We start from the raw sequence: 55546 nt of genomic DNA on the forward strand, positions 1-55546 counted from the left end.
TCGGTCGCCCGAGCGTCGTGCTGCGCTGGGGCGGCTTCCTCGAGACGCAGGTGGAGGGCGTGAGCGCGGTCTTCGTCGACCAGCCGACCCCGGAGGCGGTCCGGTCCGGGCTGGCCGAGATGGACGCGACCGACTGGGACGCGGACGCGATCCGCGCCCACGCGGACCGCTTCGGCGAGGAGGTCTTCGTCCAGGCCCTCCGCGAGGCGGTGGCCGCCGTCGCCGCGCAGCCCTCGTCCCGGACCTCCGACGAAGGTGTCGCGTAGTAACCTCCCCCTCGTGACCAACATGCGCGAGATCGAGCAGGAGATCGAGGCGACCCGTGAGCGCCTCGCCGGCACCATCGACCAGCTCGTCTACCGGGCCCACCCGAAGACGATCGCGAACCGGCAGGCGACGGCGGTGAAGGCGACCTTCGTCGACCTGGAGACCGGCGCCCCGCGCACCGACAACATCCTCAAGGTCGTCGGTGGCGTCGCGAGTGTGGTCGCTGCGTTCGTGGTGATCCGCAAGATCTCGCGCCGTTGACCCCTCGCGTGACCCCGGCCGGTGACAAGACGCCGGTCAAGATGCTCCACGACCGGATCCTGGTCGAGCTCGACCGCGACGCGGGGGAGCGGCGTTCCTCCGGCGGCATCGTCATCCCGGCCACTGCTGCGATGGGCGGCAGGCGCCTGGTCTGGTCGCGGGTGACCGCGGTCGGTCCGCAGGCGCGCGCCGTGGAGGCGGGCGACCGGGTGCTCTTCGATCCCGAGGACAAGGCCGAGGTCGAGGTCCACGGCGAGGTCTACGTCGTGCTCCGCGAGAAGGACGTGCACGCCGTCGCCGCGGACCGGCTCGGCGAGGCGGAGACGGGCCTCTACCTCTGACGGGACGACGAACGCCGCGCCCCTGTGGGACGCGGCGTTCGCGCTGTCGGGAGCGGGTCAGTCCTGGCGGCCCTTGAAGTCGTCCATCGTCTTGTGGATGCCGACGATCTTGCCGACGACGAGGTCGCGCAGGCCCGTGGGCAGCAGGCCCTTGAGCGCCTCGTTGACCAGGACGGTCTTGGGCAGGACGACGAACGGCGTGCCCTTGCGCATCGCCTTCCACACCTCGTTGACGACGTGGTCGGGCTCGAGCAGCGGGACCAGGAGGCCCGACTTCGCGCCGTCGAACATGCCGGTCTTCACGTAGTAGGGGCAGACGGTCGTGACCTTGAGCTGCTTGTGGCCCGCCTGCTCGAGCTCGAGTCGCACGGAGTCGGAGAAGCCGATCGCTCCCCACTTGGACGCCGCGTAGGCCGCCATGCGCGGGTTGCCGACGAAGCCGGCCGAGCTGGCCACGTTGACCAGGCGGCCCTCCTTGCCCCCCTCGATCATCGCGGGGAGGAAGGCCCGCGTGATGAACATCGGCGCGAGCGTGTTGATCTTCATCGTGAACTCGGTGTCGGCGACGCTGTCGGTCTCCCAGAAGTACTTGTTGCCGCGGACCACGCCCGCGTTGTTGATCAGCACGTCCGGAACGCCGACCTGGTCGAGCACGAGGGCCGCGTTGGCCTCGATCGCGTGGCGGTCGGAGACGTCGACGAGGTAGCTGTGCACCTCGGTCGCGCCCGCCGCCTGCTTGAGCTGGTCCACGGTCTCGGCGAGCGCGGTGCGGTTGATGTCCCACAGGACCACCGCGAGGGCGCCCTCGGCGACCGCGCGCTCGGCGTACAGCTTGCCCATGCCCATCGCGGCGCCGGTGATGAGGACGATCTTGCCTTCGACGTTCTTCATGACGGTGATCGTAGGGCTCGGGCCGGGGGCGTGGGGAAGGTGTCTGGGGCGTGGCGAGGGCCTCCGTGACGCAGGCAACGCGACCCCGATTTCACCCTTCGCTCGTTCGCTGCTAACGTTTACCTCGCTTCAAGCGCGCGCCATTAGCTCAATTGGCAGAGCAGCTGACTCTTAATCAGCGGGTTCGGGGTTCGAGTCCCTGATGGCGTACAAGATGAGGGCCTGACCAGCAGAAATGCGGTCAGGCCCTCAGTCATTTCCGGTGCCCTGCTCAGCTGTGGCCCCGGTCGTCCCCGGCGCCGTTCGGGTCCGGTCACCGTCCGGGAGCGCGCGTCACGAGGCGCTCGGCTCCCCGTGCTGGCCGACCGTGCCGACCCGGGCCAGCTCGGACACCGTGCCGTCGAGGCGGTGCATGAACACGATGGCGAGGCCGAGGTCGTCGGCGAGGTCGAGCATGTGGGCGACGGCCGCGTCGGCGTCGCCGTGACCATCGACGTGCTCGCGGCCGCGGCGGCACTCGAACGTGCCGTCATGGAGCTCGTGGACGCGCAGGAACCAGGCCATCGGGTACTCCTCTCCTCTGCGGTGACCATCGGGACGCAGCCAGATTACCTCGACTTGAAAACCTGTTCATCTTGTTGAGTCTTCAAGTAGGAAGCCCTTGGTCGACGGCACGGGCGTTCACCGTTCGTTCATGGTGCGTTTCCTATCGTCGGCTCATGCATCTCGACGTGCTGCTCACGATCGCGCCCCGCCTCGGGGCAGACCTGCTCAGCCTGCTGGTCGCGACCGGCCTGCTCTACAGGCGCCGGGTGGCGGCACCGGAGATGCCGCTGGTCTTCGCGGCGCTCAACCTCGGCCTCTTCGCCACGGTCGTCGTGATCGCCGGCGAGCACATCCCGGCCGGCGTCGGGTTCGGCCTGTTCGGCCTGCTCAGCCTCGTCCGCTTGCGGTCGGAGGCGTTCACGCTGCAGGACATGGCGTACACGTTCGTGGCCCTCGTGCTCGGCCTGGTCAACGGCCTGGTCGCGGCACCCCTGAGCGTTGTCGTCGCGGCCGACGTCCTGCTGGTCGGCGTGCTCGCGATCGCCGACGAGTCGCGCTCCCGCCCGCACACCCAGGTCATGCGGATCACGCTCGACCGTGCGTACCTCGACCCGGCGCAGGTCCGGGAGGCGGCCATGGCGCAGCTACCGGGACGCGTGGTCCACGTGGCCATCGAGGACGTCGACCACGTCCGCGACACCAGTCGCGTGCTGGTCCGCTACACCCTCGACCCGCACGAGGCCTGGACTCCCGAGGACCTCCGCAGCGACAGGGTCCAGGAGGACGACCGTGCTTGACGACCCGCTCGGGCTCGCCGGTCACCGGCGCATCGGTCTCGAGGCCGTCCTCGACCGCGCGGCCCTCCTGGAGCGCACGGACCGCAAGTACGTCGTGCGCCGCGAGACCGCGCGCGAGCTGGTCGGCCTCCTGGCCGGCAGCCACCACGTGCTGGCGGTCAACGGCCGCACGGCCACGACGTACCGGACCCGGTACCTCGACACGGAGGACCTGCTCTGCGTGCGCGAGCACATCCAGCGTCGGCGGCGCCGCTTCAAGGCGCGCAGCCGCCTCTACGTCGAGGACGGCCTGTGCCGCTTCGAGGTGAAGACGAAGGACCGCCGTGGCGGGACGGTCAAGGTCCAGTCGACCGTCGAGGCGGAGCGGTTCGGTGCCTTCGGCGCGCCCGAGGCGGCGTTCCTCGCGGATGCGCTGGACGATGCCGCCGTCCCGCATCCCGGTGCGCTGCAGGCCTCGGTCGACATGACCTACCGACGGGCCACGCTGGTCGACCTGGACGGGCGGAGCCGGCTGACGATCGACAGCCAGCTCGTCGCCACCGGCCGCAGCGGCGGGCGCGTGCGGCTCGATGCGGGCCACGTCCTGGTCGAGACCAAGTCACCGTCGTCGGGATCGCTCGCCGACGCCGTGCTCCGTGAGCTCGGCCAGCGGCCCCGCTCCTTCAGCAAGTACGCCGCGACCGCTGCCCTGCTCGATGCCTCCATCCCTGCGAACGACTTCCGCCGCCTCGTCGGGGTCGCGCTCCATCTCGAAGGACCTTCCGCATGACGCTTCCTCGTCCGCGCTACCTCTTCGTGATCGCCGTCGCGTGCCTCGCGATCGTCGTTGCCGGGGTGGCTCCCCTCGTCCTCGGTGGATCGTCGGCCAAGGACCGGATCGCCTCGGACCCGGAGCCGACGCTCTTCCCCGACGCCACGGTGGCCCGCGTCGATGCCCTCGTCGAGCCGGAGTCCGCCAGGTCTGCCGCCCTCATGCAGCAGTGGTGGAAGGCCCACGGCTCGAGCACCGACGACGCGGCGTTCGAGGCCTGGGTCGCGCAGGTGTTCCCTGCCCCGCCCGCCGACCGTCAGAAGGAGATCGCCGAGGTCGAGCGCCTCGACCGGTCGCGTACGCCGAGGGGCGTGGCCGCAGCGAGCTGGCTGGAGGTCCACGGGAAGAAGGACGTGTGGAAGCTCCTCGTCCACGACCAGGCCGAATGGCTCCCGGCGAAGCAGGGCGAGGACCGCAAGGCCGCCGAGAAGGCGGCACTGAAGATCGCCAAGACCCTCGCGGACAGCCTCGGCGCCCACTTCGGTGTCCCCGCGCCGTACGTCCTCGAGCCGGCGCTGCGTCCGGACCACAAGATCGTGCCCGGCCAGACGTGCCCGTGCTCGTATCCCTCGCGCCACGCGTCTGCCGCAGCCGCCTCGCGCACGCTCCTGGCGTACCTCCAGCCGCACGCGCTGGGCCAGCTCCGCTGGTGGGAGGACGAGATCGACTACTCGCGCCTCTACATGGCCGGGCACGTGTCGAGCGACCTCGAGGGCGGCGCCCTCCTGGGTGACCTCGTCGGTGACTACATTCTGGTGACCCGCCTCGGTGTGCCGGTGGCGGATCTCCGGCCCGGAGCCGGACCAGCCGCCGGGGCGCCGGGCGCCTGACCCCGGCGGCTGGTGTCTGTCGTCCCGCGTCGTCAGCCGACGCTGCGCGGCCACCAGATCCGCGGGCCGAGCAGCGTCGCGACGGACGGGATGACCAGCGTGCGTACGACGAAGGTGTCGAGCAGCAGGCCCATGCCGATCGTGAAGCCGATCTGGGCGAGCGTCAGGACGCTGCCGGACATCATCGCGAACATGCTCGCCGCGAAGAGGAGGCCGGCGGAGGTGATGACCCCGCCGGTTGCCGCCACTGCCCGCGCGATGCCGGAGGGCGAGCCGTCGGGGGAGTCCTCCAGCATCCGCTTCATCAGGAGCAGGTTGTAGTCCGCGCCGACCGCGACCAGCAGGATGAACGCGATCGCCGGGACGCTCCAGTCGAGCGGGCGCCCCATCAGGAGCTGCCACACCAGGACGCCCAGACCGATCGCCGCCGCATAGGAGAGGCACACGGCCGCGAGCAGGAACAGGGGAGCGAGGATGCTGCGCAGGAGGACGACCAGGATCAGCAGCACCGCCAGGAGGGCCAGGCCGGCCACCAGGTAGAACTCGTGCGTCGAGATGCCGTCGAGGTCGCTGTTGATCGTGGCGAGGCCGGTCACGTCCACGTCTGCACCATCGAGGGCTGTCCCGCGAAGAGCGTTCTCCGCCGTCCCTGCGATCCTCCCCGCCCGCTGGCTCGCTGCGTGCTTGAACGTGTCGGTCGCACCGAGGACGACGAGCCGGGCGGTGTGGCCGTCCGCGGAGAGGAAGAGCCCGTTCGCGGTGGCGAGGCGCGGGTCGGCGAGGTTGGCCGACGGCAGGTAGAAGCCGCCGATCGCCGGGTCCTTGGAGGCGGCGCCCGCCTCCTTGAGCGCCGTCGAGGCCGTGACGAGTCCGGACTGCAGCTCCTTCAGGGAGGTGGCCATCTGGTCGGTGCCGCCCGCGACGCGGCCGGAGCCGGCCGCGACCTTCCCCGCCCCGTCTGCCACCTTCGCTGCGCCGGCGGCGAGGTCGCCGAGGCGTGAGTGCAGGAGCCGGCCCCCGTCGGTCAGCTCGGCGGCGCCGCCTCGGGCCCGCTGGAGGCCGGCGTCGATCCTGGCCAGTCCGTCGGCGAGGGTGATGCTGCCGTCGGCGATGCGGCGCGCGCCAGCAGCAGCGTCGCGCATGCCGGGGATCAGCTCGTCGCGCTCACCCTCGTAGACCTGGCGGATGCCGGTCCGCGCGCGAGCGCAGATCGGGTCGAGGCTGCACCCGACGCTCGACTTCAGCGCCGTGTAGGCCGTCCCGAGGCCGTCGACGGCGTACTGGGCGCGGGCCTGGCCGGCTTCCAGCTCGTCCGCGAGCCGTGCCGCGCCGGCCCGGAGCCGATCGCTGCCCGAGGCGGCGTCGTCTGCTCCGGCGGCCAGCCGGTCGAGGCCTGCGCGGAGCTCCTCGGCGCCGTCGAGCAGGCGGCCCGAGCCGGTGACCGCCTGGCCGCTGCCGTCGGCCACCCGGTCGGCGCCGTCCGACAGCCGGGCCGCGCCGGACTCCAGTCGCGCGGAACCGTCGCGCAGGTCGGCGACACCTCCGGACTTGCTGGCGAGCTCGTCCTTGGCGGATCCGAGGCGGTCGCCGACGACGCCGGCGACGTACCCGACCGAGGCCTCCTTGATGGGCGTACCGAGGGGTCGGGTGATGCCCCGCACGCCGACCACGCCGGGGGTCTGCTCGATCGCGCGCGCGACGTGCTCGATCGCCGCCAGGCTGCGGGCGTCGCGCAGGTCGCGTTCGCTGTGGATGAGGACGTAGTCGGGCAGGACCTCGTTCAGCGGGAAGTGCTGCGCGAGGAGGGCGTAGCCGCGGTTGCTGTCGGTGTCGTCGGGCTGCACGCCGCGCTCGTCGAAGCTGAGCTGGAGGAGGGGGTACAGCGCCGCCAGCGCGAGCAGTGGGACGAGTCCGAGCGCGAGCACCCGTGCGGGACGGGAGCAGACGTACGCCGCGACGGCCGGCCACCGACCGGCGCGCGCGGCCGAGACCGGCTTGGGCTCGATCAGTCCGCGCCGTGCGGCGAGCGTGACCAGGGCCGGCGTGAAGGTGAGCGCCATCGCCAGGGTGGTGACGATGCTGACGGCGATGGCGGGGCCCGTGGTCTTGTAGATGCCGACGTGGCACACGAGCATCGCGGCGTTGGCGACGACCACCGTGAGTGCGGATCCGATGATCACACCCGAGACCCGGCCGGCTGCCTCGCGGACGGCGGTGTCGGTGTCGACGCCGCTGCGGCGCAGCTCGTGGTACCGGCTGACGAGGAAGACCGCGTAGTCGGTGGAGGCGCCGAGGACGACGGCGGTGAGGAACGACCCGGTGAAGGTCGACACCGCGAAGACGTGCAGGCCCATCCAGGCGCTCATCGCCCGGGCGACGGCGAGGGCGAGGCCGATCGACCCGAGGATCAGGGCGGTGACCACGACGGAGCGGTAGATCAGCATCAGCAGGAGGGCGATCAGGGCGATGGTCGCCGCCGTGATGAGGAGGATGCTCTTCTCGACCGCCACCTCCATGTCGGCGATCGTGGCTGCCGGCCCCGACACGGCGGCGTTCAGGCCCTCGGGCCGGTCGCTGTCGACGATGGCGCGCACCGACTCGATCTGCTCGATGGCGGTGGGGGCGCCGGTAGCGCCGGGAAGGCCGACCTGGAGGTACGCCGCCTTGCCGTCGGTGCTGGTGAGCGCCTTCAGCAGGTCAGGGCGCGACGCCACGTCCTGGACGAAGGTGACGTTGTCCCTGTCCTGCCGGAGCCGGGGGACCAGGCCACGCATCCACGCCCTGTCCGCCTGGGTCAGCCCCGACGGGCGCTCGGCGACCACGAAGACGTAGCTCGTGCTGCGGCCGTTGCCGAACTCGCGGTCCATGCGGTGCAGTGCCACGGCGGAGGGGGAGTCGGCCGGCAGGATCGGCGTCGAGTCCTTGGCGACGACGGACTCGAGCTGCGGGATCGCGAGGTTCAGCGCGATCGCGAGCCCGAGCCAGGCGAGGACGACGAAGACGGAGCGCCTGACCGCGAACGAGGCGAGTCGGGCGATCACGGGTCCGGGGGCGTGGTCCATGACGAGACCTTTCTGGAGGAGAGACGCTCGTCGCGGACGAGCCCTTCTCGTGCTGCCCAGCGCTCCCGAGATGCACGCGAGGGCCAGCAGTAGACTGACCGGTCTACCGTAGGTTGTGCGGTACGGCCTGTTCCACATATCGGGGCGTGAGGCCGGTCACCGCCGGCCACTGCCGGTCGCTGCGGTCAGTGCTGGCCCGCTGTCGGGAGCGGGCGGCTCCATCCAAAGAGGACCTCCTCGATCAGCGCGCGGAAGACCCCCCCTTGCGGAATAGGTGATGTGTCATCTAACGTTGAGGCAGGTGATCGCACCACACCCCTCAAGGAGGACCCGATGCCTGCTGTGACTGTTGACGACCTGACCGTCCTGGACCGCGTGAAGGCGCCGGGGCTGGGCGACCAGCCGCGCGGCGTACTCCAGATCACCACGGCGCCGACCGGCTACGAGGGGGAGGGCTTCCCGGTGCGTCGCGCCTTCGCCGGCATCGACCACAAGCACCTCGACCCGTTCCTGATGATGGACCAGATGGGTGAGGTCGACTATGCGCCGGGCGAGCCGAAGGGCACGCCGTGGCACCCGCACCGCGGCTTCGAGACCGTGACCTACATGATCGACGGCGTCTTCGAGCACACCGACAACCACGGTGGCGGCGGCACCATCACCAACGGCGACACCCAGTGGATGACGGCCGGCGCGGGCATCCTCCACATCGAGACCCCGCCGGAGTGGCTGGTCCAGGCCGGCGGCCTCTTCCACGGTGTCCAGCTGTGGGTGAACCTGCCGAAGTCCGACAAGCTCATGCAGCCGAAGTACCAGGACATCCACTCCGGTGAGGTCAAGCTGCTCACGTCTCCCGACGCCGGCGCCCTGGTCCGGGTCATCGCCGGCGAGGTCGGCGGCAACAAGGGCCCGGGCTCGACCCACTCGCCGATGACGATGGTCCACGCGAGCGTCGAGCCGGGCGCGCGCCTGGAGCTGCCGTGGACGGTCGAGTACAACGCCCTCGTCTACGTCCTGTCGGGCAAGGGCACGGTCGGCGTCGACGGCCGCCCGATCCGTGCCGGCCAGACCGCGGTCTTCGGCCCGGGTGACTTCCTGACCGTCGCTGCCGACGCGCAGCAGGAGTCGCGCCACCCGAAGCTCGAGGTGATCGTCCTCGGCGGCGAGCCGATCCGTGAGCAGGTCGCGTGGGCCGGCCCGTTCGTGATGAACACCAAGGCCGAGGTCATGCAGGCCTACGAGGACTTCCAGAAGGGTCGCTTCGGCCACATCCCGGCCGGCTGACCGGTCTGACGACGCAGCGAGGGCTCCGGATCCTGATGGATCCGGAGCCCTCGTCGTGCGTCGCGGCGCGCCGGCTCGCTGACATACTTGGCCGCGCAAGCCTCCGTGGCGCAACTGGATAGCGCAGCGAGTTTCTACCTCGCGGGTTGCGGGTTCGAATCCTGCCGGGGGCGCTCAGACCACCTTCAGCAGGGCGTCCAGGCCCTCGGCCGGGCTCTTCGCCATCACGCCGTCGACGCTGACGCTCGGGGTGCCGTTGACGCCGTGCTGCGACATCGCGTCGGTGGCGTTGGCGACCCACTCGTCGTACGCGCCGTCGTCGATGAGCTTCTCGACCTCGCCCCGGTCGGCCCCGGCCCTGACCGCGTCGTCGACCAGCTCGGCGTTGTCGGGGCCGGCCGTGCCCTCGGCCGGCTGGTTCTCGAAGAGCATCGTGTGGAACTTCTGGAACGCCGCCGGCCCCGCCACGTGGAGCACGGCCAGCGAGGCGTTGGCGGCGCGCGAGGAGTAGGCGTTCTTCGAGACGCGGTCGAGGAAGGAGACCATGCGGTACTCCACCGAGATCTTCCCTGCCTTGATCGCGGCCTGGACCTTCTCCGACGTGGCCTTCTCGAACTCGTTGCAGATCGGGCACTGGAAGTCCTCGTACACGACGACCTTGTGCGGTGCGTCCTTCGCGCCGAGCACCACGCCGTAGTCGGAGGTGACGCCCGTCGGCGTCATCGACACCGGGCCTCCCGTGCTGTCACGCCTGCCCTGTACGACGAGGCCGACGACGGTGACGACCACGACCAGCGCGACGACGGCCGCGACGACGAGGATGTTGCGGCGGCGAGCGGCGGTCTGCTCGTCGAGACGGAGCTGGGCGACGCGCTCGGCGGGGCTGCGCTTGTCGGTCATCGGGTGGGCCTTTCCGGCTGGGGGAGCGGGGCGAGGAGGACGGAGTCGAGGGCGAGCGGCGTCCGCGGTCGTACGACGAGCCACGCGGAGGCGGCTGCGAGGGCGAGGTCGCGCGCGATGTCCCACGGGTACGCCGCGGTGGGATCCGCGTCGAGGCCGGCCGCACCTCCGCCGCCGAAGCAGCCGCACTCGATCTGCAGGCCGCGCGCCCAGGCTGCGGAGATGCCGATGACGAAGGCCAGCATGAGGAGGGTCGAGGCGACAGCGGCGCCGCGCGTGAGCAGGCCGACGAGCAGCAGCAGGCCGAGCACGACCTCGGCGACCGGCAGCAGGTGACCGATCGTCGGCACGACTGCCTCGGGCAGCAGCTGGTAGGCGCGCACGGCTCGCACGGTCGCGGCCGGGTCCGGCAGCTTGAGGGTGCCGGCGACGACCCAGACGGCGCCGACGACGAGGCGGGCGGCGAGACCGATCCAGCGGGACATGCACCGAGGCTAGAGCCGGCTGCTGAGGAGTGCCTGAAATCAGCGTCGGCCGTGCCGGGACGCGTGACGGGTAGGGTCGGGCGCGTGAACGACAAGCTGGTGTGGATCGACTGCGAGATGACCGGGCTCGACCTGGGGGCCGACGCGCTCATCGAGATCGCGGCCCTGGTGACGGACTTCGACCTCAACGTCCTGGGCGACGGGGTCGACATCATCGTGAAGCCGGAGCCCGCCGCGCTCGAGCAGATGAACGACTTCGTCCGCGACATGCACGTCAAGTCCGGTCTGCTCGAGGAGCTCGACGGCGGCGTGACCCTCGCCGAGGCGGAGGAGCAGGTGCTCGCCTACATCCGTGAGCACTGCCCCGAGGGCAGCCGTCCGCCGCTGGCCGGCAACACCGTCGGCACCGACCGCGCGTTCATCTCCCGTGACATGCCTCAGCTGGAGGCCTTCCTGCACTACCGGATCATCGACGTCTCCTCCATCAAGGAGCTCTCGCGCCGGTGGTTCCCGAAGGCGTGGTACCAGTCGCCGGAGAAGCGCGGCAACCACCGCGCCCTGGCCGACATCCAGGAATCGATCGAGGAGCTCCGCTACTACCGCGACGCCGTCTTCGTGCCCTCGCCGGGCCCGGACACGGAGACCGCGAAGGCGATCGCCGAGCGTCATGGCGGCTCCATCACCGGCCTCGGGCGTCCGGAAACCGGGGCCGATTCGGACGAGACGGCACCTACCCAGTAGAGTTCCGTTCGCGCTTCGACCTCGTCGAGGCCATGGTGGCTGTAGCTCAGTTGGTAGAGCACCGGCTTGTGGTGCCGGTGGTCGCGGGTTCAAGCCCCGTCAGCCACCCCAGTCAGTCAGCAGGCCCCCGGTTCGCCGGGGGCCTGCTGCGTTCCCGGGCAGTGTCCCCGGGCCGTCAGCGGTCGTAGACGAACCGGTCGGAGGCGCGGTCGGTCCGCCGTGCGACACGTCGCCCGTAACGCTCCGCCAGGCGCGTCGAGCCGGCCGACCCGCGCCAGACCGACGAGCAGCCGACGAGGTCGTGCTCGCGGAGCCATGCGAGGCGGGCCCGGACCAGCGCCTCGGCGGCGCCGTTGCCGGTCCGGTCCGGGCGTACGGCGAGGCCGCCGAGCTCGACCAGTCGCCCGGTCGCGAGCGCGATCCGGGTCGTTCGATCACGCACCGTGGACCAGCCCGGGTCCGCGGGCGAGAGCCGGGTCAGCAGGGCATGGCCGACGACGACGGAGCCGTGCGGCGACGTCTCCGAGGCGAGCCAGACCCCGAGTGCGGCGTTCTGCCGCCCTGCGGTGTGAGCACGGATGTCCGAGACCGCCACGTGCGTGGGGAACCCGGTGGCGGCCTGTGCCAGCGCGACCACCTCGGCGCCCTCGGCCCAGAGCTCTCGCGGGACCTGTGTGACCGACAGCAACCGGTCCTGCAGGGTCGACACAACGGTCATGCCAGCGCCCTCCCAGACAACCGGCGCATGCCGGACTGGCTGCAAGGGTGGGGCCCGCGGGCAGCCGCGTCCAGAGCGCCGCGACGGCGTTCAGGGAACGTTCACGCAGCTGTCGCCGTGGGTCAGGGGAGCAGCGTGCCCATCCAGTCCTCGACGTCGTCCGCCGACCGCGGCAGGCTGTCGGAGAGGTTGAGCGAGCCGTCGGCGGTGACCACGATGTCGTCCTCGATCCGGATGCCGATGCCACGCAGCTCCTCGGGCACGAGCAGGTCGTCGGACTGGAAGTAGAGACCGGGCTCCACCGTGAGGACCATGCCCTCCGCGAGGTCGCCGCGCGGGTAGACGTCGATCGAGGCGCGGCCGCAGTCGTGCACGTCCATGCCGAGCATGTGGCTGGTGCCGTGCAGTGTCCACCGGGCGTAGACCTTCGAGTCCGGGTCGAGCGCCTCCTCCGCGGAGACGGGGAGGAGACCGAGGTCCTCCAGGCCGTGGGCGAGCACCGACATCGCGGCATCGTGGGCCGCGAGGAACCGCGCGCCGGGCTTCACGGCCTCGATGCCGGCCTGCTGGGCGGTGAAGACGAGCGTGTACAGGTCGCGCTGGAGGGGGGTGAAGCGCCCGGAGACGGGGAGGGTGCGCGTGACGTCGGCGGTGTAGAGGTTGCGGCCCTCGACGCCCATGTCGAGCAGCACCAGCTCGCCCGGGACGATCGGGCCGGAGTTCTCGATCCAGTGCAGGGTCGTCGCGTGGGCGCCGCCGCCGACGATCGAGTCGTAGCCGAGGTCGTTGCCCATCGCGCGGGCGCGGCGGAAGAAGGTGCCCTCGAGCCAGCGCTCGCCGAACTCCAGGACCCGGTCCCACTCGCGGACCGCGTCGGTGAAGCCGAGCGCCGTGATGTCGCAGGCCTCCTGCAGCTCGCCGATCTCCCAGGCGTCCTTGACCAGCCGCATCTCCGAGAGCACCTGCGCCAGCTCGTCGTCCCCGCTGGCCGGGGCCACGACGCTGTCGACGCGGGCGTCGACACCACGGAGCACGCGCGTGGGGGTGCCGCCCACGAGGACGGCGTCGAGCTCGGACAGGTGGCGGACCTCGACGCCGAGCGAGGAGCCCATCTCGTGCAGCGAGGGACGGCGGCCCGCCCACAGCTCGCCGTACTGGCGGTCGCGGAAGAACTCGTCGGTCTCGCGCGAGGAGCGGGGCCGGGCGTAGAGGACGGCCTCCCCGGACGGCTCCACGACGAGGACCGCGTCGGAGGTCTGGTTGCCGGAGAGCCAGGCGTGGGCGGTGTCCGGGCGGAACCGGTAGTCGGTGTCGTTGGAGCGCACCTTGTAGCCGCCGGCGGGAACGATCAGCCGCTCGCCCGGGAAGGCCTCCGCGAGGCTCTTGCGGCGTCCGGCGGCCAGGGGAGCCACCGGGTGCGGGGGCAGGTCGAGCTCGCGGTCACCCCACCCGGTGCGCATGAACGCTGCGTACGCCGCGGGTACGGCGGGGTCGTGGGACTCGGTGTGCGGGGTCTCCGGCTGGCGAGTCGAGGTTTCCGGTGCGTCTGTCTGGGGCTCGGTCACGCTCCCCACGATACGGGCGGGCGGAGGGTCTGCCGATAGGCTTCGCCCCATGTCAGTGACCGTGCCGCAGCCTCGTGCCACGCGCGACACGGTGCTCTTCACCGTCATCGTCGCCGTGGTGGCCGCGCTCGCCGCGATCCCCACCGGGCTGGTGATCCTGCTCTCGGGTGGCGGCCCGATCGTCTTCGTCGCCGCGCTCTTCGCCCTGGTCCCCGTCGGCCCCGTTGTCGCGGCCTACCTCTGGCTGGATCGCTACGAGCCCGAGCCGAAGGTGCTGCTGGCCCTCGGCCTGGCCTGGGGCGCCTGCGTCGCCACCTTCCTCGCGCTCCTCGCGCAGGAGGTCGGCACGGTCATCCTGTCCCTGTCGGACCAGGCCAGCTCGACGATCGTGGCACCGCTGACCGAGGAGCTCGCCAAGGGCCTCTTCCTCGTGCTCCTGCTCGTCTGGCGCCGCCACGAGTACGACGGCGTCCTCGACGGCATCGTCTACGCCGGCATGGTCGGCGTCGGCTTCGCGTTCACCGAGAACGTCCTCTACCTCGCCGTCGCCTGGAACGGCGCCGACGGCGCTCCCGGCGGTGTCGTCGGCCTGACCTCGACCTTCGTGATCCGCTGCCTGTTCAGCCCGTTCGCCCACCCGTTCTTCACCGCGATGACCGGCATCGGCATCGGCCTGGCGATCCAGAGCCGCAGCGCGCTCGGTCGCGCCTGCTGGCCGCTCGTCGGCTACCTGCTCGCCGTCCTGTGCCACGCCGCCTGGAACACGTCGGCGACCTTCTCCGGCGGCGCCGGGTTCATCGCGGCGTACACGATCGTGATGCTGCCGGCGTTCCTGCTCGCCGTCGGCTTCGCGATCTGGGTGCGCGGGCGCGAGGAGACCCTGCTGACGGCTTCCCTCGAGGACGCCGCCCGCCGCGGTTTCCTCCACTCCGGACACGTTCCGTACGTCGTCGACCTGCGGCGCAGGCGTGCAGCGCGCCAGCATGCACACATCGTGGGTGGTGTGCACGCGGCACGGGCAGTGCGGGACTACCAGCAGGCGGCGATCGAACTCGGGTACCTTCACCACCGGTTCCTGCGGGGGACCGCACCGCGCGACGCCGTTGCGCGGGGCCAGGCCTTCGTGGAGCTCCTGCAGCGGCTCGGACCCGCCGTCGTGTTCCCGCCGGACGGATCCGTACGCCCCGTTCCACCGCCCGCCCCCGCACACCCCGTCCACCGAGCCGCACCAGGAGACCGACCCGCATGAGTGAGTCCACGAAGATGCTCACCGCGCTGGTGCGTCTCCGAGGCGCGCTCCAGGGCGCCGTCCTGCCCCTCGACGTTCCCGGTGTCGAGGCGGAGCGTGACGCGCGGCTGGCGATGATCGACCAGCTCGAGGACTACGTCATCCCGCGCCTGACCGCGATCGACGGCCCGCTGCTGACCGTCGTCGGTGGATCCACGGGCGCCGGCAAGTCCACGCTGGTCAACTCGCTGATCGGCAACCGGGTGACCGAGCCCGGCCTGCTGCGCCCGACGACCCGCTCGCCCGTCCTCGTGCACAACCCGGCCGACGCCGAGTGGTTCGGACAGGACCGGATCCTCCCGGACCTGGTCCGCACCGACCGGTCGACCGGCGACACGAGCTCGCTGCAGCTCGTCGCCAGCGACAGGGTGCCGGCCGGTCTCGCCATCCTCGACGCTCCCGACGTGGACTCGGTCGAGGAGGCGAACCGGGTGCTCGCGGCGCAGCTGCTCGCGGCCGCGGACCTCTGGCTCTTCGTCACCAGCGCCGCGCGCTACGCGGACCAGGTGCCGTGGGAGTACCTGAAGAAGGCAGCCGAGCGCTCGACGGCCGTCGCGATCGTCCTCGACCGCACCTCCGACGACGCCGTCGAGACCGTGGCGACGCACCTCGCGCGGATGCTCGCAGCGCGCGGTCTGAAGGACTCCCCGCTGTTCATCGTCCGCGAGGGCCAGCCCGACGAGCACGGCGTCCTGCCGGCGTCGTACGTCGCCGACATCCGCGGCTGGCTCGAGGCCCTCGCCGATGACGCCGACGCCCGCGGCGCGGTCGTGAAGCAGACCCTCGAGGGCGCGATCCGCGTGATCAGCGCCCGGACCTACGAGATCGCGGCGGTCGTCGAGGACCACGGCAAGGCGCTGCAGTCCCTGCGCGCCGACGCCGACCGTGCCTACGACCGTGCGCTGGACGCGATCAGCAAGGCCACCGCCGACGGCACGCTCCTGCGCGGCGAGGTGCTCGCCCGCTGGCAGGACTTCGTCGGCACGGGCGAGCTGCTCAAGACGCTCGAGAACAAGGTCGGCGGGCTCCGCGACCGCCTCGTCAACGCCGTCAAGGGCAAGCCCGCCCAGGTCGAGCGCGTCACCCACGCGGTGGAGTCCGGCCTGGAGAAGCTGCTCGTCGAGCATGCCGAGAACGCCGCCGAGCAGGCCGCCGCCTACTGGTCCTCCACCGGCCCAGGCCGCAGCCTCCTGCAGGCCCAGGACCGCGACCTCGACCGGGCGTCGCGCCAGTTCCGCGGCGCTGCCGAGACGCTGGTGCGCGACTGGCAGCACGGCGTCCTCGAGATGGTCCGCGCCGAGGGTGCCGACAAGCGCACGACCGCGCGCTACCTGGCCTACGGCGTCAACGGCCTGGCCGTGGCGCTCATGGTCGTGACGTTCTCCGCCACCGCCGGGCTCTCCGGCGCCGAGGTCGGCATCGCCGGCGGCAGTGCCGTGCTCGGCCAGAAGCTGCTCGAGGCGGTCTTCGGTGACCAGGCGGTCCGTACGCTCGCGGAGCGGGCCCGCAAGGACCTCGACCGCCGCGTGCAGGAGCTCTTCGCGGGTGAGCGCGAGCGCTTCACTCGCGTCCTCGACGATCTCGGTGTCGACCCGCGCAGCCCCGAGCTGCTCCGCGCTGCGGCGCGCCGCGTCGACGACCTGCGCTTCGCGGCGCAGTCCGACTCCACCTCCACCGGAAGCGAGTGACCCCCGTGCTCGATGGTGTCAAGAAGCTGGTCTCCTCCGGCTCCGGCATCGGCCGCCGCGCCGAGGCCCTCGAGGCAGTCGTGGAGGCGGCTCGTGGCCGTCTCGACGACACGCTGCTCGACGAGGCCCACCAGGTCGCCGACCGTGTCTCCGAGCGTCTCCGCCTGTCGGCGCACCACACCGTGGTGGGCCTGGCCGGCGCGACCGGCTCGGGCAAGTCCTCGACGTTCAACGCCCTCACCGGTCTGGAGCTCTCCGCCGTCGGTGTGCGTCGTCCGACCACGTCGTGGGCGACCGCCTGCGTCTGGGGCGGCGAGGGAGCAGGGGAGCTGCTCACCTGGCTCGGCATCCCGCCGCGCCACCACGTCACGCGTGACTCGATGCTCGACAGCACGAAGCAGGACGACGCCTTCGACGGCGTCGTCCTCCTCGACCTGCCCGACCACGACTCGACCGACGTCTCGCACCACCTCGAGGCCGATCGCCTCGTCCAGCTCGCCGACGTGCTCGTCTGGGTCCTCGACCCGCAGAAGTACGCCGACGCAGCGATCCACAACCGCTACCTCAAGCCGATGGCTTCGCACGCCAACGTGATGATCGTGGTGCTCAACCACATCGACACGGTGCCCGAGGACCGTCGCGAGCAGATGCTCTCCGACGTACGCCGCCTGCTCGCTGCCGACGGGCTCGACGACGTGCCGGTGTTCGCTGTCAGCGCCCGTCACGGCGACAACATGGAGAAGCTCCGCAAGGAGATCGCCAAGCGGGTCGCGTCCAAGAAGGCAACCCGCAAGCGACTCGAGGCCGACGTCAAGGCGGTCGGCGAGAAGGTCTCCGCGGTCTCCGGGACCGCGGCGCCGAAGGCGCTCGGCGGTGATGTCGCCGGCGAGCTCGACGACGCCCTGGCCGACGCCGCCGGCGTGCCGGTCGTGGTCGACGCAGTCGAGGCCTCGGCGCGCATGCGGGCCGCGCGGGCCACCGGCTGGCCCGTGGTCGCCTGGGTGTCGAAGCTGAAGCCGGACCCGCTCAAGCGCCTCCACCTCGACCTGGGCCAGGAGGGTCGTGCGCTGGTGAAGTCGGCGCGCACCTCGATCCCGGAGCCGACGCCGGTGCAGAGCGCCCGCGTCGACGCCGCCGTGCGCGCGGCCTGCGACGAGGTCGGAGAGGGTCTCGCCAAGCCGTGGCAGCAGGCGATCCGCGGTGCGGCGACGGCGCGCCTCGGTGACCTCAACGACCGCCTGGACCACACCCTGGCCTCGACCGACCTCGGTGTCGCGCGCGTCCCGTGGTGGGCCTCCCTGGTGCGCATCGTCCAGTGGCTCCTGATCCTGGCGGTGCTCGCCGGTGGGGTGTGGCTCGCAGGCCTCGCGCTGGCGGGCTCGCTGCAGTTCGACGTGCCCTCCCCGAAGGTCGGCCCGGTGGCCGTGCCGACGCTCCTGCTGGTCGGGGGAGTGGCCGGCGGCATCCTCCTGGCCCTGCTGAGCCGGGTGCTCGTCAACCTGTCGGCGCGGTCGAAGGCGCGGGCCGCCGACCGGCGCCTGCGCGAGGGCATCCATGCAGTCGCGCAGGACCTGGTGCTGTCGCCGATCAACACCGAGCTCGCAGCGTATGCGGTCGTGCGCGAGCAGCTGGCCAGGGTCCTGAAGAAGTAGCCGGGGTCACTGGCTAGTCGTTTTAGTCCACTAACTTTGTAGTGTTTAATGGGTGCCATGCACCCGACCCCTGCTCACTCGCTGACCCTCGAGGAGCTCGCCGACTGGACCCGCCGCGTCGCGGACCAGGTCCAGCGCGGCGAGCACGAGATCCGCGCCGACGCCGACGAGCGCTGGCACATCCGGGTGCACTGCGACGACATGGTCGACGTCTGGCTGATCAGCTGGACCGCCGACCAGGGCACCGAGCTCCACGACCACGGCGGCTCCGCCGGTGCGTTCACCGTGGTGCAGGGGCGGCTCACCGAGACCGCGTGGGCGGGTGGTGTCGCTCCGTCGACAGACCGGGCACGCAGCCGGCGTACCGGTCACCTGACGGACCTCGTCCGCGAGGCGGGGGAGACGTCGGTCTTCGGCGGCCACTACGTGCACGACGTCCGCAACGTCGAGGACGCGGTGGCGGTCAGTGTGCACGCCTACTCGCCGCCGCTCTCGCGGATGCACTTCTACGACGTCGAGGCCGGCCGCCTGGTGCGCCGCGCGTCGGCGTGGACCGACGACCCTGAGGCCCCCGCGCCCGCCCGGGAGGCGTCGTGAGCACCTTCTCCTCCGTCGAGGAGATGCTCGCGCACGCCCGCCAGGGGCTCCTGCGCCTCACGCCCCACGAGGCGCGCGACGCGGTCGACTCGGGAGCACGCATGGTCGACATCCGGCCCGAGTGGCAGCGACGCGCGGACGGCGAGATCCCCGGTGCGCTCGTGGTCGAGCGCAACCACCTCGAGTGGCAGCTGCACCCCGACTCCGACGCCCGCCTCCCACAGGCCGCGCCCGGCCAGCACTGGATCGTCGTCTGCACCGAGGGCTACACCTCCTCCCTGGCCGCCGCGTCGCTGAACTCGCTCGGCGTTCCAGCTGCGGACCTGGAAGGTGGGCTGCATGCGTGGCGCGCCGCTGGCCTTCCGGTCGTGCCGGGTGGTACACCGGTCGAACAGCTGGTCCACGTCGCCACCCGAGGAGCCGCGTGATCGAGTTCCGCTCCGTCAGCAAGACCTTCGCTGACGGCACCGCCGCCGTGCGGGACTTCAACCTCGTCCTGCCCTCGCACACCACGACCGTCTTCGTCGGCTCGTCCGGCTGCGGCAAGACGACGCTGCTGCGCATGGTCAACCGGCTCGTCGAGCCGAGCTCGGGCCAGGTGCTGATCGACGACGTCGACGTGGCGACCCGCCACCCCGTCGAGCTGCGGCGCTCGATCGGCTACGTCATGCAGCACGCCGGGCTGCTGCCGCACCGCCGGGTACTCGACAACGTCGCGGTGCCCCTGCGGCTCTCCGGGGTGTCCCGAGCCGAGGCCGCCGCGCGGGCGCTCGCCGCGCTGGAGACCGTGGGGCTCGACCCGGTCCTGGCCCGCCGCTACCCGCGGCAGCTCTCCGGAGGCCAGCAGCAGCGCGTCGGAGTGGCCCGTGGGCTCGTCGCCGACCCGAACATCCTGCTCATGGACGAGCCGTTCGGCGCCGTCGACCCGATCGTGCGCGACGACCTCCAGCGGGAGCTCCTGCGGCTCCAGCGTGAGCTGGGCAAGACCATCGTCTTCGTCACACACGACGTCGACGAGGCGTTCCTGCTCGGCGACCAGGTGGTGATCCTGCGCAAGGGCGGGCAGATCGCCCAGGCGGGCACGCCTGCCGAGATCCTCGCGGACCCGGCCGACGACTTCGTCCGCAGCTTCGTTGGCCTGGACCGGGCGCGGCGCACGCTGCACATCGAGGAGCGCGCCGGCCGGCAGGTCGTCGTCGACGGCGACGGCCGGCCCGCCGGCGTGCTGGACCCGGCATGACCTGGTTCCTCGAGAACGCCGACCGCATCGGCGACCTCACGGTGCGCCACCTGTGGCTCAGCGTGCTCCCGGTCGCGCTCGGCTTCCTGATCGCGGTGCCGATCGGCTGGTGGGCCCAGCGCCATGCGCGCCTCGGTGCCGTCGTCCTCGGCACGGGCAGCATCCTCTACACGGTGCCGTCGCTGCCGCTGCTGGTGATCCTCCCCGGCGTCCTGGGAACGAGCTTCCTCGACCCGGCCAACGTGGTGGTCGTCCTCACCCTCTACGCGGTGGCCCTCCTGGTCCGGACGGCGGCCGACGCCTTCGCCCAGGTACCGCGCGACGTCGTCGACGCCGCCGACGCGACCGGGCACTCGGCCGTGCAGCGAGCGCTCCGGGTGGAGCTGCCCCTCGCCGGCCCCGTGCTGCTCGCCGGCGTCCGCGTGGTGTCGGTGAGCACGGTCAGCCTCGTCACCATCGGAGCACTGATCGGCGTGGCGAACCTCGGCTCCCTCTTCACCGAGGGCTACCAGCGCGGCTTCACCACCGAGATCGTGATCGGGCTGGGCACCGTCGTGCTGCTCGCCCTCGCGCTCGACGCGGTGTGGGTGCTCCTCGGGCGGCTCCTGTTGCCGTGGGCGCGGGGAGCGAGGGCGGGCGGATGAGCAACGTCTTCGCCGAGGCGGCCGACTGGCTCACCGACGGCACGCACTGGCAGGGGGCCGACGGCGTGCCGGCGCGGCTCGGGGAGCACCTGGGCTACTCCGCGCTGACCGTCGTCATCGCCGCGGCCGTCGCACTGCCGCTCGGGCTGTGGATCGGGCACACCGGCCGCCTCCGCGGCCTCGCGATCGGCCTCACGGGAGCGCTGCGGTCGCTGCCGACGCTCGGCCTGCTCACGCTGGTGGTGCTCTGGATGGGCATCGGGCTCACCCCGCCGGTCCTCGCCCTCGTCGTCCTGGCCGTGCCGCCCCTCCTCGCCGGCGCGTACGCCGGGGTGGAGTCCGTGGACCCGCGCACCGTCGACGCGGCCCGGGGCCTCGGGTTCACCGAGTGGCAGGTGCTCACCCGCGTCGAGGTACCGCTCGCTCTCCCGCTCATCCTGGGCGGCTTCCGGTCCGCGGTCCTCCAGGTCGTCTCCACCGCCACGGTCGCGGCGTACATCGGGCTCGGCGGCCTCGGCCGGTACCTGATCGACGGCATCGCCGTCCGCGACTATCCGCAGACCCTCGCCGGCTCGCTGGTGGTCGTCGTTCTCGCGCTGGCTCTGGACGGTGCCTTCGCGGTCGCGCAACGATCAGCAGCACGGGCCTGAGGCAGCACCACCCACCACAGAGAAGAGGAACCATGAAGCTCAACCGCATCCTTGCCGGCGTCACCGTCGCCGCCCTCGGCCTCGGTGCCAGCGCCTGCGGTGGCGACCCGACCGCCCCGACCGCCAAGGGGGGCGACACGATCGTGGTGGGCTCGGCGGGCTTCGGCGAGAGCAAGGTCCTCGCCGAGATCTACGCGCAGGCCCTGGAGGCCAAGGGCATCGACGCCCGGACCCAGCTCGACATCGGCGCACGCGAGGCCTACATCGGCGCGATCCGGCAGGGCACCATCGACCTCTTCCCGGAGTACACGGGCAACCTGCTGACCTTCCTCGACCCGAAGGCCACCGCGACCGCGCCCGACGACGTCGACGCGGCCCTGGACAAGGCACTGCCCAAGGGACTGTCCGTGCTGGAGCCGTCGGCTGCCGAGGACAAGGACTCGCTCAACGTGACCACCGCCTTCGCTGCGGCGAACGCGGTCTCCTCGATCGAAGACCTGGCCAAGATCAAGGACCTCAGCCTGGCGGCGAACCCCGAGTTCAAGACCAGGGCCTACGGACTCCCCGGCCTGGAGAAGCTCTACGGCGTGAGGGGGGTCGACTTCACCCCGATCTCGGACTACGGCGGCCCGGCGACGGTGAAGGCCCTCACCTCGGGGCGGGTCGACGTCGCCGACATCTACTCCACGTCGTCGTCGATCACCGCCAACAAGCTGGTCACCCTGGACGACCCCAAGCACCTCATCGCGGCCCAGAACGTCGTCCCGCTGATCCGCGACGACGCCAGGACCGACGAGGTCGCCGAGGTCCTCAACGCCGTCTCGGCCAAGCTCACGACGGAGGGCCTGCTGGAGCTCAACACGATCTTCGACGGCAAGGACAAGCCTTCTCCCCAGAAGGTCGCCGCAGACTGGCTGAAGGCCAACGGCCTGGCCTGAGTGCGGCTCCGGCCCGCTTTCGGTGCACCGACGCGGCCCCGACCGACCCCTCCACAGGGTGTCGGCCGGGGCCGTCGCCGTCCCCGTCCCGCGGTCAGGCTCGCGGCAGCGCCCGGACAGCCGGTCCGGGCCGATCGTGAGGAGTGATGGGCATGTACGAGACCGAGGTGACGGTGCAGGGGTTCGTCGGGACCAAGCCCGAGCTGCGCCAGGTGGGCGGCACGGTGGTCGCCGGCTTCCGGGTCGGGTCGACCCCGCGGTTCTTCAGCAACAGCAACAACGCATGGGGCGACCGCGAGACCAACTGGTTCACCGTCAACGCCTGGCGGTCGCTGGGGGAGCACTGCGCCGCCTCGCTGCACGTGGGCGAGCCGGTCATCGTCCGCGGGCGGCTGCGGACCCAGACCTGGACGCAGGAGGGTGGCGCCGCGCGCAGCACCTTCTCGATCGACGCCGTTGCGGTGGGCCACGACCTGAGCCGCGGCACGTCGGCGTTCCTCCCGCGGAGCACCGCGCGTCCCGTCGAGGAGAGCACCGAGCTGGCCCAGCAGAACGACGCGTGGTCGGTCGACCTGCCGCAGGTCTCCAGCCACGGCCGCTTCGACCGGGTGCCCGTCGACGCGTCCGGCCCCGAGGAGGCACCCGCGACCGACGCAGCCGAGGAGATGGCGCCCTTCTGAGCGGAGGCGTCCCGTCCGGGCCCGGTCCGGGCACCAGGGGCGTGGCGGGAGGGGGTGGCTCGAGCAACTAGGCTTCCGTCCCATGGCCGAGTACATCCTCTCCCTGCGCAACGTCCGCAAGGCTCACGGCGACAAGGTCGTCCTCGACAACGTGACCCTGTCGTTCCTCCACGGCGCCAAGATCGGCGTCGTCGGCCCCAACGGCATGGGCAAGTCGTCGCTGCTGAAGCTGATGGCGGGGCTCGACCACCCCAACAACGGCGACATCGTGCGCGACCCCGAGTCGACGGTGGGCATGCTCCAGCAGGAGCCGCCGCTGACCGAGGGCAAGACCGTCCTGGAGAACGTCGAGGAGGCCGTCGCCGAGATCAAGGGCAAGATGGCCCGCCTCGACGCCGCCTACGCCGAGATGGGCGACCCGGACGCCGACATGGACGCGCTGATGGCCGAGACCGGTGAGCTGCAGACCTACCTCGACAACATCAACGCCTGGGACATCGACTCCAAGCTCGAGCAGGCGATGGACGCGCTGCGCTGCCCGCCGGCCGACGTCCTGGTCGACAACCTCTCCGGTGGTGAGCGCCGCCGCGTCGCGCTGTGCAAGCTGCTGCTGCAGGAGCCCGACCTGCTGCTCCTCGACGAGCCCACCAACCACCTCGACGCCGAGTCGGTGCAGTGGCTCGAGGGCCACCTCAAGACCTACAAGGGCGCCGTCCTCGCGGTCACCCACGACCGCTACTTCCTGGACAACGTCGCCGAGTGGATCGCCGAGGTCGACCGCGGCCAGATCCACGGCTACGAGGGCAACTACTCGACCTACCTGGAGACCAAGAAGGAGCGTCTCAAGGTCGAGGGCCAGAAGGACGCCAAGCGCGCCAAGATGCTCGAGAAGGAGCTGGAGTGGGTCCGCTCCAACGCCAAGGCCCGCCAGACCAAGTCGAAGTCGCGTCTGGCTCGCTACGAGGAGCTCGCGGCCGAGGCCGACAAGGCCCGCAAGATCGACACCGCCGACATCAACATCCCGCCGGGCCCGCGCCTCGGTGACATCGTGCTCGAGGCCAACCACCTGGTGAAGGGCTTCGAGGGCCGCACGCTGTGGAACGACATCTCGTTCACGCTGCCGCGCGCCGGCATCGTCGGTGTCGTCGGCCCCAACGGTGTCGGCAAGACGACGCTCTTCCGGATGATCACCGGCAACGAGACGCCGGACTCCGGCGAGCTCAAGGTCGGCCAGACCGTGAAGATCTCCTACGTCGACCAGAGCCGCGGCGGCATCGACCCCAACAAGAACGTCTGGGAGGTCGTCTCCGACGGCCTGGACCACATCAAGGTCGCCAACTTCGAGATGAACTCGCGCGCCTACGTCGCGTCGTTCGGTTTCAAGGGTCCGGACCAGCAGAAGAAGGCCGGCGTGCTCTCCGGTGGTGAGCGCAACCGCCTCAACCTGGCGCTGACCCTGAAGCAGGGCGGCAACGTGCTGCTCCTCGACGAGCCGACCAACGACCTCGACGTCGAGACGCTCTCCTCGCTCGAGGACGCTCTGCTCGACTTCCCGGGCTGCGCCGTGGTCACCTCCCACGACCGGTGGTTCCTCGACCGCATCGCCACGCACATCCTGGCGTGGGAGGGCGACGAGGAGAACGAGGGCCAGTGGTTCTGGTTCGAGGGCAACTTCGCCTCCTACGAGGAGAACAAGATCGAGCGCCTCGGCGTCGAGGCTGCGCGTCCGCACCGCGTGACGCACCGCCGCCTGACCCGCGACTGAGCCCCGCACGCGCCGCAATCGCCCGCCGACGCCCTACGCGTCGGCGGGCGATTTCGCGTCCGCTTCGGGATACTGGGCGCATGGCCAGCGATCTCGTCCTCAACCGACTCACGCCGCCGGGAGACCAGTTCACGCTCGTGACGCTCCGGGTCCTCGATGAGAAGCCCGACGCGGCGGCCCTCACGGCCTGGTACCGCAGCCACCTCCACCAGGTGGTGGTCGTCAACCTGCTCGAGGGCACGCCCGACTTCGCCTTCACGGCTGCTCCGCCGTCGCCCGCCGAGGTCGACGAGCTCTTCGCCCGCCTGGCGTCCACCGAGCACGACATCGACCTGACCGACCGGACGCCGGCGTTCGTCGAGACGACCGACGAGCCGTTCGGTCCCGGCTCGTGGATCACCTCCGCGGGCTACGACCTCGGCGACGGCCGATGGCTCAGTGCGCTGCTCGGCACCCTGACCTGGCCCGCCGTCATCGCGGCGGCCTGACCGGCTGCCCCACGACGCAGAAGAGCCCGGCCCACCAGGGGCCGGGCTCTTCGTGCTTCGGGGGTTCAGCGGATCCGGTTGGCTTCCGGCGACACCGCGTCGAGGTCGTCGGCGACGGCGTCCATGACCCGCCCGAAGGCGAGCATGTCCTCGCGGCCGACCAGGTCGAACAGGTGGCGGCGGACGACGGCGACGTGGTCCGGCGCCGCGTCGACCAGGCGCTGCCGCCCGGCCTCGGTCAGCCTCGCTACGACTCCGCGACCGTCCTCGGCGCTGTCGGCGCGGTCCACCAGGCCCTTGGCCTCCATGCGCTTGATCGTGTGCGTCACCCGGCTCCGGCTGTGGAGCAGCCCGTCGGCGAGCTGCGCCATGCGCAGCTCGCCGCCCGGGGCCTCGGACAGCCGCACCAGGACGGCGTACTCACCGCCCGAGATGTCGTGCCGCTTGGCCGCGTCGTCGATCGCCGAGCTGAGCAGCGTGCTGGCGACCAGGAAGGATCGCCAGGCGCGCTGCTCGTCATCGTCGAGCCATCGCCGCTCAGCCATGTGGGGCGCCTCCGGTCAGAGACGCTCGAGGATCATCGCCATGCCCTGGCCGCCGCCGACGCACATGGTGATGACGCCGGTGGACTTGTCGTGCCAGTTGAGCGAGTTGATCAGGGTGTTCTGCAGGCGGGCGCCGGTCATGCCGAACGGGTGACCGACCGCGATCGCACCGCCGTTGACGTTGAGGCGGTCGATGTCGATGCCCAGGTCCTGGTACGACGGCACGACCTGCGCGGCGAACGCCTCGTTGATCTCCCAGAGGTCGATGTCGTTGACGCTCATGCCGGCGATGCGGAGCGCGTTGCGCGACGCCTCGACCGGGCCGAGGCCCATGATCTCGGGGGAGAGGCCGGAGACGCCGGTGGAGACGACGCGGGCGAGCGGGGTCAGGCCGAGCTCGGCGGCCTTCGTGTCGGACATGATGACGACCGCAGCGGCGCCGTCGTTGAGCGGGCACGAGTTGCCGGCGGTGTTGACGCCGTTCTCGCGGAAGACCGGCTTGAGGCCGGCCATCGCCTCGTAGGTGACGCCCGCGCGCGGGCCGTCGTCGGTGGAGACGACGGTGCCGTCGGGCAGGGTGATCGGGGTGATCTCGCGGGCCCAGAAGCCGTCGTTGATCGCCTTCTCGGCGAGGTTCTGCGAACGGGTCGCGAACTCGTCGAGCTCCTGGCGCTTGAGGCCACGGAGGGTGGCGACGTTCTCGGCGGTCTGGCCCATGGTGATGTAGGCGTCCGGGATCTGGCCGTCCTCGCGCGGGTCGTGCCACTTCTCGTTGGAGATCGAGGTGGCGACGGTGCGCTCGATGGCGTCCTTGAAGAGCGGGTTCTCGGTGCCCGGGGCGTCGGTCATGCCCGCGCCGAAGCGGGAGACGGCCTCGACGCCGGCCGAGACGATGATGTCGGCCTCGCCGGCCTTGATCGCGTGCAGCGCCATGCGGGTGGTCTGCACGGACGAGGCGCAGTAGCGGGTCACGGTGGTGCCGGGGACGGTGTCCAGGCCGAGGAGCGTGTTGACGACCTTCGCCATGTTCCAGCCGGCCTCGCCGCCCGGCAGGCCGCAGCCGAGGTGCAGGTCGTCGATCAGCGTCGGGTCCAGCGACGGGACCTTGTCGAGGGCTGCCTTGATCGCGAACGCCGCCAGGTCGTCGGGACGCATGTCCTTCAGCGAGCCCTTGAAGGCCCGGCCGATCGGCGTGCGCGCGGTGGAAACGATGACTGCCTCGGGCATGAGGACTCCTTCGATGCGTAGGGGACGGACCCCGGCGGGCGGGGCCGCCGTTCAGCCTATCGGCCGGCGTCTGGCAGCATCACCGGCGTGCGACACACGTATGAGTGCCAGCTGCGCTGGGCGGACATGGACCTGCTCGGTCACGTGAACAACGTGACCTACCTGGACTACCTCCAGGAGGCACGCATCGAGATGCTGCTCAAGCACACCTCGGGGCAGCGTCTCCTCGCGCTCGCCGAGGGCGCGCAGGTGATCCACCACTCCGTGCAGTACGCCGCTCCGCTCACCTTCCGCCTCGCGCCGGTGAAGATCGACACCTGGGTGGTCAGCGCCGACGAGGACTCCTTCGTCCTCGGCCACGAGATCTACGACGACCACACCGGCGAGCGGGTCACCTACCTGCGGGCGCGCAGCACCCTCGCGCCGTACGCCTTCGACGAGGACCGGCGCCGGCGCGTGACGGCGTCGGAGCTGGAGACCCTCGCGTCGTTCCTCGGGGAGGACCCGATCGGGGAGCCGGCCGGCTTCTCCGAACCGCGCCCTGTCGAGAACGGCGACTACGAGCTGCGCGTCCGGTTCTCCGACCTCGATGCGTTCGGGGTCGTCGACGAGGTGCAGCACTTCGAGTTCTTCCAGGAAGCGCGGATCTCCTACATCGGCCGCATGCAGGGCTCCTCCGCGGTCGACTTCCGGAAGACGCCGATGGTCATCGCGCAGATGGACGTCGCCTACGAGCGGCCGATGCGGTTCCAGCTCACGCCGTACCGGGTGCGCTCGTGGGTCTCCAAGGTCGGTGGCTCGAGCTTCGTCATCGAGTCCGAGCTCTTCGACGACGAGGGCACGACCTACTCGCGGGCCCGCGTGGTGCTGGTGACCTTCGACGCGCGCACCCAGAAGGCGGCGCCGGCTCCGGAGGAGCTGAGGCAGCTGCTGCTCGCCCAGCTGCCCTGATCAGACCTCGGTGTTGATCATGAACTGGGCGGCGTGCTGCACGTAGTCCCAGAACCGCGCATCCTGCTCGGGCGTGAGCGCGACGTCGTCGAGCGCGGCGCGGAAGTGTCGCAGCCAGTGGTCGGCGGCCTTCTGGTCGACCACGAACGGCGCGTGGCGCATCCGCAGGCGCGGGTGGCCGCGGAGCTCGCTGTAGGTGCCCGGGCCGCCCCAGTACTGGGACAGGAAGAGCGTGAACCGCTCGCGCGCGGGGCCGAGGTCCTCCTCGGGGTACATCGGGCGGAGGACCGGGTCCTCGGCAACGCCTTCGTAGAAGCGGTCGACGATGCGACGCATCGTGTCGATGCCGCCGATCTCGTCGTAGAAGGTCCTCACACGGGCCATTCTGCCAAGTCGGCCGCGACGCGCTCACCCCGGCCGTGGAAGGATCGACACACCGACCCCGAACCACCTGAGGAGATCCCCATGGCCACCACCCGCACCGCAGCCACCCACTGGGAGGGCGGGCTGCTCGACGGCGCTGGCTCCACGACGTTCCAGTCCTCCGGCATCGGCACCTTCGGTGTCTCCTGGCCCTCGCGCTCCGAGGAGCCCAACGGCCTGACCAGCCCGGAGGAGCTCATCGCCGCCGCGCACACCGCGTGCTTCTCGATGGCGTTCTCGAGCGGCCTGGCCAAGAACGGCACCCCGCCGACCGCGCTCGACACCTCCGCCGAGGTCGACTTCGTGCCCGGCACCGGCATCACCGAGATCCGCCTGACCGTGGTCGGCGACGTCCCGGGCCTCGACGAGGCGCAGTTCGTCGAGCTGGCCGAGGCCGCCAAGGCCGGCTGCCCCGTCTCGCAGGCGCTCGCCGCCGTCCCGAGCATCACCCTGAAGGCCTCGCTCTCCGCCTGACCTTCGCCGAGACGGGCCTTGTGCCGCGCCGAGACGGGCCTTGTGCCTGAGCTGTCCACAGGGCGCTCGGCACGGGCCCCGTCTCGGCACGGGCCCCGTCTCGGCGGGCGCGTCAGCCGGCGTGCACGTGGGGGCGGCGCGTGGGGTCGGGCTCGGCGCGACGTACGACCTCGCGGGTGACGGGTGCGACCTCGCCGACGCCGAAGAGCAGGAAGCGGGCCAGGTTGACCAACGGGTTGCCCTCGGTCCACTCCAGGTAGAGGTGCGGCCGTACGCCGGTGCGGTCACGGATGTCGAGCAGGACGGCGGCGAGCGCGTTGGGCACCGTCGCGGCCTCGACCGTCAGCACGCGGAAGGCGTCGTGCAGGGCCTCGCCGTGCACCTCGATCCGGCTCTCGAAGTCGGAGTAGTCCTTGACCGTCACCTCGAGGAAGACGATGTCGCCGGGGTGCTGGATGTCGTTGTCCTCGACGATCTGCTGCATCTTCGCGACGTAGGCCTCACGGCCGCGGTCGACCGGTTCGTGCGCCACCAGCCGGATCGAGCGCCGTGCGGCGTCGCGCAGGAACATCTCCGCGCGGCCGTCGTAGGTGATCTCCGTGGCCCGCAGCTCCAGCGCCCGGCGGACGCGCGAGGCGAGCGAGACCAGGACGATCGCGGCGATGAAGCAGCCACCGATCTTCACGCCGTCGGGGCGCTCGCGGACGTTGTCGAAGAGCGTGTACGCCAGCACGAGGGCGATCACGCCATAGGCCACGGTCAGCTTGCGCTGGCCCGCCTTCCGGGCGGCGAGCATCACCGCGCACGCCGCCGACACCATGAGCACGAGTACGCCGGTGGCGTACGCGCCGCCCTGGGCGTCCACGTCGGCGTCGAAGATCCAGGTGATCAGGAAGCCGACGGCCGTCAGGATCACCACGAGCGGTCGGGTAGCGCCGGCCCACTCGGGGGACATGCCGTAGCGCGGCAGGTAGCGGGGGACGAGGTTCAGCATGCCGGCCATCGCGGACGCTCCGGCGAACCACAGGATCGCGATCGTCGAGGCGTCGTACGCCGTGCCGAAGGCGTCGCCGAGGTAGAGGTGGGCCAGGTAGGCCAGAGCGCGCCCGGACGCCTCTCCGCCGTCCTGGAACTTCTCGGCCGGGATCAGCAGGGTGGTCACCAGCGAGCTGGTGACCAGGTAGCCGCTCATCACCAGGGCAGCCGTGGTGAGCAGCTTCTTGGTGTTGCGGATCCGGGTCGCGGGCTTCGCTGCGTCGTCATCGGTGGCGCCGTCGACGTGGCTCATCACGGCGACGCCGGTCTCGAAGCCGGACATACCGAGGGCGAGCTTGGGGTAGACGAGCAGGGAGACGCCGACCATCGTCCAGATCGAGCCGTGCTCGGCGGTGAGGCCGGAGGTCCAGTCGGTCACCACGTGGCCGTGCGTGGCGATCCGCCACAGCCCGTATCCGATCACCACGGCGTTGAGCGCGAGGTAGGTGACCACGAGGGCCACCGCCACGCCGATCGCCTCCTTGAAGCCCTTCAGGAACACCGCGCCCAGCAGCGCCACGAGGAAGAGTGTGATCCACATCTGGCCCTCGTGAAGGAACGTCGGCACGTGGGGGTTCTCGACGACGTGGGCCGCCGCGTCGGCAGCGGAGAGGGTGATCGTGATGATGAAGTCGGTGAGCGCGAACCCGAGGAGCGCGAGCACGAAGAGCTTGCCGCGCCAGAACGGCAGCAGGCGCTCGAGCATCGCGATCGACCCCTGCCCGTGCGGGCTCTCCTCAGCGACGCGTCGGTAGATCGGCAGCGCGCCGAGCAGGGTGAGCAGCACGAGGACGACCGTCGCCATCGGGCTGAGCAGGCCTGCTGCCAGGAAGGCGATCCCGGGCTGGTAGCCGAGGGTCGAGAAGTAGTCGACCCCGGTCAGGCACATCACCTTCCACCAGGGGGAGGTCGACTCGTGGTGATCGGTGTCCGGGCGAGCAGGGACGGCGAGCTGCTGTGCGGTGAAGGTCACCTTTGCAGTCAAGGCCCGGACGACGCGGCCGTCGGCGGTCCTAACGCATCCCTAACGCCGCCCGCGTCACACTGGTCCGGTGATCCGACCAGGGAGCGTGAGCGTGAGACGTCGCCGCGGCGGCTGGCTGGTCGCCTGCGCCGCGCTGCCCGCGCTCACAGCGGGTCTGGTGCCGGTGCGTGGTCGGCTCGACCTCGCCGGAGACATGCTCGGGTTCCTGCTGGTGACCGTCGTCGTGGCGCTGGTCGGCGGGCTCTGGCCGGCGCTCGCCACGGCCGTCGTCGCCTCGCTGCTGCTCAACTACTTCTTCACGCCGCCGCTGCACACCTGGACCATCAGCGACCCGGGCAACCTCGGCAGCCTGATGGCCTTCCTCCTCGTCGCCGCCCTGGTCAGCGGGGCGGTGGACGTGGCTGCCCGGCGTACGCAGCAGGTGGCCGAGGCCGCGGCCGAGGTGGAGCTCCACGCTGCGGCTGCCCGCCTGCGCACCTCGCTGCTCGTCGCCGTCGGTCACGACCTGCGCAGCCCTCTCGCGGTGGCGAAGGCCGGTGTCTCGGGCGCTCGCGTGAGCGACGCGCTCAGCGACGCCGACCGTGCGGAGCTCCTCGCCGCCGCCGACGGTGCCCTGGATCGGCTCGCGGGGCTCATGGACACCTTGCTCGACCTCAGCCGCGTGCAGACCGGCGCCCTCGCCGTACGCCGGATGCCGGTCGTCGTCGCGGACGTCGTGGCTGCCGCCCTGGACGACCTCGCGGTCTCGCCCCGCGGCGTTCTCCTCGACGTGCCGGACGACGTGCCGGCTGCGCTCGCCGACGCCGGCCTGCTGGAGCGGGTGCTCGTCAACCTCGTCGCGAACGCCCAGCGGCACGCGGCCGGGGAGATCCCGCCGACGATCGTCGTGCGCGCCGTCGGCGACCGGCTCCGGATCGCCGTCGCCGATCGCGGTCCCGGCATCGCGGCCGCCGATCGCGAGCGTGTCTTCCAGCCGTTCCAGCGCCTCGGCGACACCTCCTCGCAGGGCCTCGGTCTCGGCCTCGCCCTGGTACGCGGGCTCACCGAGGCGATGGGCGGCCAGGTGCACCTCGAGGAGACCGCGCTCGGAGGAGCGACCGTGGTCGTCACCCTGGACGCCGAAGCTGCCCCGGCCGGCAGCGGAGACGTCGCATGACGCGCGTCCTCGTCGTCGACGACGAGCCCGACTTCCGGCGGGCGCTGGCCCTCACCCTCCGCAGCCACGGGTACACGGTGGTGACCGCCGCAGATGGGGAGGAGGCACTACGTATGGCTGCCGAGGCTCCGCCCGACCTCGTCGTCCTCGACCTCGGTCTGCCCGTGCTGGACGGCGTCGGGGTGCTGACCCGCCTTCGCGCGTGGTCGGCCGTGCCGGTGCTGGTGCTGTCCGGGCGCTCGGACAGCGCGGACAAGGTCGACGCGCTCGACGCCGGTGCCGACGACTACGTCACGAAGCCGTTCGGCATCGACGAGCTCCTCGCCCGCTTGCGGGTGATGGCGCGGCGTGCGCCGGCCGAGGAGGAGCCCGCGGTGGTCGAGCTCCAGGCCGCGCGGATCGAGCCCGCTGCCCGACGGGTGACCCTCGGTGCGGAGGAGGTCCGGCTCACCCCGACCGAGTGGCACCTGCTCGACGTCTTCCTCCGCAACCCCGGGCGCCTGCTCAGCCAGCGCGAGCTCCTCGCCGAGGTCTGGGGTCCCGGCTACGAGTCCGCGCAGGGCAACCTGCGGCTCTACATGGCACAGCTGCGCCGCAAGCTCGAGGCCGACCCGTCACGGCCGGTGCACTTCGTCAACGAGCCCGGCCTGGGCTACCGCTTCCAGCCCTAGCGCCGAGACGGGCCTTGTGCCGCGCCGAGACGGGCCTTGTGCCTGAGCTGTCCACAGGGGCTCGGCACGAGGCCCGTCTCGGCACAGGCCCCGTCTCGGCGTTCGTGGGAAGGGGTCAGGACGTGGGCGGCGGCCCGAACGGCCGCGCCCCGAGGTGCGGCATGACGATGCCTTCGATGTCGAAGCGGGCCTTGATCCGCTCACGCATGGCGCGGGCGACGCGTGCCTTCTCGCCGGGGGCGGTCTTCAGGGTGACCCGCACGGTCACGACGTCGCCGGCCAGCGCCTCGACGCCCCAGACCTCCGGCTCCTCGATCACAGCGCCGACGAACATGGGGTCCTCCCACACCTCGTGCGCCACGGAACGCAGCACGCTGCGGACGTGGTCGAGGTCGGCGTCGTAGCCCACGGGTACGTCGAGCACGGTGCGTGCCCAGCTCTGGCTCATGTTGCCGACCCGCAGGATCTCGCCGTTGCGGACGTACCAGACCGTGCCGTGCACGTCGCGCAGCCGGGTGACCCGCAGTCCGACGGCCTCGATCGTCCCGGTCGCGGTGCCGAGGTCGACGGAGTCGCCGACGCCGTACTGGTCCTCGAAGATCATGAACATGCCCGAGATGTAGTCCTTGACGAGGCTCTGGGCGCCGAAGCCGATGGCGAGTCCGACGACGCCGGCACTGGCGATGATCGGCCCGATCGAGTAGCCGAGCTCGTCGATCACCATCAGCGAGACCACGAAGACGATCACCGTGGTCGCGATGCTGAGCACGAGCGAACCCATCGTCCGGGCCCGGACCTGACGCCGTTCGTTGAGCGGGCCGCTCGCGATCCGGGCGATCATCCGCGCGATCAGGCGCGCGGCGAGCCACCGGATCGCGAGGCCGCCGACCACGAGGACGAGGATCGAGAGGGGCCGTCCGACGAGCACGGTGGCGAGGTCGGAGACCGTCTCGTTGTGCGTCAGGCGCCAGGCGAGGTCGCAGGAGATGCCGTCGTTGGTCCCGCACGGGGAGGCGGCGTCGGCGAGGTGGATCGGGCTGACCAGGGTGGTGCTGAACGACATGGGGACGAGGCTACGGGCACGACTCACGTGCGCACGCCCGGGCCCGATATGCTGATCCGCGTGAACATCCTGACCCTTCCGCTCGTGGTCCCGCAGGGCTGGGCCGAGCACACCGACGTCGACGGTCTCCGTGCGCTGCTGGTCTTCATCGGCTACCCGGTGGGCCTCTTCGCCCTGATCGTCCTGCTGGTCCTCCTGCCGCGCCTGGTCAGGGGCGGCTCCGCCGCTGGCACCGAGAGCGAGTGGTTCGGCGGCCCGCGCAAGTCGGGTGACGAGCTGGCTGCTCCCGACGGCGAGGACTCGAAGGCAGGCGGCGCCGGTGCCCGCTGGTGACGCCTTCACCCGTGAGCAGCGCCTGAGCATCGCCGAGGCGATCCGGAAGGCGGAGCTCCGCTCCCGGATGGAGATCACGGCGTACGTCGGGCCCGCCGAGGGCGACCCGCGTTCGTTCGCGACCCAGCTGCACAACACCCTGGCGGCACCGAGCCGCTCGCTGGTGATCATGGTCGACCCGGCGCAGCGCGCGCTCGAGATCGTGACCGGCGGATGGGTGCGTGAGCGGCTCAGTGACGAGCAGGTGCAGCTCACCGCGCTCGAGATGCAGCTCGCGTTCTCCGAGGGAGACCTGGCCGGCGGCCTGGTCCGCGGCATCGGCTCGCTCGCCGACCGCGCCACTGCCTGACACAGCACGTACGACGAAGGGCCCCGACCGTCACGGTCGGGGCCCTTCGTGCGTCGAGACGGGGCCCGTGCCCGGCACGGGCCCCGTCTCGACGTGGCACGGGCCCCGTCTCGGCGTGGCACGGGCCCCGTCTCGGCGTGGCACGGGCCCCGTCTCGGCGTGGCACGGGCCCCGTCTCGGCGTGGCACGGGCCCCGTCTCGGCGTGGCACGGGCCCCGTCTCGGCGTGGCACGGGCCCCGTCTCGGCGTGGCACGGGCCCCGTCTCGACGTGGCACGGGCCCCGTCTCGGCGGGTCAGCGTGCGTCGCGCTCCTGGGCGGCGAGAGCGCGCGCCAGGTCGGCGCGGCCCTCCCTGACGTAGCGCACGGCAGCCGGGTTGACGCCGTCGGACTTCTCCAGCCACGCGTCGACCTTGGCCAGCGTCTCGGCGGTCGGGTTCGCGCGCGGGAAGCAGAGCTCCAGCGCGAGCCGGGCCAGCCACACCGTGCGGGTCTCGAGGATCGTGCCGGCGACCTCGAGGTAGCGGTCGACGTACGGCGCGAGCAGCTCGGCCTGGCCCGCGACCTGGAAGTTGGCGCACGTGCGGCGAGCGGTCTCGTTCGGGGTGTCGTCGGCGACGACACCGATCTGCCACGCCCGCTCCTTGGCCTCGGCCGTCGGGATCGCGGCGCGGGCACCCGACGCGGCCTCCTGGCCGGTGATCGTGGTGTCGCGCGCGAGCTCGGCGTCGATCTCGGCGTCACCGATGCGCCCGGCGGAGGCGAGCGAGGCGACGAGCGCCCAGCGCAGGTCCTGCGAGACGTCGAGGCCCTCGACGGTGTGGTCGCCGGCCAGCAGCGAGGCGATCCAGTCCAGCGCATAGTCGGTGTTGGGCGACGCGGCGAACGCCCGCACCAGCGCGAGCTGGTGGTCGCTGCCGGGCTCGGCCTTGCTGATCAGCCCACGCAGGCCGTTGGACCAGATCTCCTTCAGCGAGTCCCGGTTCACCCCGGGCGCGGAGAACAGGTCGACCGACGACTTCGCGTAGCCGAGCAGCGCGCCCACGGCGGTCAGGTCCGACTCGGTGCCGACGCCCTGGAGCACGAGCGCCACGAAGTCGGTCGCCCGCATCTCGGCGTCGCGGGTCATGTCCCACGCGGCACCCCAGCAGAGTGCCCGGGCGAGGGAGTCGTCGAGCTTGTCGATGTGCTCGACCAGCGTGGCGAGGGAGCGCTCGTCGAGGCGGATCTTGGCGTAGGTCAGGTCGTCGTCGTTGAGCAGCACGAGGTCGGGCTGCTGCTGCCCGACCAGCTCGGCGACCGGCGTCGAGGCACCCGCGATGTCGGTCTCCACCTGCGAACGACGGACCAGCCGGCCCTCGACCAGGTCGTAGAGGCCGACCCGGATCCGGTGACGACGCAGCGTCGGGTAGTCGGCGGCCGCCGTCTGCGTCACGGCGAACGAGGTGAACGCGCCGTCCTCGCCCACCTCGAAGGCTGCCGAGAGCGTGTTGACGCCGGAGGTCTGCAGCCACTCCTCAGCCCAGCCGGAGAGCTCGCGGCCCGAGGCGTCCTCGAGGGCGCCGAGCAGGTCGGTGAACTCGGAGTTGGAGAAGGCGTGCTTCTGGAAGTACGCGCGCAGGCCGGCCAGGAACGGCTCCTCACCGACCCAGTGCACCAGCTGCTTCAGCGTCGAGGCGCCCTTGGCGTAGGTGATGCCGTCGAAGTTCTGCTCGACGGCCTCGAGGTCGTGGTTGTCGGCCGCGATCGGGTGGGTCGAGGGCAGCTGGTCCTGGCGGTAGGCCCAGTTCTTCCGCGCGTTGGTGAAGCCCGTCCACGCGTCGGCGTACTTCTCGGTCGCCTTGGCGGCGGCGTGGTGCGAGGCCCACTCGGCGAAGGACTCGTTGAGCCAGAGGTCGTCCCACCACTTCATGGTCACGAGGTCGCCGAACCACATGTGCGCCATCTCGTGGAGGATCGTGTTGGCGCGCTGCTCGTAGAACGCCTTGGTCTGGCGCGAGCGCGGGAGGTACTCGTCGCGGAAGGTCACGCACCCGGCGTTCTCCATCGCGCCCATGTTGTACTCCGGCACGAAGAGCTGGTCGTACTTGCCGAACGGGTAGGCGAACGCGAAGGCCTCCTCGAAGAAGCCGAAGCCCTGCTTGGTGATCTCGAGGATCTCGTCGCTGTCGAGGTGCTCCACCAGCGACTGGCGGCAGAAGACGCCGAGCGGGATCTCGCCGTGCTCGCCCGTGTAGACGTCGCGGACCTCGTGGTACTCGCCCGCGACCAGCGCGGTGATGTACGTCGACATGCGCACCGTCTCCGCGAACTCCCAGCGTGCGACGCCCTCCGACACGGGGACGGGCGACGGTGTGGGGGAGTTGGAGGTGACCGACCAGTGGGCCGGCGCGGTGACGTGGAAGGTGAAGACCGACTTCAGGTCGGGCTGCTCGAAGGTGCAGTAGACGCGGCGCGCGTCCGGCACCTCGAACTGCGTGTAGAGGTAGACGCGGCCGTCGGCCGGGTCGACGAAGCGGTGCAGGCCCTCGCCGGAGCGGCTGTAGGCGAGGTCGGCCTTGACCACGAGGGTGTTGTCGGCGGCGAGGTCGGTGAGCGCGATGCGGGAGTCCGCATAGGCCACCGCGGGGTCGATCGCGGTTCCGTTGAGCGTGATCTCGTGGATCGTGCTCGCGCCGACGAGGTCGGCGAACGTGGCGGCACCAGGCTCCGAGCACGAGAAGCGGATGGTCGTCGTGCTGGCGAAGGTGGTCTCGGACTCGCCACTCAGGTCGAGCTGGACGAGATAGGACGCGACGTCGAGGAGCGCAGCGCGGGTGGCCGCCTCCTCGCGGGTGAGGTTGGTTCCGGGCATGCCTGCCATCCAACCACCACGCCCCGGCAGGAGGCTGCCGGGGCGTGGGGTCGATATGGAAGCGTGATCAGGCGTGGGCTGCTGCCTGCGGACGGGCCAGCACCTCCGGCTGGAGCAGCGCTGCCAGCCGGTCGGCATCGAGGAGGCCGTGCTCGAGGACCAGCTCGGCGACGCCTCGGCCGGAGGTGAGCGCCTCGCGCGCGATCGCCGTCGCGGCCTCGTAGCCGATCGTGGGGTTGAGCGCGGTGACCAGGCCGATCGAGTGCTCCACGTAGGCGCGGGTGACCTCGGCGTTGACGGTGATGCCGTCGACGCAGCGCGCAGCCAGCACGAGGCAGGCGCTCTCGAGGTGGCTGATGCTCGCCGCGAGCGACTTCCAGATCAGCGGCTCGAACGCGTTGAGCTGCAGCTGTCCGGCCTCGGCGGCCATGGTGACGGCCACGTCGTTGCCGATCACCTCGAAGGCGACCTGGTTGACGACCTCGGGGATCACCGGGTTCACCTTGCCCGGCATGATCGAGGAGCCCGCCTGCACGGGCGGCAGGTTGATCTCGTTGAAGCCGGCCCGCGGGCCCGAGGAGAGCAGGCGCAGGTCGTTGCAGGTCTTCGACAGCTTGACCGCCACCCGCTTGAGGACGCCGGAGAGGTGCACGAAGGCACCGCAGTCCTGTGTCGCCTCGATGAGGTCGGCGGCGGTGACCAGCGGGAGCCCGGTGATCTCGCGCAGGTGGCGGCAGGCGGCCTCGGCGTACCCGGCCGGGGCGTTGAGGCCCGTACCGATCGCCGTGGCGCCGAGGTTGATCTCGTGGAGCAGCGCCGCGGACTCCTCCAGGCGGGCGCGGTCCTCGCCGAGCATGACGGCGTACGTCCGGAACTCCTGGCCCACGGTCATCGGCACCGCGTCCTGGAGCTGCGTGCGCCCCATCTTGAGCACGTCGGCGAACTCGTCGGCCTTGCGGGCGAAGGACTCCTCGAGCACGCGCATCGCGTCGGCCAGGCCGCGCAGCGACACGATCGTCGCCACGTTGACCGCCGTGGGATAGGCGTCGTTGGTCGACTGGCTGAGGTTGACGTGCTCGTTGGGGTGCAGCCGCGCGTAGTCGCCGCGGGCGTGGCCGAGGTGCTCCAGTGCGCGGTTGGCGATGACCTCGTTGGCGTTCATGTTGGTCGAGGTGCCCGCCCCGCCCTGGATCGCGTCCACGACGAACTGGTCGTGGAGCGCGCCACCGCGGATCTCGCGGCAGGCGGTGACGATCGCCTTGGTCAGGTCGGTCGGCAGCAGCCCGAGCTCGTGGTTGGCGAGGGCGGCCGCCTCCTTCACCGCGGCCAGGGCCGTGACCAGGTGCGGGTAGGCACTGATCGTGGCGCCGGTGATCGGGAAGTTCTCCCGGGCGCGTGCGGTGTGCACGCCCCAGTAGGCGTCGGCGGGGACGGGCTTGTCGCCGAGCAGGTCGTGCTCGATGCGGACGGTTCCGGTGGTGGGCATGGTTCCTCGGGGTTCGGTCGCGGGTCTCGCGACGGGGTGGTGGTGGGGAGGGGTCAGGCGAGGGAAGCGGCGAGCGCGAGCCCGTCGCGGCCGTTCGTCGGCCAGGCGGCCGTCGGCAGGTGGGGCCGGAGGGCGTCGACGTCGACACCGGCGCGGCGCAGGACCGCGAGGGTCGCGGGAAGGCGGGCCCGGTCGCCGCCGTCGGCGATCTTGACCGCGACCGCGGTGCCGTCGGGAAGGGCCGCGACCTGGACGGCCTCGAAGCCGTCCTTGGCGACCAGCCCGGGCACCGCCCGCATCAGCGCGGTGGTGTCCCGGCGGCTGCCGGCGACCAGCTCCGGGTGGCTCCGGTACGCGGCGGCCACGGCCTGCTCCGGGGTGCCCGGTGGCGCGCTGGCGATGTGGCCGACGGCGCGAGCCAGGCCGCGCAGCGACACCGCGAAGAGCGGCGCGCCGCACCCGTCGACCGCCACGTGCGCCGGCGGCTGGCCGGTCAGTGCCGTGACGGTCTCCGCGACGGCCAGCTGGAGAGGGTGCTGCGGGGAGAGGTACTCCTCGCGGGCCCAGCCGTTGAGCACGCAGGTCCGCAGCATCGCGGCATGCTTGCCCGAGCAGTTGTGGGCCAGCTTGCGCGGGCCCCGCCCGGAGGCGATCCACGCGGTCCGCTCGGCGGCGTCGTACGGGAGGTCGGCCGGGTTGCCGAGGTCGTCCTCGGCGAGGCCGACCGAGGCGAGCACGGCGCGGGCGGTGTCGAGGTGGACCTGCTCGCCGGAGTGGCTGGCGCCCGCGAGCGCCAGCTGGTCCGCCGCCAGGTCGGCACCCAGGCGCACGAGGGTGGCCGCCTGCAGCGGCTTGGCCGCCGAGCGCGGGTAGAACGGTGCCTCGACGTCGCCCGCGGCGAAGACGACGTCGCCGGTCGGGGAGAGCACGACAGCGGAGCCGTGGTGCACCCCCTCGACCATGCCGTCACGACGGAGCTCCACCAGCGGGACGTGGGCCGGGCTGCCCGCCGGGACGGCGGGGTGTCGAAGCTGGTCGACCGTGCTCGTCATCAGGCGATCTCGTCGATGATGCTGGAGTCGACACGACGGCGGACGGCGTACCAGCCGGCGACGAGGGCGGCAACCAGGACCGGCACGATCAGCAGGGTCGTCCGGCCGACGTCGTCCCCGGCCATCAGCACGGCGACGGTGACCAGGAAGAGCAGCGTCGCGATCTCGGTGAACGGCGAGAACGGCAGGCGGAACGACGGCCGCTCGACCTCGCCGCGCCGGGCAGCACGGACGAAGAGCAGGTGGCAGATCACGATGATGCCCCACGTCGCGAGGATGCCGATCGAGGCCAGGTTGAGGACGATCTCGAAGGCCTGGTCGGGCACGATGAAGTTGAGGAAGACGCCGGCGACGCAGACGCTCGCGGTGAGCAGGATGCCGCCGTACGGCACGTGGCTGCGGTTCATCCGGCTGGCGAAACGCGGGGCGGAGCCGGCCGCGGAGAGCGAGTGCAGGATGCGGCCGGTGGAGTAGAGGCCGGAGTTGAGGCTGGACAGCGCAGCCGTGAGCACGACGAGGTTCATCACGTCGCCGGCAGCCGGGACGCCGATGTTCGACAGGACCGTCACGAACGGGCTCTCGCCGGCCTTGTACGCCGACCACGGCAGCAGCATCGTCAGCAGGATCACCGAGCCGACGTAGAAGATGCCGATGCGCCACATGATCGAGTTGATCGCCTTGGGCAGGACCTCGTGCGGGTTCTCCGCCTCGCCCGCGGCGACGCCGACCAGCTCGACCGAGGCGTAGGCGAAGACGACGCCCTGCATGAGCACGACCATCGGCAGCACGCCGTTGGGGAAGATGCCGCCGTCGCTGGTCAGCAGGTGCGGGCCGGCGTGGGTGTCGCCCACCTGGTGCCCGGTCACGATCAGGAAGATCGCGATGCCCATGAAGGTGATCAGGGTGGCCACCTTGATCAGCGCGAACCAGAACTCCATCTCGCCGAAGACCCGCACCGAGAGCAGGTTGAGCGCCAGCACGACCGCGAGCGCGCCCAGAGCGAGCACCCACTGGGGGACGGGGCTGAAGAACGACCAGTAGTGGGCGTAGAGCGCGATCGCGGTGATGTCCGCGATGCCGGTCGTCGACCAGTTGAGGAAGTACATCCAGCCGCTCGTGTAGGCACCCTTCTCGCCCATGAACTCACGCGCGTAGGAGACGAAGGCGCCCGAGGACGGTCGGTAGAGGACGAGCTCGCCGAGCGCACGGACGACGAAGAACGCGAAGAGGCCGCACACGGCGTACGCGATGGCCAGCGACGGGCCCGCCTGCGCGAGCCGGCCGCCGGCGCCGAGGAAGAGCCCCGTGCCGATCGCGCCGCCGATGGCGATCATCCGGATGTGGCGGGCCTTGAGCGCCTTCTCGTAGCCCTCGTCGCTGTGGTCGACGGCGTGGTGAGGGTGCGGAGCCGGGCGGAGGGTCTGCTCGGTCATGAGGGGTACTCCTGGGTGGGGGTGGGGGAGGAGGCGTGCGTGCGGCTCACGATGTGCTCGAGGGCCTGGTCGACGTGGTCGAGGTGGGCGCACATGGCGAGCTCGGCCTGGTCGGTGGAGCCGGAGGCGATGGCCTCCACGATCCGGCGGTGCTCGACGTTGGAGGCTTCGCGGCGGTCGTCGAGCTGGTTGAGGAAGGCGGACTGCACCGCGAGCGCGTCGCGGATCTCCTCGATGACCTTCCCGAAGACCGGGTTGCCCGATGCGCGGGCGACGGTGATGTGGAACAGCGAGTCCAGCGACACCCAGAAGGCGTCGTCGGTCTCGGCGTCCATCCGGTCGAGGAGGTCGGTGAGGGTGGCCATGTCGTCGGCGGTGTGCCGGGTCGCGGCATAGCCCGCGGCCGGGACCTCGACGTGGCGGCGGACCTCGAGGAGGTCGCGCGCCGAGTAGCTGCCGAACGTCGGGCTGTCCGCGGCCTGCGCCGACACGACGTACGTGCCCTTGCCGGTGCGGGACTGGGTGAGGCCCAGCGCCTGGAGCCCACGCAGCGCCTCGCGGACCACGGAGCGGCTGACGCCGAAGTCCTGGCTGAGGGTGGACTCGGAGGGGAGGCGGTCGCCGACGGCCCACGTGCCGTCCTCGATGCCCGAGCGGAGCTCGGCGAGAAGGGCCTCCATCGCGCTGATGCGACGGAGAGGCTGCGGTCCGGCTGTCTGCCTGTCTGACAGGTTCATGTGAAGCAGCCTCGGTGGTGCAGGTCACATCTGTCAAGGGATCCGGACCGGATTCGTCTCGGCGGCTCGGGTGGCGCGCGCCAAATACCTGCGGACTAGGCGACAATCAGGCCATGCCTGCCGTGCACGTCGTGCCGCTCAAGGAGGCGACGAAGGCCTGGGCCCTCGTCGCCCTCCAGACCTTCGGTGGCCCTGCGGGCCAGATCGCTGTCATGCAGCGCACGCTCGTCGACGAGCGGCGCTGGCTGGGGGAGCGCCGCTTCCTCCACGCGCTCTCCTACTGCATGCTGCTGCCCGGCCCCGAGGCGCAGCAGCTGGCCATCTACACCGGGTGGCTCCTCAACGGCTGGATCGGCGGCCTGATCGCCGGGGTCCTCTTCGTCCTCCCCGGCGTCGTCGCCCTGCTCGGCCTCTCCTGGCTGTACGCCGCCCATGGCGACACCACGCTCGTCGCCGGGGTCTTCGCGGGGCTCGCGCCGGCGGTGCTCGCGATCGTGCTGCAGGCCGTGCTCCGGGTGGGCGGGCGGGCGCTGACGACGCGCGTCCTCGTGGGCCTCTCAGTGGCCGCCTTCGTGGCGCTCGCGCTCTTCGGGGTCCCGTTCCCGCTGGTCGTCCTCGGCGCCGGTGTTCTCGGCTGGCTCGTGCACCGGCAGCGCCCGGACCTCGTGGTCGGCGGCGAGCACAAGGCGTCCGGTGCCGACGGTCCCGCGCCGCTGATCCCGGACGACGCACTCCACCACGCCGTGCCCTCGTGGCGTCGCAACCTCGCGATCGTCCTCGGTGGTGCCCTCGTCTGGGCAGTGCCCGTCGCGCTCGCCGCGGCGGTCTTCGGACGGCACTCGATCTACGTCGACGAGGGGCTCTTCTTCGGCGGCACCGCGCTGGTCACCTTCGGCGGGGCGTACGCCGTCCTCGCCTTCGTCGCGCAGAAGGCCGTCGAGTCCTACGGCTGGCTCTCGGGCGCTGACATGGTCAAGGGCCTCGCCCTGGCCGAGACGACGCCCGGTCCACTGATCATGGTCGTGCAGTTCGTCGCGTTCCTCGGCGCATGGCACGCGCCGGGCGACCTCGCGCCGTGGCAGGCGGCGCTCATCGCCTCCCTGTTGACGACCTGGGTGACCTTCGTGCCCTGCTTCGTCTTCATCTTCCTCGGCGCCCCGTACGTCGAGCGGCTCCGCGGCAACGCGGCGCTCTCCGCCGCCCTCACCGGCATCACCGCCGCGGTCGTGGGCGTCATCGCCAACCTCGCCCTCTACTTCTCCGTCCACACGCTCTTCGAGCGGACCCGGACGGTCACCGCCGGGCCCCTGCACGTGCTCGTGCCGACCTGGTCGTCGTTCGCCTGGCAGCCTGCGGCGATCGCGGTGGTGGCGCTGCTGCTGGTCTTCCGCCTGCGGTGGTCGGTCCTGCGGACACTGGGGGTCTGCGCGGTGCTGGGGCTCCTGCTCCAGCTCGCCTGACCGTGCACTCGCGAGGGCGACAGCGCCACGCCCGGCACGGAGAAGTCGACTTTCGGCGCGCACGTCACGCACCATGGGGCAGGTGCGCATGACACGTCTCGGAATCCTGCAGCCCCTGATCATCCCGGCCCTGGCCCTCGCCCTCGTGCCGCCAGGCGCGCCTGCGGTGCCCCACGTCGCCCTCGCGTCCGGTGCCGCGACCGCACCTTCCGGAGTGGGCCTCCGCCCCGGTGAGACGCCCGTGCGCATCCGCACGCTGTCCCTCCCCGGTCGGCTCGTGGAGCACGCGCCCCGGTTGCGCTCGACCCACCCCCTTCCGCTCGACAGTGCAGAGCAGGTGGCCGTGACCTGGGCCGCGGGGCAGCCCGCTCCGCAGGTCGAGATCCGCACGCGGGCCGCTGCCCGGTGGTCCACGTGGGAAGCGGTGCAGCCGCTCGAGGACGGCGAGGCGTCCGAGGGCAACGGCACCGCCGGCAGCGACCTGGCCTGGGTCGGTCACCGCTCCGACGTGCAGATCCGGGTCCGGGGCGCGCTGCCCCGCGGCCTCTCCGCCGTGCTGATCGACCCGGGGCACCGCGATGCCGATGCCGACCCGCGGGCTGCCTCGACGCCGGACGCGCCGGAGCCGGGCGCGCCGACGCACGACGCGTCGACGCAGGACGCGTCGACGTACGGCGGGGCGGTCCCTGCGGCGTACCGGCTCGCGGCGGACACGACGACCAGCACGACATACCACGACACGGTGCTGGACTCGCCGCCGAAGACGACGTTCCCCACGCCGCACGCCCCGCGGCCCTTCATCTACACCCGTCACGCCTGGAACGCCGACGAGTCGCTGCGCCCCAACCCGCCCGAGTACAGCCTGACGATCTCGCAGGTGCACCTGCACCACACGGTGTCGACCAACAGCTACACGCGGTCCGAGGTGCCGGCGATGATCCGCGGCATGTACAGCTACCACGTGAAGACGCTGGGCTGGAACGACATCGGCTACAACTTCCTCGTCGACCGGTTCGGACGGATCTGGGAGGGCCGCTACGGCGGCATCACCTACCCGGTGCGCGGCGCGCACACCCTCGGGTTCAACCACCGCTCGGTCGGCATCTCGGTGATCGGCAACTTCGAGACCGCCAAGCCCACGGACGCCCTGCTCAGCTCGGTGGCCAGGCTCGCGGCGTGGAAGCTCGACCTCTACGGCCGGCCAGCCTCCGGGACCACCTCGCGCACCTCCGAGGGCAGCGATCTCTACCCCAACGGCGAGGTGGTGAGGCTGCCGGTCTTCGACGGGCACCGCGACACCAACCAGACGGCCTGCCCGGGCCGCTACCTCTACGCGCGACTGCCTGACCTGCGTCGCTGGGCCCAGCGGATCGAGAACCAGTACTGACGGCAGCCCGGCCGGCGGCGTCGGGGCCCGCTGCGCGCCACTAGGATCAGGCCCATGAGCAAGGTTCTCTCCGCTGTCGCATGGCCGTACGCCAACGGTCCCCGCCACATCGGCCACGTGGCCGGTTTCGGCGTCCCGTCCGACGTCTTCAGCCGCTACATGCGGATGGCGGGCCACGACGTGCTCATGGTGTCCGGCTCCGACGAGCACGGCACCCCGATCCTGATCGCTGCCGACGAGGCCGGCCTGACGCCGCAGCAGCTCGTCGACCAGAACCACCGGCTGATCGTCGAGGACCTCACCGCCCTCGGTGTCTCCTACGACCTGTACACGCGCACCACGACCCGCAACCACGAGGCGACCGTCCAGGAGCTCTTCCTCGGCGTCTACGAGAACGGCTACTTCGTCGAGGAGACGACGTTCGGCGCCATCTCGCCCTCGACCGGCCGCACGCTGCCCGACCGCTACATCGAGGGCACCTGCCCCAACTGCGGCTACGACGGCGCGCGCGGCGACCAGTGCGACAACTGCGGCAAGCAGCTCGACCCGCAGGACCTGAAGAACCCGCGCTCGAAGATCAACGGCGAGACGCCGGAGTTCATCGAGACCCAGCACTTCTTCCTCGACCTGCCGGCGCTCGCCGAGGCGCTGGGGGAGTGGCTGGACCAGCGCGAGGCCTCGGGCCTGTGGCGCCCCAACGTCATCAAGTTCTCCAAGAACATCCTCGACGAGATCCGGCCGCGCGCGATGACCCGCGACATCGACTGGGGCATCACCGTCCCGCTCGACGGCTGGCGCGAGAACCCGACCAAGAAGCTCTACGTCTGGTTCGACGCGGTCATCGGTTACCTCTCCGCCTCGATCGAGTGGGCGCGTCGTTCGGGCAACCCGGAGGCGTGGCGTGACTGGTGGAACGACCCCGAGGCCCTGTCGTACTACTTCATGGGCAAGGACAACATCACCTTCCACAGCCAGATCTGGCCCGCCGAGCTCCTCGCCTACGACGGCAAGGGCTCCCGTGGCGGCTCCCCGCGCTCGCTCGGCTCGCTCAACCTGCCGACCGAGGTCGTGTCGTCGGAGTTCCTGACGATGGAGGGCAAGAAGTTCTCCTCGTCGAAGAAGATCGTGATCTACGTGCGGGACCTGCTGGCGCGCTACCAGGTCGACGCGTTCCGCTACTTCGTCGCCTCCGCCGGCCCGGAGTCCCAGGACTCCGACTTCACCTGGGCGGAGTTCGTGCGCCGCACCAACGACGAGCTGGTCGCGGGCTGGGGCAACCTGGTCAACCGCACGGCCAACCTGATCGCCAAGAACTACGGCGAGCTGCCCGCGGCCGGTGACCTCGAGCCGGTCGACCTCGCCGTGCTCGAGGCCGTGGAGGGGGCCTTCGCGACCGTCGGCGACCTCATCGCGCACCACCGCCAGAAGGCCGCCATCGGCGAGGCGATGCGCGTGGTCGGCGAGGTCAACAAGTACGTCTCCGACCTCGAGCCCTGGAAGCTCAAGGGCGAGGAGAACGCCGCCAGGCTCGCCACCGTCCTGCACGTCATGGCGCAGTGCGTGGTCGACCTCAACGTGGTGCTGTCGCCCTTCATGCCGCACTCCGCCAACGCGATCGACGCGATCATGGGCGGCTCGGGCGACGTGCAGCCGATGCCGGCGATCGTCGAGGCCGACGACCTCGACGGCGGTGCGGGCTACCCGATCATCACGGGTGACTACACGACCGCACGCTCGTGGGGCCGCACCCCGATCGTCCCTGGTACCCCGGTCGCGAAGCCGGCGCCGGTCTTCGTGAAGCTCGACCCGTCGGTGGTCGAGGAGGAGCTCGAGCGCCTCAACGGCTGAGCCCGCTGACTGGCGCGTCCACGAGCGACGGGCCGATCCGCGGGTCGTTCCGGGCCCTTGGGCCTGCGGCATGGTGCGTTCCAGCCCTGTACCGGCCGCGGCGTCCGCGCTGTGCTGGGTCCATGACCACACCGTGGCTCCGCTGGACCGCAGTCGTGACGGCTGCGGAGGCGGTCGGGTTTCTCGTCCCGGCCGTCGTCGGCGCCACGACCACGCACGCCGCGCCTGCGGTGGGGTGGGGAGGGCTCCTGCTTGCAGGCGCGGTCGAAGGTGCCAGCCTGGGCGCTGCCCAGGCCTGGGTCCTCGGCCAGCTCGTCCCCGGCCTCGATCGAGGGCGATGGGTGCGGTTCACGTCGGCGGCCGCGGTTGCGGCGTACGCGCTGGCCGGGGCCGCGGTGTGGTCCATGGGCTGGCCCTCCCGGGCTGCCGGTGCAGCGGTCGCCGGTGCTGCGGCCGTGCTGCTCCTGCTCAGCCTCGGTGGCCTGCAGGCCGTGGAGCTGCGTCGTCACGTACGCCGGTCCTGGCGCTGGGTCCTCTGGACCGCGGCCGCGTGGCTGCTGGCACTCGGTGCCTTCCTCGGCATCGCGACGCCGTTGTGGCACGAGGGCCAGCCCCTCGCGCTGACCATCGCCTATGGCGCACTCGCCGGCGTGGTCATGGCCTTCGTGCAGGCGGCGGTCACCGGGTGGGGCGTCGGCCGGGTGGTCGGCACTCAGAGCCGCGCGAGCGCGGCCTTGAGCGGGTCCAGCCCGAGCGAGCCCAGGTCGAGCGCGGCCGTGTGGAACGCCTTCAGGTCGAACGCCGACCCGGCCCGGGACTGCGCCTCGGCGCGTGCCTCGAGCCAGATCCGCTCGCCGACCTTGTAGGACGGCGCCTGTCCCGGCCAGCCGAGGTAGCGGTTGACCTCGAACTTCAGCGACCCGTCGTCCATGCGCGAGTGGGCCCGCATGAACTCGAGGACCAGCTCGGCGGTCCACGTCTCGCCGACCCGCCAGTTCCAGGGGTTGGGCGGGATGGTCAGACCGAGGTGGACGCCGATGTCGACGACGACCCGCGCGGCGCGGAAGCCCTGCATGTCGAGGAAGCCGAGCCGGTCGCCCGGGTCGGCGAAGAACCCGAGCTCGTCCATCAGCCGCTCGGAGTAGAGAGCCCATCCCTCACCGTGGCCGCTGACCCAGCACATCAGCCGCTGCCAGCGGTTGAGCAGGTCGGCGCGCAGCACCGCCTGGGCGCACTGCAGGTGGTGGCCGGGCACGCCCTCGTGGAAGACGGTCGTGGTCTCGCGCCACGTGGAGAAGGTCTGGTGGTCGTCGGTGAAGGAGAACCACATCGTGCCGGGCCGGGACAGGTCCTCCGAGGGCGGCGTGTACCAGGCACCCCCGTCGTTGACGGGTGCCACACGGCACTCGAGGCGCTGGATCGCCGGGTCGATGTCGAAGTGGACCCCGTTGAAGTCGCGGACGATGCCGTCGGACTTCTCCTGCATCCAGGCCTGGAACGCCTCGCGCGACCCGAGGTCGCGCGAGGGATCGGCGTCGAGGGCCGCCACGGCATCGGCGATCGACCCTCCGGGAACGATCCGCGTGGCGGTGCGGTCCATGTCCGCCTCGATCCGGGCCAGCTCCTCCCAGCCCCACGCGTAGGTGGCCTCGAGGTCGACGGTCGCTCCGAGGAACTGGCGCGACGCCAGGGCGTAGTGCTCGCGGCCGACGCCGTCGGCCGCGCGGCCGAGCGGGGCCAGCTCGTTGGTCAGGAACGCGCCGAACTCCGCGTACGCCGCCGACGCGGACCTGGCGGCCCGGCCGAGCGCCTCACGCTGGCCGTCCGGTGCGGCGGCCACGAGGTCGGTGAAGAAGTTGGCCGAGGTGCGCTGACCGGTCCAGCCCGCGATCTGCGCCGCGTGCTCGACGTACTGCCGGCGGGCGACGACGCGCCCGGCGGCGGCCTCCTCCAGCAGTGTGGTGCGGTACTGCTCGAGGGCGGTGGGGATGGCGGAGAGCCGCGACCCGATCGTCTCCCAGTCCTCGGCCGTCGCCGTCGGAAGCAGGTCGAAGGACTCGCGGATGGCGTTGGACCAGCCGCTGATCACGGACAGCTCGTGGCGTGCCAGCCCGGCGTCGATCGTCTCGATCTCGAGACCGGTTCGCTCGAGGTAGGCGTCCTTGGCGACCTGCTCGCGCTCGTCGGACGGCGTCGCCGCGGACACCGCCGCGAAGCCCGCGCGGGCCAGCGCCTCCCGCGCAGCATGACCGTCGGGGGAGAGGTCGGGCAGCTCGTGGTCATGGCCCGGGACCCCCATCGCGGTGGCGCTGATCGGGTCGAGCGCGGCGACATCGGTGACGTACTGGTCGGTGAGCTGGTCCACGGGGCGGGTCATGCTCGCCAAACTAGTGGTCAGTGCAAGCGCACCGCATCGGAGACAGCGGCCCGGTCCGTGCGGAACCCGTTGACCGGCGCGTCGGCCGCGGGGAAGCCGAAGGAGACGCCGAAGACGACCATCCTGTCCTCGCCCAGTCCGAACCACTCGCGGAAGAAGGCCCCGTACGACGCCAGTGCCGCCTGCGGTGCGGCGCCCAGGCCCAGCGCCTCCGCGCCGAGCAGGAACGACTGCAGCCACAGCCCCGCGTCGACGGCGCCGTAGGGCCCGAGCTCGGCCGGTGTGTGCACGATCGCGACGTGCGGTGCCCCGAAGAACTCGAAGTTCTTCAGCATCTGCACGAAGCGGGCGTCCTTGTCGGAGCGCTCGATGCCCAGGGCGTCGTACAGCTGGAAGCCGCACTCGCGGCGGCGCTCGCCGTAGACGCCCGGGAAGGAGGTCGGCCACTCCAGGTCGGGGGAGGTCGGCGAGGACAGCACGTGGGCGACCAGGGCCTCCCGCAGGTCGACCAACGCCGCCCCGGACACGACCTCGACCTGCCACGGTTGCGTGTTGCACCACGAGGCGGTGCGCTGGGCCATCCGCAGGAGCGCGTCGAGGGTCTCGGCGGGCACCGGCTCGTCGGCGTACGCGCGGCAGGTGGAGCGGCGGTCCTGCAGGGCGGCGAGGGACGCGAAGGCATCGGACGTCATGCGCTGGAGACTAGTGTCGCGCCATGCAGAACGAGAGGACGGCGTGGTGCTGATGGGTGTGCTGAGCCGGCTCCGGCGTGGCACGGGCGACGAGGGTGGCCACGACCACGGAGCGCACCACCTGGTCGTCGTACGGATCCCGGCGGATCCCGGCAACCCCTTCGGCGCGATGGCGTGGTCGGGTCCGGTGGTGGGGTGGCTCGAGCAGACCGGCCTCGGTGAGCTGCTGTCGGCGGGGGCGGGCGCTGCCCACCACAAGGGGCCGGGCGGTGTGCCGTTCATCCAGCTGGACCTGGCCCTGCACGACGTCGCCCCGAAGGCGCTCGGGAGGCTGGTCGCCGAGCTCGAGCGACTCGGTGCTCCGGCGGGTTCGCGGTTGCGCACCGAGCACGGTGAGCCGGTGCCGTTCGGCCTCTGAGAGAATGACGCCATGCGCGTTCACCTCGGCAGCGACCACGCCGGCCTCGAGCTCAAGGACCACCTGATGAACTGGCTGGTCGACAACGGCTACGAGCCGGTCGACCACGGTCCGTTCGTCTACGACGCCCTCGACGACTACCCGGTCTTCTGCATCCGTGCGGCGGAGGCCGTTGCGGCCGAGCAGGCCGACGGGCTCGACTCGCTCGGTGTCGTCATCGGCGGTTCCGGCAACGGCGAGCAGATGGCGGCCAACAAGGTGATCGGCGTCCGCGCCGCCCTCGTCTGGAACGACGCCACTGCGCAGCTCGCCCGCGAGCACAACAACGCCAACGTGGTCTCCGTCGGAGGCCGCCAGCACACGCTGGAGGAGATGACCCGCTTCGTCGGCATCTTCCTCTCCGAGCCGTTCCCGGGCGACGAGCGCCACGTCCGCCGCATCGCGATGATGAGCGACTACGAGGTCACCCGCGAGCTCCCGCCGCTCCCGGAGTCGGCGATGTCCGGCCCGGCCGACCGGGACTGACCCGTGCCCGAGGGGCACACCCTCCGACGCCTCGCGATCGACCTCACCGCCGCCTTCGGTGGTGAGGTCGTCGCCGTCTCCAGCCCGCAGGGCCGCTTCGCTGCCGACGCGGCGCAGCTCGACGGCACCGAGCTGGTCGCCGCCGACTCGGCGGGCAAGCACCTCTTCGTCGAGTTCTCCGGCGAGCGGTTCGTCCACATCCACCTCGGCCTGATCGGCAAGCTCGACGTACGCCGTGGGCCCGCGCCGGCCCCGCAGGGAGCGGTCCGCCTGCGCCTCGCCACCCCCTCCTGGTACGCCGACCTCCGCGGGGCAACCCGCTGCGACCTCGTCGACGCGGCCCGCAAGGCCGCGGTCGTGGCCGAGCTCGGGCCGGACCCGCTGCGGCCCGACGCCGACCCCGACCGGGCCTGGGCGCGGATCGGGAGGAGCGAGCGGAGCATCGGCGACCTGCTGATGGACCAGGCGGTCCTCGCGGGCGTCGGCAACGTCTACCGCGCCGAGGTGCTCTTCCGGCACCGGATCGACCCGCAGCGCCCAGGCCGCACCCTCCGCAAGGCCCAGTGGCAGGCGATGTGGGACGACCTCGTCGTGCTCATGGCCGAGGGGGTGCGGCTCAACCGCATCGACACGGTGCGCCCCGAGCACACCCCGGAGGCGATGGGCCGTGCGCCGCGCGTCGACGACCACGGCGGCGAGGTCTACGTCTACCGGCGCACCGGCCAGGCGTGCCTGGTGTGCGGTGCGTCCGTGAGGACGCAGGACCTCAAGGGACGCAATCTCTTCTGGTGCCCGCGTTGCCAGCCGACTTTCCGTTCGCGGGCCCGCTCTGCACCGTAGGGTGAGGTCGACCAACCACCGGTGAAGTAGAGGATCTCGTGGCCCGCGCCCACCGCATGACCAGTCTGGCCACCCTCCGGGGGCGGGGCCAGCTCCTCGTGCTGTACGCCCACGTCGTGGGCGTCCTCGCGTGCGCGGCGGTCCTGACCGGGAGCCCGGACCTGGTCCCGATCACGGTCTTCATCCTCCCGCTCTTCTTCGCCAGCCACTACCTCGGGCCGAAGCACCTTCCCTGGTACGTCGTCTTCCTGCTCGGGATCATGCTCGTCTGCGTCGCCCAGCGTCAGCGCAGCGACCTGCGCACGGCGATCGGCGTCGTGGTCGTCTTCGCGCTCGCGTTCCTGGTGCTCCGCAGCTCCTTCCGGCGCTCGCGGCTCGGTGTGTCGGGTCCTCGTGGCGAGTCGATGCTCGTCGACCTGCGCGACCGGATCCTGTCGCAGGGCATGCTGCCGCCGCTGCCTGCGGAGTGGTACGCCGAGACCGCCCTGCGCTCGGCGGGCGGCACGCCGTTCGCCGGTGACTTCGTGGTGGCCTCGCGGCCTGGCAACGGGCGGCGCCTGGAGCTCGTGGTCGTCGACGTGTCCGGCAAGGGAGAGGACGCCGGCACCCGCTCGCTCCTGCTGTCGGGCGCCTTCAGCGGCCTGCTCAACGCACTTCCGCCGCGGGAGTTCCTGCCGGCGGCCAACGACTACCTGATCCGTCAGGACTGGGACGAGGGGTTCGCGACGGCGATCCACCTCTCCCTCGACCTGTGCACAGGGGACTTCGAGCTGCGGGCGGCAGGCCACCCGCCGGCCGTGCAGCTCGTCGCCGGAGCCGGGCGCTGGGTCGTGCACCCCTCGGAGGGCGGCACCGTCCTCGGTGTGCTCGAGGACGCCGAGTTCCCGGCGGTGACCGGCACGATGCGCCGCGGCGACGCGCTGCTGCTCTACACCGACGGCCTGGTCGAGAACCGCAGCCGCGACATCGCCCTCGGCATCGACCGCCTGCAGGGCCAGGGGGAGCGGCTGCTCCGCACCAGCATGGACGACGGCGCCCGTCGGCTGATCGACAAGCTGGGCTCGCGCAACGACGACCGCGCGCTGCTGCTGGTCCACCGCCGGTGACCTGATTCGGCCCGCTCGGAGCGGTGTGGCACGATGTCACCCGCGCATTTGCGCCCGTCCGCGGGTGCGACATGAGCACGCGGATGTAGCTCAATGGTAGAGCCACAGTCTTCCAAACTGTTTACGCGGGTTCGATTCCCGTCATCCGCTCCAAGGGCCCGGGAAGGGCCACTTGGCGGGGCGTAGCGTAGTGGCTAGCGCGCCTGCTTTGGGAGCAGGAGATCGCAGGTTCGAGTCCTGTCGCCCCGACAGCCACTGCAACGCAACAGACTCCCTGCATCACTCATCTATACCGAGGAGAAACACGGTGAAGAGCGCCGTCGAGACCCTGAACCCGACCCGGGTCAAGCTGACCGTCGAGGTCCCCTTCGAGGAGCTCAAGCCGAGCCTCGACGCGGCCTACAAGAAGGTCGCCGCGCAGGTCAACATCCCCGGTTTCCGCAAGGGCAAGGTCCCGCAGGCCGTCCTGGACCGTCAGGGCTACCGCGGCTTCGCGCTGGACGAGGCCGTCAACGCGGTCCTCCCGAAGGCCTACGGCGAGGCCCTCCAGGACAACAACCTCGAGCCCCTCGGCCAGCCCGAGATCGAGGTCACGAAGTTCGAGGACAACGAGGCTCTCGAGTTCACCGCCGAGGTCGACGTGAAGCCGGAGATCACCCTCCCGGCCTACGACGGCCTCGAGGCCGAGGTCGAGGACATCACCCTCACCGACGAGGACGTCGAGGAGCAGATCGTTGCCCTCCGCGAGCGCTTCGCGACGCTCAACGACGTCGAGCGCGCTGCTGCCGACGGCGACTTCGTGACGATCGACCTGGTCGCCAGGAAGGACGGCGAGGTCGTCGAGGGCGCCGAGGTCTCCGGCATGTCCTACAAGGTCGGCCGCGGCGGCATGCTCGACGGTCTCGACGAGGCGCTCGTCGGCATGGCCGCGGGCGACGAGAAGACCTTCGGCTCCGAGCTGGTCGGCGGCGAGCTGGTCGGCGAGGCCGTCGACGTCACCGTCAAGGTCACCGGCGTCCAGGAGCAGGAGCTCCCGGCGTTCGACGACGAGTTCGCCCAGCTGGCCTCGGAGTTCGACACGGCCGACGAGCTGCGCGAGGACGTGCGCACCCGCCTCGGCAACGGCAAGCGCCTGGAGCAGGCCGCCGCCGCTCGTGACGCCGTCCTCGAGAAGCTCCTCGACCAGGTCGAGATCGCGCTCCCGGAGACGATCGTCACCGACGAGCTCAACGCCCGCCGCCAGCAGGTCGAGCAGCAGCTGATGTTCGCCGGCCTCTCGATGGAGAAGTACCTCGAGGAGGAGGGCCAGACGCAGGACGAGTTCGAGGCCGAGCTCGAGCGTCGCGTCCGCGACGCGATCACCGCGCAGTTCATCCTCGACGAGGTCGTCAAGGCCGAGCAGTTCGGTGTGGAGCAGCAGGAGCTCACGAACCACGTGCTCATGCGCGCCCAGCAGCAGGGCCAGGACCCGCAGAAGGCGTTCGAGCACCTGCAGGAGCACCCGCACCACATCCAGGAGTACGTCCAGGAGATCCTCCGCGGCAAGGCGCTCGCCTCGATCGTCGAGGGTGCCACCGTGAAGGACGCCTCCGGCAACGTCGTGGAGCTGAAGAACCTGCGCCCCGATGGCACCATCGGCGAGCCCGAGGTCGCCGACGACGACACGTCGGACGCCTGAGGCTCATCTGCCTGACCCAGCATCGAGGCCCCGGGGACCGCACGGTCCCCGGGGCCTCGTGCCGTCCGCAGGCGCCCGTGGTGGCTGTCGCGTGACGGTATCCAGCGTGATCCGGACCGCAGTCCCCGCGTGACACGGACCGCAGCGAGTGCGCCGGGCGCCCTTGCGGTGGGAGACTTGTCCGGTGAACGCGTCCCCGCTCGTCCCTCTCGGTGACGACGAGTACGCCGTCTCCCTCCCGCCCGGTCAGCACCGGGGCCACCCGGACGCGCCGGACCCGTTCCGGACCGCCCAGCACATCGGTGAGGGCATCGCGGGGCGCGTGCAGTTCGGGCTGGGGCTGATCCGTGCGACCGCAGGCCTCGGCCTGCGCCTCGTGGCGCTGGGTCGCCGTCCGCTCGCGCTGGCCGCAGGCCCGCTGGGGCGCCAGCAGGTCCTCGAGCGGCAGAAGCTCACCCGGCCTCCGGTGGCCGTGCGGTTCCTCGACGAGGACCTCGAGCTGGAGACCGAGGACCTCGCTGTCGCCTACGGCGCCGAGGTCGACCCGATCGAGGCGGGTGACCACCTGGTGGTGTTCGTGCCGCAGCCGGGTGAGGACGAGCGGTCGTGGCGCCGTTCCGTGGAGGAGCTCGGCGGCACGTACGCCTCCCGGCTCTCCGGCCTGCTCGGCTGGACCCCGGTGCAGCTCCGCGTCGACGACACCGTCGGCATCGGCAACGCCGCCGTCGAGCTCAGCGGCGTGCTGCAGGAGCTGGTCGAGGCGTGGCCCACCGCCGTACGCCGGATCGCGATCGTCGCGCACGGCACCGGTGGCCTGGTCGCCCGTGGCGCGCTGGGCGTCGTCGCGCCGGGGGAGCGGCCGTGGGCGGACCTCGTCACCGAGCTCGTCGCGCTCGGCACGCCGCACCTGCAGGCTGCTCCGCAGCGCTTCGCCCGCGAGGCCGGACGCCGGCTCGAGGAGCGGCTCGCCGGCATCCTGGCGGCCGACGAGGAGATCGTCGACGTCCCGCCGCGCCGTGGAGTGCGCTACCTCCTGGTCACGGACCGTGCGATGGGGATGCCCAACCCTGCCGGTGCCGTGCTGGGCGGCATGCTCTGGTGGCGGCAGCGGGCGCTGCGCCAGGTCCGCCGGGCGCGCGACCTGTTCCCGACCGCCGAGCGCCACGAGGTCACCCTCGGTGCCCAGTCCCTCGTGAACCACCCCGATGTCCACCGCTCGCTGATGGACTGGCTGCGCTGAGCGTGTGACGCAGATCGAGTGGACAACTGTTCACTGAAAACGGACACTAGGCGTCATGTCCGCCCTTGAGCCC

Annotated in this window: 55 protein-coding genes and 5 tRNA genes (2 of these 60 cut by a window edge); 41 read left to right on the forward strand and 19 right to left on the reverse strand. The window is 71.4% G+C overall.

What is annotated here, in order from left to right; all coding sequences use genetic code 11:
• The 3 genes in view from Q5722_RS11585 to Q5722_RS11595 are tightly spaced (at most 41 nt apart) and all read left to right on the forward strand, a layout consistent with a single transcriptional unit that may run on beyond the window.
• Positions 1 to 266: the 3' portion of a glycosyltransferase gene (locus Q5722_RS11585; RefSeq protein ID WP_305028429.1), read on the forward strand. Its footprint begins 892 nt before the window's first position; only the last 266 of its 1158 coding nucleotides appear in the window; its start codon lies off the left edge, out of view; it ends in the stop codon at positions 264 to 266.
• Positions 267 to 288: 22 nt separating this feature from the next.
• Complete coding sequence (locus Q5722_RS11590) at positions 289 to 528, forward strand: DUF3618 domain-containing protein (protein ID WP_305029062.1); 240 nt, start codon at positions 289 to 291, stop codon at positions 526 to 528.
• Positions 529 to 569: 41 nt separating this feature from the next.
• On the forward strand, positions 570 to 869 hold the full coding sequence (locus tag Q5722_RS11595) for a GroES family chaperonin (RefSeq protein ID WP_305029063.1): 300 nt from the start codon (positions 570 to 572) through the stop codon (positions 867 to 869).
• A 57-nt stretch (positions 870 to 926) separates the two neighbouring features.
• Here the strand turns inward: Q5722_RS11595 and Q5722_RS11600 are convergent, their stop codons facing one another.
• Positions 927 to 1760, reverse strand: coding sequence for an SDR family oxidoreductase (locus tag Q5722_RS11600; RefSeq protein ID WP_305028430.1), 834 nt, complete (start codon positions 1758 to 1760; stop codon positions 927 to 929).
• A gap of 137 nt (positions 1761 to 1897) precedes the next feature.
• Between Q5722_RS11600 and Q5722_RS11605 the strand changes: the two genes are divergently transcribed.
• Positions 1898 to 1970 (forward strand) — tRNA-Lys (locus Q5722_RS11605).
• 123 nt (positions 1971 to 2093) lie between these two features.
• Here the strand turns inward: Q5722_RS11605 and Q5722_RS11610 are convergent.
• The gene (locus Q5722_RS11610; RefSeq protein WP_305028431.1) at positions 2094 to 2324 is read right to left on the reverse strand and encodes a hypothetical protein; all 231 of its coding nucleotides are present in this window, start codon (positions 2322 to 2324) and stop codon (positions 2094 to 2096) included.
• A 155-nt stretch (positions 2325 to 2479) separates the two neighbouring features.
• On the opposite strand from Q5722_RS11610, the gene Q5722_RS11615 reads away from it, so the two are divergent.
• From Q5722_RS11615 to Q5722_RS11625, 3 genes are read left to right on the forward strand one after another with little or no spacing between them, the layout of a single operon-like run.
• Positions 2480 to 3103 carry a DUF4956 domain-containing protein gene (locus tag Q5722_RS11615; RefSeq protein WP_305028432.1) on the forward strand — a complete coding sequence of 208 codons (624 nt, stop codon included), beginning with the start codon at positions 2480 to 2482 and terminating at the stop codon, positions 3101 to 3103.
• Complete coding sequence (locus Q5722_RS11620; RefSeq protein WP_305028433.1) at positions 3096 to 3872, forward strand: VTC domain-containing protein; 777 nt, start codon at positions 3096 to 3098, stop codon at positions 3870 to 3872. The genes Q5722_RS11615 and Q5722_RS11620 overlap by 8 nt, the downstream gene beginning before the upstream one ends.
• Positions 3869 to 4744: a hypothetical protein gene (locus Q5722_RS11625; protein WP_305028434.1), complete on the forward strand. Its 876-nt coding sequence runs from the start codon at positions 3869 to 3871 to the stop codon at positions 4742 to 4744. Before Q5722_RS11620 ends, Q5722_RS11625 begins: the two co-directional genes overlap by 4 nt.
• Before the next feature lie 32 nt (positions 4745 to 4776).
• Here Q5722_RS11625 and Q5722_RS11630 read toward each other — a convergent pair whose 3' ends face one another.
• Positions 4777 to 7806: an MMPL family transporter gene (locus tag Q5722_RS11630; RefSeq protein WP_305028435.1), complete on the reverse strand. Its 3030-nt coding sequence runs from the start codon at positions 7804 to 7806 to the stop codon at positions 4777 to 4779.
• A gap of 333 nt (positions 7807 to 8139) precedes the next feature.
• Here Q5722_RS11630 and Q5722_RS11635 point away from each other — a divergent pair, with 333 nt between their 5' ends.
• Together Q5722_RS11635 and Q5722_RS11640 are read left to right on the forward strand one after the other, a co-directional pair.
• Complete coding sequence (locus Q5722_RS11635; RefSeq protein WP_305028436.1) at positions 8140 to 9090, forward strand: pirin family protein; 951 nt, start codon at positions 8140 to 8142, stop codon at positions 9088 to 9090.
• A gap of 99 nt (positions 9091 to 9189) precedes the next feature.
• Positions 9190 to 9263 (forward strand) — tRNA-Arg (locus Q5722_RS11640).
• A gap of 1 nt (position 9264) precedes the next feature.
• On the opposite strand, the gene Q5722_RS11645 is transcribed toward Q5722_RS11640, so the two are convergent.
• Both Q5722_RS11645 and Q5722_RS11650 read right to left on the reverse strand, forming a co-directional pair.
• The gene (locus Q5722_RS11645) at positions 9265 to 9990 is read right to left on the reverse strand and encodes a DsbA family protein (protein ID WP_305028437.1); all 726 of its coding nucleotides are present in this window, start codon (positions 9988 to 9990) and stop codon (positions 9265 to 9267) included.
• Positions 9987 to 10475 (reverse strand): MauE/DoxX family redox-associated membrane protein, encoded by a 489-nt coding sequence (locus Q5722_RS11650; RefSeq protein WP_305028438.1) that lies wholly within the window; start codon positions 10473 to 10475, stop codon positions 9987 to 9989. Before Q5722_RS11650 ends, Q5722_RS11645 begins: the two co-directional genes overlap by 4 nt.
• Positions 10476 to 10559: 84 nt before the next feature.
• Here Q5722_RS11650 and orn point away from each other — a divergent pair, with 84 nt between their 5' ends.
• Positions 10560 to 11216, forward strand: a complete 657-nt coding sequence (orn, locus tag Q5722_RS11655) for an oligoribonuclease (protein WP_305028439.1) — start codon at positions 10560 to 10562, stop codon at positions 11214 to 11216.
• A 35-nt stretch (positions 11217 to 11251) separates the two neighbouring features.
• Positions 11252 to 11327: transfer RNA gene (locus Q5722_RS11660), tRNA-His, on the forward strand.
• Between the two features lie 64 nt (positions 11328 to 11391).
• Here the strand turns inward: Q5722_RS11660 and Q5722_RS11665 are convergent.
• Positions 11392 to 11934: a GNAT family N-acetyltransferase gene (locus Q5722_RS11665; RefSeq protein ID WP_305028440.1), complete on the reverse strand. Its 543-nt coding sequence runs from the start codon at positions 11932 to 11934 to the stop codon at positions 11392 to 11394.
• Between the two features lie 122 nt (positions 11935 to 12056).
• A complete protein-coding gene (locus tag Q5722_RS11670; protein WP_305028441.1) occupies positions 12057 to 13499 on the reverse strand; it encodes an aminopeptidase P family protein in 1443 nt (480 codons plus the stop codon).
• Between the two features lie 49 nt (positions 13500 to 13548).
• Here Q5722_RS11670 and Q5722_RS11675 point away from each other — a divergent pair, with 49 nt between their 5' ends.
• The 12 genes from Q5722_RS11675 to Q5722_RS11730 all read left to right on the forward strand — a co-directional run bounded on the left by Q5722_RS11675 (position 13549) and on the right by Q5722_RS11730 (position 25129).
• Positions 13549 to 14748, forward strand: a complete 1200-nt coding sequence (locus tag Q5722_RS11675; protein WP_305028442.1) for a PrsW family intramembrane metalloprotease — start codon at positions 13549 to 13551, stop codon at positions 14746 to 14748.
• Positions 14745 to 16475 (forward strand): ABC transporter, encoded by a 1731-nt coding sequence (locus Q5722_RS11680; protein ID WP_305028443.1) that lies wholly within the window; start codon positions 14745 to 14747, stop codon positions 16473 to 16475. The genes Q5722_RS11675 and Q5722_RS11680 overlap by 4 nt, the downstream gene beginning before the upstream one ends.
• Before the next feature lie 5 nt (positions 16476 to 16480).
• Positions 16481 to 18127 (forward strand): YfjP family GTPase, encoded by a 1647-nt coding sequence (locus Q5722_RS11685; protein WP_305028444.1) that lies wholly within the window; start codon positions 16481 to 16483, stop codon positions 18125 to 18127.
• A gap of 57 nt (positions 18128 to 18184) precedes the next feature.
• Complete coding sequence (locus Q5722_RS11690) at positions 18185 to 18724, forward strand: cysteine dioxygenase (protein ID WP_305028445.1); 540 nt, start codon at positions 18185 to 18187, stop codon at positions 18722 to 18724.
• Positions 18721 to 19152, forward strand: a complete 432-nt coding sequence (locus tag Q5722_RS11695; RefSeq protein ID WP_305028446.1) for a rhodanese-like domain-containing protein — start codon at positions 18721 to 18723, stop codon at positions 19150 to 19152. Before Q5722_RS11690 ends, Q5722_RS11695 begins: the two co-directional genes overlap by 4 nt.
• Positions 19149 to 19964 (forward strand): ABC transporter ATP-binding protein, encoded by an 816-nt coding sequence (locus Q5722_RS11700; protein ID WP_305028447.1) that lies wholly within the window; start codon positions 19149 to 19151, stop codon positions 19962 to 19964. The genes Q5722_RS11695 and Q5722_RS11700 overlap by 4 nt, the downstream gene beginning before the upstream one ends.
• Positions 19961 to 20608, forward strand: coding sequence for an ABC transporter permease (locus Q5722_RS11705; protein WP_305028448.1), 648 nt, complete (start codon positions 19961 to 19963; stop codon positions 20606 to 20608). Before Q5722_RS11700 ends, Q5722_RS11705 begins: the two co-directional genes overlap by 4 nt.
• Positions 20605 to 21258 carry an ABC transporter permease gene (locus Q5722_RS11710; protein ID WP_305028449.1) on the forward strand — a complete coding sequence of 218 codons (654 nt, stop codon included), beginning with the start codon at positions 20605 to 20607 and terminating at the stop codon, positions 21256 to 21258. The genes Q5722_RS11705 and Q5722_RS11710 overlap by 4 nt, the downstream gene beginning before the upstream one ends.
• A gap of 32 nt (positions 21259 to 21290) precedes the next feature.
• Positions 21291 to 22196, forward strand: coding sequence for a glycine betaine ABC transporter substrate-binding protein (locus Q5722_RS11715; protein ID WP_305028450.1), 906 nt, complete (start codon positions 21291 to 21293; stop codon positions 22194 to 22196).
• A 152-nt stretch (positions 22197 to 22348) separates the two neighbouring features.
• The gene (locus tag Q5722_RS11720; RefSeq protein ID WP_305028451.1) at positions 22349 to 22876 is read left to right on the forward strand and encodes a single-stranded DNA-binding protein; all 528 of its coding nucleotides are present in this window, start codon (positions 22349 to 22351) and stop codon (positions 22874 to 22876) included.
• 82 nt (positions 22877 to 22958) lie between these two features.
• On the forward strand, positions 22959 to 24641 hold the full coding sequence (ettA, locus tag Q5722_RS11725; protein ID WP_305028452.1) for an energy-dependent translational throttle protein EttA: 1683 nt from the start codon (positions 22959 to 22961) through the stop codon (positions 24639 to 24641).
• A gap of 80 nt (positions 24642 to 24721) precedes the next feature.
• Entirely contained in the window at positions 24722 to 25129 is a 408-nt protein-coding gene (locus Q5722_RS11730; protein WP_305028453.1) for a hypothetical protein, read from the forward strand.
• Between the two features lie 65 nt (positions 25130 to 25194).
• Here Q5722_RS11730 and Q5722_RS11735 read toward each other — a convergent pair whose 3' ends face one another.
• A complete protein-coding gene (locus Q5722_RS11735) occupies positions 25195 to 25674 on the reverse strand; it encodes a MarR family winged helix-turn-helix transcriptional regulator (RefSeq protein WP_305028454.1) in 480 nt (159 codons plus the stop codon).
• A 15-nt stretch (positions 25675 to 25689) separates the two neighbouring features.
• Positions 25690 to 26901, reverse strand: coding sequence for an acetyl-CoA C-acetyltransferase (locus Q5722_RS11740; RefSeq protein WP_305028455.1), 1212 nt, complete (start codon positions 26899 to 26901; stop codon positions 25690 to 25692).
• 87 nt (positions 26902 to 26988) lie between these two features.
• On the opposite strand from Q5722_RS11740, the gene Q5722_RS11745 reads away from it, so the two are divergent.
• Complete coding sequence (locus tag Q5722_RS11745) at positions 26989 to 27852, forward strand: acyl-CoA thioesterase (protein WP_305028456.1); 864 nt, start codon at positions 26989 to 26991, stop codon at positions 27850 to 27852.
• On the opposite strand, the gene Q5722_RS11750 is transcribed toward Q5722_RS11745, so the two are convergent.
• On the reverse strand, positions 27853 to 28236 hold the full coding sequence (locus tag Q5722_RS11750) for a globin (RefSeq protein WP_305028457.1): 384 nt from the start codon (positions 28234 to 28236) through the stop codon (positions 27853 to 27855).
• An 81-nt stretch (positions 28237 to 28317) separates the two neighbouring features.
• On the opposite strand from Q5722_RS11750, the gene Q5722_RS11755 reads away from it, so the two are divergent.
• Positions 28318 to 28749, forward strand: coding sequence for an OsmC family peroxiredoxin (locus Q5722_RS11755; RefSeq protein WP_305028458.1), 432 nt, complete (start codon positions 28318 to 28320; stop codon positions 28747 to 28749).
• Positions 28750 to 28861: 112 nt separating this feature from the next.
• On the opposite strand, the gene Q5722_RS11760 is transcribed toward Q5722_RS11755, so the two are convergent.
• Positions 28862 to 30757 carry an APC family permease gene (locus Q5722_RS11760; protein WP_369415029.1) on the reverse strand — a complete coding sequence of 632 codons (1896 nt, stop codon included), beginning with the start codon at positions 30755 to 30757 and terminating at the stop codon, positions 28862 to 28864.
• 103 nt (positions 30758 to 30860) lie between these two features.
• Here Q5722_RS11760 and Q5722_RS11765 point away from each other — a divergent pair, with 103 nt between their 5' ends.
• Positions 30861 to 31925: a sensor histidine kinase gene (locus Q5722_RS11765; protein ID WP_305028459.1), complete on the forward strand. Its 1065-nt coding sequence runs from the start codon at positions 30861 to 30863 to the stop codon at positions 31923 to 31925.
• Positions 31922 to 32596, forward strand: a complete 675-nt coding sequence (locus tag Q5722_RS11770; RefSeq protein WP_305028460.1) for a response regulator — start codon at positions 31922 to 31924, stop codon at positions 32594 to 32596. Before Q5722_RS11765 ends, Q5722_RS11770 begins: the two co-directional genes overlap by 4 nt.
• A 115-nt stretch (positions 32597 to 32711) precedes the next feature.
• Here Q5722_RS11770 and Q5722_RS11775 read toward each other — a convergent pair whose 3' ends face one another.
• Complete coding sequence (locus tag Q5722_RS11775) at positions 32712 to 33659, reverse strand: mechanosensitive ion channel family protein (RefSeq protein WP_305028461.1); 948 nt, start codon at positions 33657 to 33659, stop codon at positions 32712 to 32714.
• Between the two features lie 60 nt (positions 33660 to 33719).
• Here Q5722_RS11775 and Q5722_RS11780 point away from each other — a divergent pair, with 60 nt between their 5' ends.
• Together Q5722_RS11780 and Q5722_RS11785 are read left to right on the forward strand one after the other, a co-directional pair.
• Positions 33720 to 33992, forward strand: a complete 273-nt coding sequence (locus Q5722_RS11780; protein WP_305028462.1) for a hypothetical protein — start codon at positions 33720 to 33722, stop codon at positions 33990 to 33992.
• Positions 33979 to 34341 carry a DUF5130 family protein gene (locus tag Q5722_RS11785; RefSeq protein ID WP_305028463.1) on the forward strand — a complete coding sequence of 121 codons (363 nt, stop codon included), beginning with the start codon at positions 33979 to 33981 and terminating at the stop codon, positions 34339 to 34341. Before Q5722_RS11780 ends, Q5722_RS11785 begins: the two co-directional genes overlap by 14 nt.
• Before the next feature lie 294 nt (positions 34342 to 34635).
• Here Q5722_RS11785 and pepN read toward each other — a convergent pair whose 3' ends face one another.
• From pepN to Q5722_RS11810, 5 genes are all read right to left on the reverse strand, one after another.
• Positions 34636 to 37194 (reverse strand): aminopeptidase N, encoded by a 2559-nt coding sequence (gene pepN / locus Q5722_RS11790; RefSeq protein ID WP_305028464.1) that lies wholly within the window; start codon positions 37192 to 37194, stop codon positions 34636 to 34638.
• 67 nt (positions 37195 to 37261) lie between these two features.
• The gene (aspA, locus tag Q5722_RS11795) at positions 37262 to 38680 is read right to left on the reverse strand and encodes an aspartate ammonia-lyase (protein WP_305028465.1); all 1419 of its coding nucleotides are present in this window, start codon (positions 38678 to 38680) and stop codon (positions 37262 to 37264) included.
• Positions 38681 to 38733: 53 nt separating this feature from the next.
• On the reverse strand, positions 38734 to 39732 hold the full coding sequence (locus Q5722_RS11800; protein ID WP_305028466.1) for an asparaginase: 999 nt from the start codon (positions 39730 to 39732) through the stop codon (positions 38734 to 38736).
• Positions 39732 to 41165, reverse strand: a complete 1434-nt coding sequence (locus tag Q5722_RS11805) for an amino acid permease (protein ID WP_305028467.1) — start codon at positions 41163 to 41165, stop codon at positions 39732 to 39734. Before Q5722_RS11805 ends, Q5722_RS11800 begins: the two co-directional genes overlap by 1 nt.
• Positions 41162 to 41845 (reverse strand): FadR/GntR family transcriptional regulator, encoded by a 684-nt coding sequence (locus tag Q5722_RS11810; protein ID WP_305028468.1) that lies wholly within the window; start codon positions 41843 to 41845, stop codon positions 41162 to 41164. The genes Q5722_RS11805 and Q5722_RS11810 overlap by 4 nt, the downstream gene beginning before the upstream one ends.
• A 170-nt stretch (positions 41846 to 42015) precedes the next feature.
• Here Q5722_RS11810 and chrA point away from each other — a divergent pair, with 170 nt between their 5' ends.
• The 3 genes from chrA (at position 42016) to metG (ending at position 46597) form a co-directional block, all read left to right on the forward strand.
• Positions 42016 to 43362, forward strand: coding sequence for a chromate efflux transporter (chrA, locus tag Q5722_RS11815; RefSeq protein ID WP_305028470.1), 1347 nt, complete (start codon positions 42016 to 42018; stop codon positions 43360 to 43362).
• 88 nt (positions 43363 to 43450) lie between these two features.
• A complete protein-coding gene (locus Q5722_RS11820; protein ID WP_305028471.1) occupies positions 43451 to 44749 on the forward strand; it encodes a peptidoglycan recognition protein family protein in 1299 nt (432 codons plus the stop codon).
• Positions 44750 to 44803: 54 nt separating this feature from the next.
• Positions 44804 to 46597: a methionine--tRNA ligase gene (gene metG, locus Q5722_RS11825; protein WP_305028472.1), complete on the forward strand. Its 1794-nt coding sequence runs from the start codon at positions 44804 to 44806 to the stop codon at positions 46595 to 46597.
• A 712-nt stretch (positions 46598 to 47309) separates the two neighbouring features.
• On the opposite strand, the gene Q5722_RS11830 is transcribed toward metG, so the two are convergent.
• Positions 47310 to 48974, reverse strand: coding sequence for a DUF885 domain-containing protein (locus Q5722_RS11830; RefSeq protein ID WP_305028473.1), 1665 nt, complete (start codon positions 48972 to 48974; stop codon positions 47310 to 47312).
• Between the two features lie 17 nt (positions 48975 to 48991).
• Complete coding sequence (locus Q5722_RS11835; RefSeq protein ID WP_305028474.1) at positions 48992 to 49666, reverse strand: nitroreductase; 675 nt, start codon at positions 49664 to 49666, stop codon at positions 48992 to 48994.
• Between the two features lie 43 nt (positions 49667 to 49709).
• On the opposite strand from Q5722_RS11835, the gene Q5722_RS11840 reads away from it, so the two are divergent.
• The 9 genes from Q5722_RS11840 to Q5722_RS11880 all read left to right on the forward strand — a co-directional run.
• Positions 49710 to 50084, forward strand: coding sequence for a hypothetical protein (locus Q5722_RS11840; RefSeq protein ID WP_305028475.1), 375 nt, complete (start codon positions 49710 to 49712; stop codon positions 50082 to 50084).
• A gap of 12 nt (positions 50085 to 50096) precedes the next feature.
• A complete protein-coding gene (locus tag Q5722_RS11845) occupies positions 50097 to 50609 on the forward strand; it encodes a ribose-5-phosphate isomerase (RefSeq protein ID WP_305028476.1) in 513 nt (170 codons plus the stop codon).
• Between the two features lie 3 nt (positions 50610 to 50612).
• On the forward strand, positions 50613 to 51449 hold the full coding sequence (locus Q5722_RS11850) for an Fpg/Nei family DNA glycosylase (RefSeq protein WP_305028477.1): 837 nt from the start codon (positions 50613 to 50615) through the stop codon (positions 51447 to 51449).
• A gap of 38 nt (positions 51450 to 51487) precedes the next feature.
• Positions 51488 to 52555 carry a PP2C family protein-serine/threonine phosphatase gene (locus Q5722_RS11855; protein ID WP_305028478.1) on the forward strand — a complete coding sequence of 356 codons (1068 nt, stop codon included), beginning with the start codon at positions 51488 to 51490 and terminating at the stop codon, positions 52553 to 52555.
• A 79-nt stretch (positions 52556 to 52634) separates the two neighbouring features.
• Positions 52635 to 52708, forward strand: a tRNA-Gly gene (locus tag Q5722_RS11860).
• A 23-nt stretch (positions 52709 to 52731) separates the two neighbouring features.
• Positions 52732 to 52804: transfer RNA gene (locus Q5722_RS11865), tRNA-Pro, on the forward strand.
• A 58-nt stretch (positions 52805 to 52862) separates the two neighbouring features.
• Positions 52863 to 54233 (forward strand): trigger factor, encoded by a 1371-nt coding sequence (gene tig / locus Q5722_RS11870; RefSeq protein ID WP_305028479.1) that lies wholly within the window; start codon positions 52863 to 52865, stop codon positions 54231 to 54233.
• A gap of 184 nt (positions 54234 to 54417) precedes the next feature.
• Positions 54418 to 55473, forward strand: coding sequence for an esterase/lipase family protein (locus tag Q5722_RS11875; RefSeq protein ID WP_305028480.1), 1056 nt, complete (start codon positions 54418 to 54420; stop codon positions 55471 to 55473).
• A gap of 55 nt (positions 55474 to 55528) precedes the next feature.
• Positions 55529 to 55546 carry the 5' portion of a lipase family alpha/beta hydrolase gene (locus tag Q5722_RS11880; RefSeq protein WP_305028481.1) on the forward strand. The gene runs 1194 nt beyond the window's last position, so 18 of the gene's 1212 nt are visible here — the first part of the coding sequence; the start codon lies at positions 55529 to 55531; the stop codon falls past the right edge of the window.

It is taken from the genome of Nocardioides jiangxiensis, assembly GCF_030580915.1.
Classification (GTDB): domain Bacteria; phylum Actinomycetota; class Actinomycetes; order Propionibacteriales; family Nocardioidaceae; genus Nocardioides; species Nocardioides jiangxiensis.

Coding starts and splice junctions, on each gene's coding strand:
- Q5722_RS11630 (WP_305028435.1), bottom strand. CDS start 7,806: ATGGACCACGCCCCCGGACCCGTGATCGCCCGACTCGCCTCGTTCGCG.
- Q5722_RS11810 (WP_305028468.1), bottom strand. CDS start 41,845: ATGGAGGCCCTTCTCGCCGAGCTCCGCTCGGGCATCGAGGACGGCACG.
- Q5722_RS11710 (WP_305028449.1), top strand. CDS start 20,605: ATGAGCAACGTCTTCGCCGAGGCGGCCGACTGGCTCACCGACGGCACG.
- ettA (WP_305028452.1), top strand. CDS start 22,959: ATGGCCGAGTACATCCTCTCCCTGCGCAACGTCCGCAAGGCTCACGGC.
- Q5722_RS11775 (WP_305028461.1), bottom strand. CDS start 33,659: ATGTCGTTCAGCACCACCCTGGTCAGCCCGATCCACCTCGCCGACGCC.
- Q5722_RS11680 (WP_305028443.1), top strand. CDS start 14,745: ATGAGTGAGTCCACGAAGATGCTCACCGCGCTGGTGCGTCTCCGAGGC.
- Q5722_RS11715 (WP_305028450.1), top strand. CDS start 21,291: ATGAAGCTCAACCGCATCCTTGCCGGCGTCACCGTCGCCGCCCTCGGC.
- Q5722_RS11625 (WP_305028434.1), top strand. CDS start 3,869: ATGACGCTTCCTCGTCCGCGCTACCTCTTCGTGATCGCCGTCGCGTGC.
- Q5722_RS11805 (WP_305028467.1), bottom strand. CDS start 41,165: ATGACCGAGCAGACCCTCCGCCCGGCTCCGCACCCTCACCACGCCGTC.
- Q5722_RS11800 (WP_305028466.1), bottom strand. CDS start 39,732: ATGACGAGCACGGTCGACCAGCTTCGACACCCCGCCGTCCCGGCGGGC.
- Q5722_RS11690 (WP_305028445.1), top strand. CDS start 18,185: ATGCACCCGACCCCTGCTCACTCGCTGACCCTCGAGGAGCTCGCCGAC.
- Q5722_RS11705 (WP_305028448.1), top strand. CDS start 19,961: ATGACCTGGTTCCTCGAGAACGCCGACCGCATCGGCGACCTCACGGTG.
- Q5722_RS11615 (WP_305028432.1), top strand. CDS start 2,480: ATGCATCTCGACGTGCTGCTCACGATCGCGCCCCGCCTCGGGGCAGAC.
- chrA (WP_305028470.1), top strand. CDS start 42,016: ATGCCTGCCGTGCACGTCGTGCCGCTCAAGGAGGCGACGAAGGCCTGG.
- Q5722_RS11665 (WP_305028440.1), bottom strand. CDS start 11,934: ATGACCGTTGTGTCGACCCTGCAGGACCGGTTGCTGTCGGTCACACAG.
- Q5722_RS11750 (WP_305028457.1), bottom strand. CDS start 28,236: ATGGCCCGTGTGAGGACCTTCTACGACGAGATCGGCGGCATCGACACG.
- Q5722_RS11650 (WP_305028438.1), bottom strand. CDS start 10,475: ATGTCCCGCTGGATCGGTCTCGCCGCCCGCCTCGTCGTCGGCGCCGTC.
- Q5722_RS11820 (WP_305028471.1), top strand. CDS start 43,451: ATGACACGTCTCGGAATCCTGCAGCCCCTGATCATCCCGGCCCTGGCC.
- Q5722_RS11740 (WP_305028455.1), bottom strand. CDS start 26,901: ATGCCCGAGGCAGTCATCGTTTCCACCGCGCGCACGCCGATCGGCCGG.
- Q5722_RS11770 (WP_305028460.1), top strand. CDS start 31,922: ATGACGCGCGTCCTCGTCGTCGACGACGAGCCCGACTTCCGGCGGGCG.
- Q5722_RS11635 (WP_305028436.1), top strand. CDS start 8,140: ATGCCTGCTGTGACTGTTGACGACCTGACCGTCCTGGACCGCGTGAAG.
- Q5722_RS11830 (WP_305028473.1), bottom strand. CDS start 48,974: ATGACCCGCCCCGTGGACCAGCTCACCGACCAGTACGTCACCGATGTC.
- Q5722_RS11845 (WP_305028476.1), top strand. CDS start 50,097: ATGCGCGTTCACCTCGGCAGCGACCACGCCGGCCTCGAGCTCAAGGAC.
- Q5722_RS11610 (WP_305028431.1), bottom strand. CDS start 2,324: ATGGCCTGGTTCCTGCGCGTCCACGAGCTCCATGACGGCACGTTCGAG.
- Q5722_RS11590 (WP_305029062.1), top strand. CDS start 289: ATGCGCGAGATCGAGCAGGAGATCGAGGCGACCCGTGAGCGCCTCGCC.
- metG (WP_305028472.1), top strand. CDS start 44,804: ATGAGCAAGGTTCTCTCCGCTGTCGCATGGCCGTACGCCAACGGTCCC.
- Q5722_RS11755 (WP_305028458.1), top strand. CDS start 28,318: ATGGCCACCACCCGCACCGCAGCCACCCACTGGGAGGGCGGGCTGCTC.
- Q5722_RS11835 (WP_305028474.1), bottom strand. CDS start 49,666: ATGACGTCCGATGCCTTCGCGTCCCTCGCCGCCCTGCAGGACCGCCGC.
- Q5722_RS11675 (WP_305028442.1), top strand. CDS start 13,549: ATGTCAGTGACCGTGCCGCAGCCTCGTGCCACGCGCGACACGGTGCTC.
- Q5722_RS11720 (WP_305028451.1), top strand. CDS start 22,349: ATGTACGAGACCGAGGTGACGGTGCAGGGGTTCGTCGGGACCAAGCCC.
- Q5722_RS11600 (WP_305028430.1), bottom strand. CDS start 1,760: ATGAAGAACGTCGAAGGCAAGATCGTCCTCATCACCGGCGCCGCGATG.
- Q5722_RS11595 (WP_305029063.1), top strand. CDS start 570: ATGCTCCACGACCGGATCCTGGTCGAGCTCGACCGCGACGCGGGGGAG.
- pepN (WP_305028464.1), bottom strand. CDS start 37,194: ATGCCCGGAACCAACCTCACCCGCGAGGAGGCGGCCACCCGCGCTGCG.
- Q5722_RS11645 (WP_305028437.1), bottom strand. CDS start 9,990: ATGACCGACAAGCGCAGCCCCGCCGAGCGCGTCGCCCAGCTCCGTCTC.
- Q5722_RS11730 (WP_305028453.1), top strand. CDS start 24,722: ATGGCCAGCGATCTCGTCCTCAACCGACTCACGCCGCCGGGAGACCAG.
- Q5722_RS11735 (WP_305028454.1), bottom strand. CDS start 25,674: ATGGCTGAGCGGCGATGGCTCGACGATGACGAGCAGCGCGCCTGGCGA.
- aspA (WP_305028465.1), bottom strand. CDS start 38,680: ATGCCCACCACCGGAACCGTCCGCATCGAGCACGACCTGCTCGGCGAC.